Genomic DNA, 57,671 nt, shown 5'->3' on the forward strand with positions numbered 1-57,671 from the left:
CTGCAGCTGGCCGACGAGGGGGAGGCGGCGGATCTCGCCGCCTTCCTGTCCAGGCTGATCCACTACGACCGTGCGGCAGCCGTGCGCCTCCAGGCGTCCGGGACCACGCTGGCGGTCTTCGGACGGCCGCCGTCCTTCGAGGTCCTCGCCATCCGTACGGCGCGGCTCGACAAGCCGTACGAGAACGGGCTCGACGTCACGCTCGACGTGACGGTGTCCGCCGGCGAACTCCTGGAATCGCTGGACGAGGCGGCCGCCACGGTCACCGTGCCGACCGCCGTCACCGGTCCTCCGTGGGCCGGGCTGCTCCCGCCCCGCGGCGGCTGGCGGCGGGAGCCCGGCCTTCCGCCGCCGGACGCGGTGCGGGCCACGGTCGCCGTGGCGGTGGGCGAATTCCGTTCCCGGACACAGGAGTTGCCGGCCGAGCGGCGTACCCGAGCCGAACTGGACCGGATCGGGCGGGAGATCTGGTCCCGGCCGGTCGGCGACAGCGGGCTGCCGGTCCGGGCCGCGCATGCCGCACAGGCACTCGGGTTCCTGCGACCCGCGCGGGCGGCGGCGCCGGGCGAGAAGCCGCTGGGGCTGTACTCGTCGGGGGCGTGGCTCCGGCTGCGTACGCCGTACGGCTCGATCGCCGTACGCAGGGCGGGACTCGGGGCACTGGACGTCAGCGTCCGCTGAGCGTCCGGCCCGTGCCGGTCGGGCCCGTCGCCGCCCCGTGTCTCGCGGCCCGTGCCGGTCGGGCCCGTCGCCCGGTGCCGCCCCGTGTCTCGCGGGCCGGACAGGGAGGAAGCCGTCGTGGCGGTCAGCCGGCCGTGTTCACCATCGACGCCGCCGCGTACGTGAGGTAGTTCCACAGCGTGTGCTCGTGCTCCTCGAAGAGGCCGAGCTCCTCGACGGCGACGCGCATGTGCTTGAGCCAGGCGTCGTGCGCCGCCTGGTCGACGGCGAAGGGGGCGTGACGCATCCGCAGCCGGGGGTGGCCGCGATTCTCGCTGTACGTCGTCGGCCCGCCCCAGTACTGGATCAGGAACAGCGTGAGGCGGTCCTCCGCAGGCCCCAGGTCCTCCTCGGGGTACATCGGCCGCAGCAGCGGGTCCTCGGCGACGCCCTCGTAGAAGCGGTGCACGAGGCGGCGGAAGGTCTCCTCGCCGCCGATCTGCTCGTAGAAGGTCTGCTCCTGAAGCGTGCCGCGCCGGATCTCATTCACCCGTCCATCGTCTCAGACGCACCGACCGAGGACTCAAGCCCTAGGACCCGACCGGTCCCGGCGCGCGGATCCAGCCGGTACGGGGCGCCGATTCGGACGGGGGGACTCCGGTACTCGCGCCGCGGGCCGTCCGGCAGCACAGTGGAGACATGGGTGCGCACGCTCTCGACCACGGCCTGGACGACCTCGCCGCGTCCGCGCGGGCGGCGCTGGTGCGCGAGATCGACGCGAGCGGGGCCTGGGACGCCGATCCGGTGTGGCGGGAGGCGTTCGAGGCGGTCCCGCGGCATCTCTTCGTGCCGTACTACTACATCGGCGTCCTGGGCGGCTACGAGCGGATGTGGGGGGAGGACCCCGACCGGCGCAGGCGCGAGGGGTGGCTGCGCGGAGCGTACGCCGACGCCCCGCTGGCCACGCGGGTGCGGGACGGGGAACTGATCTCGTCCAGCAGCCAGCCCTCGCTGATGGCGAAGATGCTGACGGAGCTGGCGGTCCGGGACGGGAACACCGTGCTGGAGATCGGCGCCGGCACCGGCTACAACGCGGCCCTGCTCTCGTACCGGCTGGGGGACGAACTGGTCACCACCGTCGACCTCGATCCGGAGATCACCGACTCGGCGCGGCGGCATCTCGCCGCCGCCGGCCACCATCCGGCCGTCGTCACCGGTGACGGAGCCAGGGGTGTCCCGGAGCGCGCGCCCTTCGACCGGATCATCGCGACCTGCACGCTGACCTCGATCCCTCGGGCCTGGCTGCCGCAGTGCGGGCGGGGCGCCAGGATCCTCGCCCCGTTCGCCACCGGCCTGATCGCCCTGCGGGTCCGGGACGCGGGGCACGCCGAGGGGCGGTTCCTGCACACGCCGGCCTTCTTCGTGCCGCTCCGCGGGGACACCCCGCCCGAACCGGAGCCGCCCCGGTTGGCCGGTCTGCCGCACCTGGCCAGGACCGACGACCTGTTCCGGTTCCTGCTGACACTGACCGCGGGGCGTCTCGACCCGGCCGAGGCGTATGCGCTGTGGGAGCGCGAGGGCCGGCCCGCGCGGGAGCGGTTCGGTGTGACGGTCAGCGGCGCGGACGCCTGGGCGTGGCTGGACGATCCCGAGGGGCCGTACACCTGGCCGCTGCCGTGACCACGGCGGTCACCGGCCCAGCCCCGGCAACGTGACCGCTGCCGGGCCCGCAGGGGCCTCGCCCGGCCCGGAGGGGGCACCGCCCGGGCCCGGGACACGCGAGAGGCCGGGGCGGAGGCCGAGCCCCGGGTGGGACTCGGCCCCGGGAGGGGCTCAGCCCCGGTGGATGGTGATCGTCGTCCAGGCGCCCACGTGGACCCGGTCGCCGTCCTGCAGCGGTACGGGCACGAAGGGCTGGATGGGCTCCTCGCCGCCGTTGACCGTGGTGCCGTTCGTGGAGTTCTGGTCGACGACCGCCCAGCTGCCGTCCGGCTGCTGCACCAGGACCGCGTGCTGGTGCGAGACCCCCGGGTCCTCCGGCGGCACCGACAGGTCGATGTCGGGGGTGTCACCGGTGGAGTGGCGGCGCCGGCCGATGGTGAGCTGGTTGCCGGTGAGCGGCCGCTGCTGCTCGGGGGAGTACGCGGGCAGGTTCAGACCCGCGGCCTCCGGGCCGGAGCGCTGCATCATCGCCATGAAGTACGCGCGGTCGGGACCGATGGTCGCGGTCCAGGTCAGCGGCTGCTGCTGGTAGCCGGGGTCCGGGGCGGGCGGGGCCTGGGTGGCGCCGGACTGCGGGTAGCCGTAGCCGCCCTGTCTCTGGTCGGGGCCGCCGGGGCCGGTCGACGGCGGGGGGAGTACCCAGTCGTCGTCGCCTCCGAAGGCCGGACCGCCGGGCCCCGCACCCTGCGTCTGCTGTCGCTCACCGAAGGCCGGACCGCCCTGCTGCGGGCCCTGCGGCTGCTGCCGCTCACCGGGGAAGGTGGGCGGGGCGGGCGGGCTCTGCTGCTGGAACGCCTGCGGAGCGCCGGGACCGCCGGACTGCGGCGGCACGGGCCGGGACGGGTCACCCGGGAAGCCGGACGGGCCGGGACGCGAGGAGTCGCCGGGGAAACCGGAGGGCCCCGAGGGGGCGCCGCCGAACGCGGACGGGCCCGACGGCTCCTGGCCGAAGGGCGGGATCGGCTCGGCGGGCCGGTTCATCTGTGAGGGCCGCGAGCTCTGGTAGTCGTAGCCGTCACCGCCGCCGTAGGACGGTCCGGGCGGCTGCTGGAAGCGCTGCGCCGGGCCGGGGCCGCCCTGAGGGCCGGGGGCCGGCGGACGCGGCGCCGCCGGGGTGTACGAGGTCGCCGTATTGGTGAGGAAGTTCCACCGGCACTCCTCGCAGAACGGCGCGCCGCCCTCGCGGGGCGTGCGGCACTGCGGGCAGAGCTGCGGCTCCTGCTCGGGTACGCCGGAGAAGGGCCGGCCGCCTCCGGGCTGACCACCGGCGCCGGGCGGCGGCGGGGAGCCGGGCGGCGGGTAGCCGTAACCGGCGGGCGGCGGCGGAGGGGGCGGGGGCACGGCACCGGCCATGCGGTGACCGCAGACCTCGCACCAGTCGTCGGAACCCGACTGGTGTCCGTTCGGGCAGGTCGGCATGTCGGCGCTTCCCCCTCTCCTTTTCCGGCCGGTTCGGCCGGGTTTCTCCGGACCCCTGCAGGGGCCGGGCTCGCTACTTCTTTACACGAACAGTCTTTGTGGACCGGGTCTCGAGGGTCATTTCGTCCGCCTCTTCGACTCGTGCCTTCAATCGCACAGTACCTGCAGCTGCATCGACCACGTCCACCACCTTCGCAAGCAGTTTCGCAGTATCGGCGTTGCCGGATGCACTGGCGAGCTGGACCGCGCGGCCGAGCTTGGCCGTCGCGCCGTCGACATCTCCCGCTTTGCGGGCATCCAGCCCCTGCTGGATGACTTGCGCCAGTTCCGCCTGGCCTGTGTAGTGCGCGACCTGGGGGTTGATGGACGTCGACGCCGCCATGTCCTCGGTCCACACCGCCCGTACGAGGCCCTGCGCGCCGAGGTTCTGCACGCTGCCGTCGCTCTGCGGGATCACCAGGGAGACCCGCGCGGCCAGCATCTCCTGGCCGATGCCCGCCGAGGGGACCTGCACGCACACGTGGTAGTCGCGGGACTCGTCGCCCCAGGAACCGGTGGGGTAGTCGCCGGCGCGCGGTCCCGCCTCGGTCCGACGCTCCGTCAGCTCCTCGACGGTGGGGGCCACTTGTTTGACGAACTTGATCTCGGTGCCGACGGGCGTCCACAGCCGCAGGGCGACGTCCGCGACCTCCTTGCCCATGGCGGTCTCCATCATCTGCGTGAAGTCGGCGGACAGGGCGGCCGGGTCGGCGACGATGTCGGCGGTGCCGAGCAGCGCGGAGGCGATCCCGGTGACCTCCTTGACCTCCCAGTCCGTGCCGACACCCCGTGCGTCACAGGTGAACCGCCCGGCGCAGGAGTCCAGGGCCGCCCTGAGGTCCTCCGGGGACTCGTGTTCGTTGCGGCCGTCGGTGAGCAGGATGCCGTGCCGGATCGAGACGTCCACCGAGGACAGCAGACGGTCGGCGAGGCGCAGCCAGGTGCCGATCGCCGTGCCGCCGCCGGCGCTGAGCTTGCGCAGGGCCTGCTTGGCCTGGGCACGGGTCCCGTCGCCCGCCACGGCGAGCTGCCCGTTGCCCGGGTAGACCTCCGTGGCGACATGTGTGCCGGAGATCACCGCGAAGTGCACGCCGTCGCGCACCGAGTCGATCGCGGCGGCCGTCGCCTCGCGGGCACCCCGCATCTTGGCCGACGGGTAGTCCATCGAGCCCGAGCAGTCGACCATGATCGCCACCGCGGCATGGGGCGCCTGTCCGGCCGAGTACAGGTGCGGGGCGGCGACCGCGCTGCCGACGGTGCCGCCGCCGGTCGCGCTCACCGTGACGATCGCGTTGACCTCGCGGCCGCCCTCCGGCAGGTACTCGTTCTGGTACACGTCCACCGAGAACTGCGGCACGTTCGACTTCGAGAAATTGGCCATGCCTTCTCTGCTCCCCCTAGGCGTCCCGCACGGCCGTGTTCGTCACGGCGCGCGGAAGGACGACGATATGCGGACCGGTCCCCTCCGGTCCGAGGCCGTTCCCGTGCTGCGGCCTCAGGCCGATCCTGCCCCCGGAGAGGGCGCGGGGAACGGCACGACGGCCACTGTTACGTTGTCGTGGCCCCCGCCGTCCAGGGCGTGGCCGACCAGAACCCGGGCGCTGTGCAGCGGTCGGCTGGCGGCGTCGAGGGGCACGACCTCGGCCATGTGCTCGGCGGCCTCCGCGTAGTTCCACAGTCCGTCGGTGCACACCACCACCACGCCCGGCCGGTCCGGCTTGAAGGAAGCGGTGTGCGGCTCCAGTTCGTAGGCGTCCGCGCCGAGCCAGCCGGTGATCGCGTGGGCGCGCTCGTCGGCGTAGGCCTCCGCCTCGTTCATCAGGCCGGCCGCGACCATCTGTGCGGCCCACGAGTCGTCCTCGGTGAGCCGGGCCGGGGGCGAACTCCGGTCGACCGGGACCCAGTAGGCGCGGCTGTCGCCGACCCAGCCGACGGTCAGCAGGCTGGTGGTGACGACGGCGCCGACCAGGGTGCAGGCGGGCGCGTTCTGGTGCGGAGTGTGCTCGCGGGCCGAACCGGGCTCCTCGGCCAGGGCGTTGACGGCGTTCGAGGCCGCGACGATGGCCTCGTGCATCGCCTGCTGCGGATGGGTGCCGAGCGGCAGCGACTCCAGCAGCGCCTCGCCCGCGGCGCGGGACGCGGCGAGGGACGCCTCGTCGGGACGGGTCGCCGAGGAGACGCCGTCGCAGACGATCGCGACCACGGCGGGCGATCCGTCGGGCAGCGCGGTCGAGGAGAGCGTGAACGCGTCCTCGTTGCGGTGGTGGCGCAGTCCCCGGTCGCTGACCGCGGCGACCGCGGCCAGCTCCTGCTCCATGTGGTCGCGCTCGCGGGGCTGGGCGTGCCCGCAGTTCTCGCAGTAGCCGTCCGGGTCGACGTGGCCCGCGCGGCAGGCCACGCAGAGCTTGGTGCCGGCGGGCGGCGTCACCAGGTCGGCGGTCCGCGGGTCGGCGGGTGCGCCCCCGGGCGGGGCCAGGGGGTACTCGTCCGGTTCCGCGGGCCGGTCGAAGCGCACCCCGGCCGACTCGTCGGCGGCGTCCGGCGGTTCGGCGGCGGGAGAGCCGGGCGCGGGGGCGGCCGGATGTCCGGGTGCCGGGGCGTGCGACGGCTCGGCCCCGAAGGCGCCCGGCGCCCGTCCGGCGGGAGCGGCCGCGCCCGCCGGATGCCCGGGGACGGCGGGCAGTTCGGAGCCGCCCGAGTCCGTGCCGGGGATGTCGGTCGGCAGGTGCACCGGGGCGGGCGCGCCGGAGCTGCCCCGCTCGGGAGCGTCGGGCCAGTCCACGGACGCGACCTCCGAAGGGGGGCGGGCCGCGGCGCCGTTCATGGTGATCGTGGGGGTGTCCTGCGGCGGTGCGGGCACCGCCGACAGGTCGAACCCGCACGCACCGCAGAAGCGGTCACCCGACTCCAGGGGCTCCTCGCAACTGGGGCACCTCGAAAGAGCCGTCGGCTGGGGCATCTGGGACATCAATCACACCCACGTCCGGGGGCGGTAACGGTTGGCACGTTCCACCAGGTCGATCCTCTCCTCGCCGCCCTGGGCGAGCCTGGCCAGCGTCCGGTAGGACCGCTCCAGACCGAAGCGGAGGCCTCGCTCGTCCAGCTCGCTGCCGAGCAGCGCACGTCCGCCGCCGACGGCCGGTGCGGAACCCCGGCTACCGGAGAGTACCCAGTCCAGCGCGCATCCCAGGACCTCTGTGGACAACTGCTCGCGCCGCACGGCGTCGAGTCCGTATCCGTCCAGCGCCTCGACCTGTCCGGCGGCGGCGGTCAGGTCGTCGAGGAACTGCGGCGCGGCGGCCTCCTGGGCCATCCGGTGCCGCAGCCGTGCCCGTACGGCCGCGACGCGCGCCGCCGTGTAGTGGATCGACGACTCCGGTACCGACTCCAGCGTCCGCACCGCGCCGCTGCGGTCGCCCGCGGCCAGCTGCACCCGTGCCAGCCCGAACGCCGAACTCACATGGCTCGGGTCGGTCGTCCACACCAGGCGGTAGTACTCCGCCGCGTTGTCCAGCTGCCCGAGCACCTCCGCGCACACGCCGAGGGCCAGCTTGGGCGCGGGCTCCCCGGGGAAGGCGTCGTAGACCGCGTCGAAGGACAGCGCCGCGCCCTCGTGGTCGCCGGTCACCAGCGCGGCCGTGCCCCGGTACCAGACCACCCGCCAGTCGTCGGGCCGCTGTTCCTCCAGCGTGCGCAGGACCTCCAGCGCCGTGTACGAGTCGCCGTTCTCCAGCCGGGCCCGGATCTGCCGCAGCGTCGTCTCGACCGACTCGCCGGGCGCCGCCGCGAGCGCCGTGATCAGCTCCGCGGGCGCGGACGCCATCAGACCGGCCAGGAAACCGGCGTTCGGGTCGCCCGGATCCACGCGCGGGACGGGCAGCGCGAGCGCGGTGGCGGCCGTGTTCAGCGGCTTGACCAGTGCGGCCCCGGGGGGCGGCGGCACCGCGCCGTTCGTCGCGGCCGGCGGGCGGGACGCGCCCTTCCTGCCGCGTACGGGCACGGCCCGCGCACCCAGCAGGGACACGTCGCCGTCCAGCCTGCCGAACAGCTCGGTGTCGGTGACCTTGACCTCGGGCCCGAACAGGGTGGACAGCGAGGGGCGCGGACGGCCCGTCTGCAGCGCGACGACCTCGCGCAGCACGCCGGTCAGCTGCTCCGACATCTCCTCCGCGGACGCGAACCGGCGCGCCGGATCGGGGTCGGTGGCCCGCACCAGCAGCCGGTAGAAGGACTCGTACTGCCGGAAGACCTCGATGGTGTCCGGGTCGGGCAGCGAGTCCACGAACACGTTCGTGTAGCCCTGGAAGTCGAAGCTGAGCACCGCGAGGGTGCGCGCGACCGTGTACAGGTCGGAGGCGACGGAGGGACCGGTGTCGGCGACCTCCGGCGCCTGGTATCCGACCGTGCCGTAGATGGCCGACTCGTCGTCGTCCATCCGGCGCACCGCGCCCATGTCGATCAGCTTGAGCTGGTCCTCGGTCTGGATGGCGTTGTCGACCTTGAAGTCGCAGTAGAGCAGGTTGCGGCTGTGCAGGTGGCCGAGCGCCTCCAGCGCCTCGATGCCGTACGCGCACGCCTGCTCCACCGGCAGCGGATCCCGCTTGCCGTCCGCGGTACGGCGGCCGTTGGCGATCTCCTTGAGCGACTTGCCGCCCACGTACTCCATGACGATGTAGCCGTCCAGGGAGCCGGTGCGCTGGTCCAGGTGCTCGACGAAGTTGTAGATGCGGACGATGTTGGCGTGCTCGATCTCGGCGAGGAAGCGCCGCTCGGAGATCGCGGCCGCCATCGCGTCCTGGTCCCCGGTGTCGAGGAGCCCCTTGAGGACCACCCAGCGGTCGGACACCGCGCGGTCGACGGCCAGATAGACCCAGCCGAGACCACCGTGCGCCAGACAGCCCACGACCTCGTACTGGCCGTGCACGATGTCGCCCGCGTGCAGCTTCGGCACGAACGAGTACGGGTGCCCGCACTTGGTGCAGAAGCCCTCCGTGCGGCCCGGCCGGTCGCCGCGCGAACGCCCCACCGGCGCACCGCAGTCGGAGCGCGAGCAGAACCGCTTGCGCTCGGGCACCTCCGGGTTCTCCAGGACCATCTCGCGCGGGTCGGGCCGCGGCACGCCGGGCACCTGCACCAGGCCGGCGCCCAGCCGGCCCCGGCTGGAGGATCCCGCCGTCGAGCCGGAACTGCGCACCGACACCGACCGCGAGGCCGAACTCCCCGACAGCGAACGCGAGAGACGGCCGGAGACCGAGCGCCGGGACTGCGAGGACCGCGACGACGTCCGCGAGCTGGCCCGCGAACTGCCGCGCGTGCTGCCGCTGCGGGAGCCGCGCGAGCCGCCCCCGGCCGTGATACCGGTCGGCGGCGAACCCACCATGCCGTTCGACGAGACCACCGGCGCCAGACCGCAGGTTTCGCAGTACAGCTCCCCGTCGCCCATGTCCTCGTACGACCCCGGGCAGCCGGGCCGCTGGCACTTCTGCTGCTGGTTCACGGACTGCTCACTCACGCTGCCTCACCCCTGCCCCTCACGTGCTGGGCCCCCTCCGGTCGGTCAGGTCGCCCGCGGCGCCCTGCTCGGGCACCCGGGGGCTGAGCAGATCGGCCGCCGCCCGCTGATAGCGCAGCACCGCCTCCTCCGCGACACGCAGGTCGCAGGGCGCGCTCCACAGCATGCGGCGCGCCGCGTCGTAGCGCTCGATGAGGAACGGGTCCTCCGCGAGGCCGTGCCGGGCGACCTTCGCCTTGTAGGCGTCGAGGCGGCCGCGCAGCTCCGCGCGGACCGCGAGCGGCGCGGTGACCGCCGTCAACGACTCGCGGGCGCGCAGCAGTTCGTCCTCCGCCTTCTGCTCCAGTGACTCCAGGAGCGGCGAGAGACGGTGCCACTGCGCGTGCCTGCGGTACTCGGCCGCCGTCGCCAGCTGCTCGTTCAGCGCGGTCGGCGGGCCGCTCACCGCGGGCACCTCGGACGCGGCGATCTTCGCCAGCACCTCGCCGCGCGCGGACCGGGCCTCGGCCAGCGTGCGGTCCGCGCGGGAGAGCACGTCCCGGAGCCGCACCAGCCGCGCCTCCGCGTCCTGCCGCACGGTGAGCACCGCGTCGATCTCCCGGCGCACGTCCTCCAGGGCGCGCGCCTCACGGTCGTACGCCGTCGTGTCGGGGCGTCCGCCGCCGGGCGCCGAACTGCCCTGCGCGGGCCGCCAGAAGGACAGCGGGTCCGAGATCACCTGCTCCCGCATCGACGTGAGGGTGTGGGTGATCCGCTCCAGGTCGTCGCCCGAGGGGTGCTCGCCGGGGCGCACACCGACGGAGTGGGCGAGCCGGCGGGTGCGCTGGAGCTCCGCGGCCAGTAAATCGATCCGGGCCGGCAGCGCGGACCACACGGCGTCCGCGGCCACCACCATGTCCAGCGAGGTCGCGTACAGCTCGTTCATCCGCTCCACGAGCCCGGCCAGCGAGAACCGTTCGCTGAGCTTGCCCGATCCGGCGAGCGTGGGCGCGTTGGCCGTGGCCGTGGCGCTGCCGGCGACGGTGACGCTGTCGCCCCGCAGCAGTTCGGTCAGCTCGGCCAGGTCCTCACGGCTCGACCAGCGTCTGCGCGCACGGATGCCGCGGGCGGCGCGCAGGGCGTCGGCGTACGCGTCGAAGTACGCCCACAGCAGGGTGATCGACGCCTCGGCGGCCGTCCAGCGCTCCTTCGTCGTGCCCGTGAGCTCGGCGCCTTCGAGGAGTCTGCGGCCCGCGTGGTCCTGCAGGGCGAGGAGCGAGGTCTCGATGGCCTCGTGCTCCGCGCCGAGCCGGGCCAGCGCACGGTCCACCTCGTCCCGGTCCATCACCGGCCCGGGGGGTCCCGTGACGCCCATCGATCACCTCTCGCTCTCGGTTGCCGCTCGTGTCCGGTGGTGGCCCGTCACTTGTACCGGGCCACCGGTGGCTTCGACGACGGCGACTTGTCGGGCAGGGTGGCGGACAGCCAGGTGTCGTAGGACTCCTGCCAGCCGCTCTTGCGGTAGTCCTCGATGACCTGGTTCACCCGGCGCACCAGATCCTCGGCGTCCTGGTTCATCGCCACACCGTAGTACTCGGTGGTGAAGGTGCCGCCCTTGAGCTCGACCGTGGGGTCCTGGGCGGCCTGGCTCGCGGCCAGCGCGCCGTCGGTCACCACGGCGTCGACCTCGCCGAGTTGCAGCCGCACCAGGCAGTCGAGCTGGTTGGGGACGACGGTGGAGAGGTCGGCGGAGGAGACCAGCCTGCCCGCTTTCCGGTCGGCCGTGAGCGTGTCGAGCGCGGTGGAACTGTCCGCCGTGCAGATCCTCTTGCCGGCGAGGGACTCGTCGTAGCCCTCGATGTCCGACTTCTTGGGGGCGAGCACCTGCTGGCCCGTCACGAAGTAGGGCGCGGAGAAGGCCACTTCCTCAAGGCGCGTACAGGAGATCGTCATGGTGCGCACCACCATGTCGACCCGTCCCTTCCGGATCGCCGGGATGCGCTCGTTGGTGGGGATCGCCTGGAAGCGGATCTTGTCCGGGCTGCCGAGGATCGCCTGGGCTATCCGCCGCGCCAGGTCGATGTCGAAGCCCTCGAGCTCGACCTTCTCCTTGGTGCTGTTCGGATCCCGGTATCCCCAGCGGTAGCTGTTCTGGTCGACGCCGACCTTCAGGTAGCCGCGCTCCTTGATGGCCTCGACGGTGGCGCCGCTCTCGTCGCCGGACGGGGAGGGGCTGCGGTCCTGCGGGTCCGTGCACTTTTCGGCCTTCGTCTGCCGGCCGTCGGCGACGCCCCGGCCGCCGATGCCCGTACTGCCGTCCCCGCGCGCATCGGTCAGCGGGAGCAGCAGGGCGAGGGCCGCGGTGAGGGCGCAGGCGAGCGCCATCGCGCCCACTCCGCCCCAGCCCCGCAGGCTCGCCCTCAGCCGTCGTGCGGTCATGGCCGCTCCCCCTCTCACCGGTACTCCGACAGCCTGCGTCCGATGCCGAGCACGGCGCCCGCCGCGCCCAGCACCGCGAGGACGGCCGCACCGGCGGGCAGGCCGGTCATCGCGTCCCGGCCGTCGCCCGCCGCCTGCCGGAACTCCCGCTCCTCGTGGTCGAGCGCCAGCTTCAGATTGTCGTCGACACCGTCGAAGCACTCGGCGGTGGGCTTCTGCGCGGTGGTGCCGATGATCCTGTTCAGAGCGCCCTGGTAGTCGCCCGCGTCGTCGGCCTTGCGGGCCTCCAGGTGACGGGACTTCCACACCTTCATGTTGGCGGTGGCGGCGGTCACGGGCTTCTCGCCCGCCCGGTCGTCCGCCAGGGAGCCTGCCTCGGCCAGCCCGGCGGTGAGGTCCTTCATCGAGGTCTGGAAGTCGAAGTCGAACTTGTCCATCGCCTCGCCGTCGACCTCGACGGTCTCCGCGCCGCGGCTCACCAGGGTGAGCGTCTCGTTGCCGCGGGCCTTGAGGGAGGCGATCTGGGCGTCGTGCAGCACGTTGAGCGAGCGGACGCCGTGGTCGTACGAGGAGTCGAGCCCGGCGCGCGCGACGGTGTGCCCGACGGCCAGCCAGAGCAGGACCACCGCGGACGCGGCCGTGGCGGCGGCCAGGCCCTGGTTCACCACGCGGTTGGTACGGCGGTAGTGGCGCCGCTGGGCCCAGCCGAGCGCGCCGAGGACGACGACGCCCAGCGCCAACGCGGCCCAGGGGTACGGGGTGGCGGCCGAGTAGTCGGAGCGCAGCCGCCGGTTCTCCGAGACGTAGAGGTCCTCGGCGGCCGGGAGCATCTCGCCCTGCATCTTCGCGTTCGCGTACCGCAGGTAGGCGCCGCCGAGGGGGAAGCCCTGCCGGTTGTTGGCGCGGGCCCGCTCGACCAGGCCCTTGTACTCCGGCAGGAGCTTGTTCAGCTTGGTGATCGTGTCGGCCGAGGCGGAGCCCGGCTCGGAGTTGGCGGCGGCCGTGACCAGCTTGGCGGCCGCCGTCCTGATGTCGTCCTCGTAGCGCCGGCGCGTGTCGTCGGGCTCCTGACCGCCCGCCAGGAAGCCGCTGGAGGCAGCCGTGTTGGCGTCGGCGAGGGAGCGGTAGATGTCCGCCGCGTCGGAACTCAGGGGCTGGCTCTTGTGCAGGACGTCGTCGGCGGCGGCCGAACGTTCCGTCATCTGCCAGGCGGTGACGGCACCGAACGCGACCACCAGCAGCGCGAGCAGGGCGCCGATGATCCGCAGCCGGCCGGGTTCGGTCGTGGCACCGGCCCGCAGCCGGTCGACGCCCTCCGACCATGCCGTACGGCGCGGGCCGGGCGCGGTGGGGAGCGGCCGCGCGGCCGGCACCGGGGCCGGCGGACCCGCCTGCGGCGGTACGGCCGGCGGTGGCACGGCCGGACCGGCCGGCGCCGGTGGCGCCGCACCGCCCTGCTGCGGGTAACTCACGTGACCTCCCCCATGGTCGTCCGTCGGTCACCCCCGTCCCGCTGCGCCGACGGCGCGGACAGAGGTGCACGGGCGCAAGTATCGCCGCCGCGGCGGACATCCGCACAGGCCTTGACTCGATCTTGTTCCGATCGCGGCCCGCCTGCCGGACTCCAGCGCGGCGCACGACTCCCCGCACCACCCCCTGCCCATGAATACGCGCACCGGATCCGTTCGGTTCCCTCCCGGACGCCGGGGATCGCGCCCCTGCGCACACGGGAGTTCACGCCCCCTCGCGCACGGCTCCCACGGCCCCTTCGAAGCAGGCGCGCACGCGCGCGTGGGCCTCCTCCGGGGCCCGTACGTGATCGAGGCCGAGGAGGGCCGCGCCCAGCACCGGGCGGGCCGTGACCACCCGGGGAACCGCCTTCGGGGCGCGCGCCGCCAGCGATTCGGCGATCCGGCCGTCGAGCCGGGGGTGCCGGGCGGCCAGGATGCTCCCGCCGAGCAGGACGGGCACCTCCTCGTCCAGCAGCTCCAGGCGGGTCAGGGCCACCGTCGCCATGGCCACCACCTCGTCCGCGAGCCGGTCGACGAGCGAGCGGGCCACCGGGTCGCCGTCCGCCGCGGTGGCGAACAGCACCGGTGTCAGCTCGTGCCGCCGGGCGTTGCCGATGTGCTCCAGGTGCAGCGCCTCGATCAGCGCGTACATGGAGCCGAGTCCGAAGTGGGCGGGGAGGGTGCGGGCGAGGGCCGTCGGCCCTCCCCGACCGTCCTCCGCGCGCGCCGCGTGCCACAGGGCCTCCTCCGCCAGGCCCCAGCCACCGCCCCAGTCGCCGGAGATCCGGCCGATCGCGGGAAAGCGGGCGGTGCGGCCGTCGGGCCGCATGCCCACGCAGTTGATCCCGGCGCCGCAGACCACGGCCACTCCGCGGGGCTCGGCGATGCCGGCCCGCAGAATCGCGAAGGTGTCGTTGCGCACCGCCACGCTCGCTCCCCAGCCGCGCGCCGCGACGGCGGCGGCGAGCTGCTCCTCCTCCACGGGCAGGTCGGCGTTGGCGAGACAGGCGGAGACATGGGCGACGGAGGTGACGCCCGCCGCGGTGAACGCCCGGCCGACCGCCTCGGCGACCGCGTCCACGGCCGTCTCCACCCCCACCGCGGGCGGCCGGAACCCCCCGCCGCGCGCCGTCGCCACGACCTGCCCGTCGGCCGTCACGACCGCGACGTCCGTCTTGCTGTTCCCCGCGTCGATGGCGAGGACGCCTGCGCTCACGCCCACGCGAGGTGCTCCCGGTTGTGCGCGATCAGCCGGTCGGTGAGGACGTCTGCGTACGCGTACTGGCCGACCAGCGGGTGCGCGAGCAGCGCCCGGAACACCCGGTCGCGGCCCCCGCGCAGCGCGGCCTCCAGGGCCAGATCCTCGTACGCGGTCACGCTCGCCATCAGTCCCGCGTAGAGCGGGTCCACGACGGGCACCGGCAGCGGCGTCGGCCCCTGCGCGCCGAGCGCCGCCTGCACCTCGATCACCGCGTCGTCGGGCAGGAACGGCAGCGTGCCCCGGTTGTAGGTGTTCACCACCTGGTAGGGACTCCCGCCCCCGCCGAGCAGCGCGGCGGCCAGGTCCACGGCCGCCTCGGAGTAGTACGCGCCGCCCCGGCGGGCGAGCAGCTCCGGCTTCTCGTCGAGCCCCGGGTCGCCGTACATCTCCAGCAACTGCCGCTCCATCTCCGCCACTTCGGCGGCGCGCGACGGCTTCGTGCGCAGCTCGGCCACGACCTCGTCGTGCGCGTAGTAGTAGCGCAGGTAGTAGGAGGGGACCACGCCGAGGCGGTCGAGGATGCTGCGCGGCAGGTGCAGGTCGCCGGCGACCGCGTCGCCGTGCTCGGCGAGCAGCTTCGGCAGGACGTTCTCGCCCTCCGGGCCGCCGAGCCGCACACCGGTCTCCCAGGTGAGGTGGTTGAGCCCCACATGGTCCAGGTGCACATCGGCGGGGGCGACGCCGAGCAGCCCGGCGAACTTCCGCTGGAAGCCGATCGCCACGTTGCACAGGCCGACCGCCTTGTGGCCCGCCTGCAGCAGGGCGCGGGTCACGATGCCGACCGGGTTGGTGAAGTCGATGATCCAGGCGTCCGGATTGGCGCGGCGGACCCGTTCGGCGATGTCCAGCACCACGGGGACCGTGCGCAGCGCCTTGGCGAGGCCGCCCGCGCCCGTCGTCTCCTGCCCGACGCAGCCGCACTCCAGCGGCCAGGTCTCGTCCTCGTTGCGGGCGGCCTGGCCGCCGACGCGCAGTTGCAGCAGCACGGCGTCGGCGCCCTCGACGCCCGCGTCCAGGTCGGAGGTGGTGACGATCCGCCCGGGGTGTCCCTGCCGGGCGAAGATCCGGCGCGCCAGGCCGCCCACCAGCTCCAGGCGGTCGGCGGCCGGGTCGACGAGGACCAGTTCCTCGACGGGCAGGGTGTCCCGCAACCGCGCGAAACCGTCGACGAGTTCAGGGGTGTACGTGGAGCCCCCGCCCACTACTGCCAGTTTCATAGTCAGCCCTTCACTCCGGTGAGCGTGACACCCTCGACGAACGCCTTCTGCGCGAAGAAGAACACGAGGATCACGGGGGCCATGACCAGGACGGTCGCGGCCATGGTGAGATTCCAGTCGGTGTGGTGCGCGCCCTTGAACGACTCCAGGCCGTAACTCAGTGTCCAGGCCGCGGGGTTCTCGGACGCGTAGATCTGCGGACCGAAGTAGTCGTTCCAGGCGTAGAAGAACTGGAAGAGCGCGACCGCCGCGATGCCGGGTTTCGCCATCGGCAGTACGACCCTGAGCAGGGTCCTGAGGTCCCCGCAGCCGTCGACCTTCGCGGCGTCGAGGTACTCGTTCGGGATGGTCGTCAGGAACTGCCGCAGCAGGAAGATGGAGAACGCGTCCCCGAACGCCATCGGGACGATCAGCGGCCACAGCGTGCCCGACAGGTCCAGCTGCTTCGCCCAGAACAGGTACATCGGGATGACGACGACCTGCGGCGGCAGCATCATCATCGAGATGACCAGCATCAGCGACAGGTTCCGGCCCCGGAAGCGGAACTTGGCGAGCGCGTACGCCACGGGGATCGAGGACACGACGGTGAGGACGGTCCCCGCTCCCGCGTACAGCAGTGTGTTCTTCCACCAGGTGAGGAAGCCCGGGGTGTCGAAGACCTTCCGGTAGTTGCCCCACTCCCAGGTGTGCGGGATCAGGTCCCGGCTCAGGGCCTGCGTGTCGCTCATCAGCGAGGTGAGGAACACGAACACGAAGGGCAGCACGAAGAAGAGGGCGGCCGCCACGCCCAGGGAGTGCACGGCGACCCATTCCAGGAGGGCACGGCGGCGGGCGGTGCGTTCGGCGGGGGAGGCGGGCTCGGGCCGCAGCTCCACCGGTGGGTCGAGTAGCTGGGTCATGGTCAGTCACCTGCCTGGATGAGGCCGCCCCGGCGCCGCATCAGGAACGCGGTGAACACCATGGACAGGGCGAACAGCACCAGCGCGACCACACAGGCGGAGCCGTAGTCGAAGCGCTGGAAGCCGAGGTTGTAGACGAGCTGCGGCAGCGTGAGTGTCGACTTGTCCGGGTAGCCGGGCTCGAACTGCGTGCCGGCGCCCTGGATGACACCCGAGGCGACCTTTCCCGCGATCAGTGGCTGCGTGTAGTACTGCATGGTCTGGATCACGCCGGTGACCACGGCGAACATCACGATCGGCGAGATGTTCGGCAGCGTCACGAACCGGAACCGCTGCCAGGCGGAGGCACCGTCCAGCTCGGCGGCCTCGTACTGCTCCTTCGGGACGTCGAGCAGTGCGGCCATGAAGATGACCATGAGGTCGCCGACGCCCCACAGGGCGAGCAGGGTGAGGGCGGGCTTCGACCAGGACGGGTCGTTGAACCAGCCCGGCGCCGGGATCCCGATGCCCTCCAGGAGCGAGTTCACCGGTCCCGTGCCCGGGTTGAGCAGGAAGGCGAAGGCCATTGTGGCGGCGACGGGCGGGGCCAGGTAGGGCAGATAGAAGACCGTCCGGAAGACACCCGTACCCGTCCTGATCTTCGTGATCAGCAGGCCGACCCCGAGTCCGAACAGGACCCGCAGGCTCACCATCACGACGACGAGCCACAGGGTGTTGCGCAACGCCGGCCAGAACAACGGGTAGTTCTCGAAGACGTAGACCCAGTTCTGCGTCCCGCTCCACGTCGGCGGCTTGAAGCCGTCGTAGTGCATGAACGAGAAGTACACCGTCGAGAGCAGCGGGTAGGCGAAGAAGACCGCGAAGCCGACGAGCCAGGGGGACATGAAGGCGGCCGTGCGCAGCGCCGCCCGGCGGCGTTTGGCGCGCAGTGTGTACGTGGCACTCATGACGGCGTCACTTCGCCTGGGCGATGTCCGTGTCGATCTGCGCGGCGGTCTTCTTCAGCCCCGCCTCCAGATCCCCGGCCTTGCCGCTCTCGTAGTCGTAGCCGAACTGCTGGATCGTCACGAGGTACGTACCGCCGTTGAGGGACGCGGGCGTCGTCGTGGAATTCGGGTTCGACGCGATGTCGAGGAAGGTCTTGAAGCGCGGGTCGTAGGTCAGCTTCGGCGACTTCAGGGCGGCCAGCGTGGACGGCACGTTGTGGATGGCGTTGGCGAAGCCGACCACCGCGTCGGTGTCGGTCGTCATGTACTTCACCAGCTCCCAGGCCGCGTTCTGCTTCCTGCTGGTGGCGGCGATGCCCGCGATCGTGCCGGTGATGTAGCCCTTGCCGTACTGGTCGGCCTGGTCGTCGGGGACGGGCAGCGGTGCCACGCCGATCTCGAAGCCGGGCTTCGCCTCCTCGGCCATGCCGAGCCGCCACTCGCCGTCCAGCTGCATCGCGACCTGGCCGGTGTGGAAGGGGTGCTTGGGGCCCCACTCGTCACCGAGCTTGGACCGGAACTTCTCCAGCTTCCGGTAGCCGCCCAGTTCGTCGACGAGGCGCTTCTGCAGGGTGAACCCGGCCTTGAACGCGGGGTCCTTGGCGAGGTTCGACTTGCCTTCCTTGTCGAAGTACGTGGGGGAGAACTGCCCGAAGTAGTGCTCGGTCGTCGACTCCCAGCCGTGGTAGTTCGGCATGAACCCGAGCTGCGTGTACGAGTCACCCTTGGCGACGGTGAGCTTCTTGGCGTCCTTCTCGAACTCCGACCAGGTCTTCGGCGGTGCGGCGATGCCTGCCTTCTCGAAGGCGGTCTTGTTGTAGTAGAGCCCGTAGGCGTCGCCCAGCAGCGGCACCGTGCAGCGGTTGCCCTCGAACCGGGTGTACTCGTTCATCGCCTTCGGGAACGTCTTCTCCGGGTCGATGCCCGCCTTCTCGAAGAACGGGTCGAGGTCGACGAAGGCGCCGGACGAGCAGAACTTGCCGACGTTGTTGGTGGTGAACGAGGAGACGACGTCGGGGGCCTTCCCGCCGCCGGCGCGCAGCGCCTGGTTGATCTTGTCGTCCGTCATGTTGCCGACGACGTTCACGTGGATGTTCGGGTGGGCCTTCTCGAAGCCCGCGACCAGTGTCTTCACGGCCTTGACCTCGCCGGGCGCGCTCCAGGCGTGCCAGAAGTTGATCGTCTGCTCCTTGGACGCGTCGTCGCTCGCGCCGGAGTCGGACTGGCCGGTGCAGGCGGTGGCGAGGAGGGCTATCGAGGCGGACGCGGCCAGCGCGACGGCCGCTTTCCTGGACATTCCGGGCATGACGGGGTCTCCCTAGGGCGGATGGGACTGCAGGGGACGCGGGGGGTGGGGTGCGGTCGGACCGCGAGTGCCGCGATGGGGCGGGATCGGTGGGGCGGGACGGTGCCGGGCGGGGTCAGCGCGAGGTGTCGAAGACCTCGTCGCGGGTGGCGGCCAGCGCGCTCTCCAGCGCGCCGCGCAGCACGGGGTGTTCGCGGACGTCGCCGACGACGAGCCGCGGCCGGGACGCGGCCAGCTCCTCCAGCTCGGCCTGGACCAGGGCCCGCAGCGGCTCGCCGCCGGCGGTGAGCGAGGCGCCGCTGAGCACGACGAGTTCGGGGTCGAGCACGGAGACCAGCGAGGCGAGACCGGTGGCGAGGCCGGTGGCGTACGTCTCCAGCAGCCGCCGGTGCGCTCCCTCGTCGACAGCGGCGGCCTGCGCGACGAGGGCCGCCGCCGCCTCGGCGTAGGAGCCGCCCGGCACGGGCCGGATGCCCAGTTCCCGGGCCAGCGCCGGGATGGCCTGGGAGCCGGCCAGCTCCTGGTAGCCGCCACTGTTGGCCTTGGTGACGTGCCGGACCAGCGGGGCGCCGGGCACCGGCAGGAAGCCGACCTCGCCGGCGCCGCCCGTCCAGCCGCGGTGCAGCCGTCCGCCGAGGACGAGCGCGGCGCCGAGACCGCCCTCGTTCCACAGCAGCACGAAGTCCTCGTGGCCGCGGGCCGCGCCGAGCCGCTGCTCGGCGATGGCGACGAGGTTGACGTCGTTCTCGTACTCGACGGGCATCGGCAGTGCCGCGGCGAGTTCGTCGAGGATGCCCGGGGCGTGCCAGCCGGGCAGGTGTGAGGCGTAGCGCAGCCGTCCGGTGTTGGGGTCGAAGGCGCCGGGGGTTGCGATGACGATCCGGTGGACGTCGTCCCGGGCGAGCCCCGCCGCCTTCACCGCCCCGTCCAGCGCGTCGGTGACCTGCCGGACGACGGGGTGGGCGGGGCGCCGGCCGGGCGTGGGCAGTTCGTACTCGCCCACGGTGCGTCCGGTGACGTCCGCGACGGCGGCCAGGATGCGCTCGGGGGTGACGTCGAGCCCCGCCGCATGGGCGGCGCCCGGATTGACGGCATAGAGCTGGGCGTTGGGGCCCGGGCGGCCCTCGCTGGTCCCGGTGGCCAGCACGAGGCCCGCGGCCTCCAGGCGGGCGAGGAGCTGGGAGGCGGTGGGCTTGGACAGCCCGGTCAGCTTTCCGATCCGCGTACGGGACAGGGGGCCGTGCTCCAGCAGGAGATCGAGGGCGGCGCGGTCGTTCATGGCGCGCAGGACGCGCGGCGTACCCGGCGTACCGGCGGATCCGGCCATGTCAGTCCCCACCTGCCTTTCGAGCTGCCCAGCTTTCCAGTGACGCGGCGGGGAAGTCCACGCGGGGCCGGGGCGACCTCGCCGCAGGATCACTGTTAGGAAAGTTTCCTGTTCGATGGGAGGAACGTAGGCGTGCCGTCGTGGAGGCGTCAAGAGAGACCGCCCCCGCGGCAACGGAGTCGTTACCCGCGAGGGCGGTGCGTACAGCCGTGAGGGGGCGTACGAAGGGTGGTGAACGGTGGCGGATTACCGCGGTCCGGGCCGGGGGGCGGCGATCGGGGACGCGGCCTCCGACTGCGGGGAGGCCGTGTTCGCGTACACGGACGGGGCGGCCACCGCGGCGGTGGGGTCCGGGGCGGGCGTCTCCTCCGGCTGGACCGTGGAGCCGCCGACGATCCGGATGTCGGCCGCGTCGAAGGCACGCTTGATGCGCCAGCGCAGTTCGCGCTCGACGGTCAGGGCCTTGCCGGGCATGGTCTTGGCCGAGACGCGGACGACCATCGAGTCCAGCAGGACGCTGTCGAGACCGAGCACCTCGATCGGGCCCCACAGCAGCTCGTTCCAGGGCTCCGCCTTGCTCATGGCCTCGCCGACCTCGTTGAGCACCGACCGGACGTGGTCCAGCTCCTCCGAGGCGCGCACGGTCACGTCGACGCCCGCCGTGGCCCAGCCCTGGGAGAGGTTGCCGATGCGCTTGACCTCGCCGTTGCGCACGTACCAGATCTCGCCGTTGTCGCCGCGCAGCTTGGTGACGCGCAGGCCGACCTCGATCACCTCGCCGGAGGCCACCCCGGCGTCGATGGTGTCGCCGACGCCGTACTGGTCCTCCAGGATCATGAAGACACCGGACAGGAAGTCGGTGACCAGGTTGCGGGCGCCGAAACCGATGGCCACACCGGCCACACCGGCGGACGCGAGCAGCGGCGCGAGGTTGATCTCGAACGTGCCGAGGACCATCAGCGCGGCCGTACCCACGATGAGGAAGGACGCCACCGAGCGCAGCACCGAGCCGATGGCCTGGGACCGCTGCCGGCGCCGCTCCACGTTCACCAGGAGGCCGCCGAGGGCGGTGCCGTCCACGGCCTGAGCCGTCCGGTTCATCCGCTCGATGAACTTGGTGATGGCCCGGCGCACCGCGATTCTGAGGGCCACCGCGATGACCACGATCAGCAGGACCCGCAGGCCGATGCTGAGCCATGTGGACCAGTTCTGCTCGACCCAGCTCGCGGCGTTGGTCGCACTCTCCTGGGCGTCCTGGAGCGGGTCTGCCGTCGTCGAGGGCGACGGCGACGGAGTGGCTGCGGCCAACAGGACGGACAAGGACACGGGGGGTACCTCCAGGCGTAGCGGTCCGCCCGCGGCCGGAAATCACGAGAGGGACACCGTCGGGCAGACCCACCACACTAACGGGGCATCGTGTGTGGATCGTTGCGTTGTCCGAGGGAGAGACTGTGCTCACCTGGGGATGAACCAGGTGTGGTCGAAAACACTCCCAGCCCGTTACCGGGACATGGTGGCGCTTCCACCAGGCATGAGGGGACACTGGCCACAGATCGTCCCGGCGCGAGCCACGCGCCGCCGGCGTACAAGGAGGCATCCGTGCCGCATGTCCTGGTCCTCAATGCGTCGTACGAGCCACTCGGCGTCGTACCGCTCCGCCGCGCGCTCGTCCTCGTCCTTGAGAACAAGGCCGTCTCTCTCGAGGAATCCGGCGCCTTCATGCACAGCGCGACCGTTACTGTCCCCGCACCCAGCGTGGTCCGGCTGAAGAGGTTCGTCCGGGTCCCCTACCGGGGCCCCGTCCCGCTGACCAGGCGAGCGCTGTTCGCCCGCGACGGCGGCCGGTGCATGTACTGCGGTGGCGTCGCAACCAGCGTCGACCACGTCATCCCGCGCTCCCGCGGGGGTCAGCACGCCTGGGACAACGTGGTGGCGTCCTGCCGCCGCTGCAACCACACCAAGGCCGACCGCCACCTGGTGGAGATCGGCTGGCGCCTGCGCCACAAACCGGCCCCGCCATCGGGGCTCGCCTGGCGCATCATCGGAACCGGCCACCGCGACCCGCGCTGGCTGCCCTACCTGCAGCCGTACGGCGCCGAGGACGCGATGGCCCGGATCGACGGCATCTCCGCCTGACGATCCGGGCTTTTGCATACCCCCGCCCGCCCGGCCCGTCCCACGGCTCCCGTCAGCCGCGGGGCGCTTCGGGCCGGGCGCCGCACGTCGCGCACAGCGCCAGACCGGACACGAAGAGTGCCAGCGCGACGGCCCAGGCACCCGGCTGGGGTCCCGACTGCAGAGCCCAGGCCAGCACTGTCTCCTTTCTCACACCGGGCGAGGAGGCCGCGAGGTAGACCGCGCTGAAGTACAGCGTCGTCGGCATCCAGCTCGCCCGGGCGCCGAACAGCACCGCTCCGGCCGCCGTGAGACCGACCGCGCCCAGCGTGTTGCGGACCATGGCCGCAGCGCCGAACACCTCGGCGTGCCCGGGCACCGCGAGGGCGAGCACCAGGGCCGCGAACGCGCTGAGGAGCAGCAGGTGGGCCAGTCGCCGCGGCCACCAGGGACGGACCGCGGTGTCGTCCAGGTCCCGCGTGTACGCGTGCAGGCTCACGCCGATCGCGGCTGACGCCAGCAGCGGGGCCAGGGAGAGCAGCGGGACCCTGCGGTACGGGTCCAGATAGGTGTCCGGGTGGCTCGCCGCACCCAGGGTGAGCGCCGCGGTGGCCGCCAGGACGGCCGCGGTGACGCCCAGGGCGCGGGACCGGGCGTAGAGGGCGAGGGGGTGGAGCCGGTTCGGGGCGTTCACAGGGACGGCACCTCACTCGCGGCCGGGTCACAGCTCCGGGCCGACGCGAAGTAGCGGCCGAGCCAGCCGCGGCGCTCCTCGCCGGTCATGGCCGAGAGGCGCGCGTACGCCTCGTCCTCGGCCCGCAGGGAAGCGAGTTCCCGCTCGTCGCCGGACTCCCGGGCCCGCTGTTCGGAATCCTCGCGCATGCGGTCGGCCGGACCGTAGGGCGCCAGCCAGCGCACCACGGCCGTGTCCGCCACCCGGACCCGCCGCGCCGAGGGCACCCTCTCGCAGTCATGGCGCACGAGTGCCTGCGCGGCCTCCCGCGCGTACCGCTCCGGATCGGCGACCTTCCCGCGTACGGCGCTCCAGCCGAACGGCGTGAGCATCGGAAGCTCCGCCTCCCGGGCGCGCGGCCGCCGGTCGAGGTCCTCGAAGCGGACCGGCAGGTTCTGCACGCCCGCCAGCCGGCCGGTGAGTCCCGACAGGGCGTCGGTCACCTCCGGCAGCAGACCCGGATGCGTGGCGTTGACGCACACCTGCGGCGCGATGGAGGTGTCGCACACCTGCCGGCGGGCCGCCGGGTTGTCGCGCAGCAGGTTGTCCCCCGTCTGGACCAGCAGGACGGCGGCACCCAGTGCGGCCGCGAGCGGCAGCAGCGCGCCGGCGCGGCGCCGCGCGGTGTGGGCCAGGACCGCGGCGGCGGCGAGCCCGCACACCCACAGCGCCGAGACCAACGGGTACCACCAGAGCGGCAGGCTGCGGTCGCCGTCGCCCGCCACCAGGGCGAACGCGAGGTGGCGCAGGTCCGAATGCGAGGTGCCGAGGGTGCCGACGAGGACGTACCCGCAGACCGCGAGCGCCGGCGCGGTCAGCCGCCAGGGCAGCACCCGCCCGGCCACCTGGCCGAGCAGAGTGCACGCGGCGATCGACACGGCGGCCCCCACGAGGACCGCCGTGGCCGGCGCTCCCGCCGAAGCGTAGGGCGCGCACGCCAGCAGCGCACCCGCCGCCACCGCCCCGTAGGCGGCGGCCAGCCAGCAGGCGAGCGGCAGCGCGGCCGTCAGCAACTGGGCCAGGGGTCCGCGAGCGGTGGAGGCACGCAGCTCCGCCGTGCCCAGCCGTCGCTCCCGGCCGCCCTGCCAGGCACCCGCGGCCAGCGCGAAGGGCGCCCCGATCATCCCCGCCGCGGAGCTCAGCTCGTTGGTGGTCTCGCCCCAACTGCCCTGCCAATGGGACCCGGTGGCGGCCAGCGGCCACGCCAGCGCGACGAGCAGCGCGGCCCCCGCCCAGGGGGCGAAGCCGCGCAGGAACTCGGTGCGCAGCGGGTGGCGCCGCGGGGGAGCGGGCGGGCGCGCGGCCCCACGGGGCGGGGGAGCGGCGGCCGTGCGGGGTGCGGGAGCGGCGGCCGCGGGGTCCTTCTCCGGCTGGGTCCGTACGCTCATCGGCCGGCCTCCGCGGGGGTGCCGGCGCGGTGGGCGCGCAGGGCCGCCGTGTAGCCGCGTTCGATGGCGTTGCCGTCGGACGGGTGGCCGTCCGCGCCGAGCCCGGCCAGCGACCCCGGGGTGCCCCGGTACGCGATCCGCCCGGCCTCGATCAGTGTGACGTCCGTGCAGGCGGCGGCCACGTCCTCCACCAGGTGGGTGGAGACGATGACGGTGGCCGTCCGTCCCAGCTCCCGCAGCAGCGCACGGAACTCCACGCGCTGTTCGGGGTCCAGGCCCGCCGTGGGCTCGTCGAGCAGCAGGATGCGGGGGTCGTTCACGATGGCCTGCGCGATGCCGACCCGGCGGACCATCCCGCCGGACAGCGTTCTGACCTTGGCGTCGATCCGGTCGGCGAGCCCGACCCGGGTCACCGCGCGCTCGACCGCGGCCGGGGTGGCGGCGGCCGGCATCTCCTTCAGCCAGGCCACGTACGCCGTGAACTCCCGCACGGTGAATCCCGGGTAGTACCCGAACTCCTGCGGCAGATAACCGAGTTCACGGCGGATCCCGGCACGCTCCCGGTGCCGGCCGAGGTCGCCGCCGAGCATCTCCACGCGGCCCGCGGCGGGCTCCGCGACGGTCGCGAGGACGCGGATCAGGGAGGTCTTGCCGGCGCCGTTCGGACCGAGCAGTCCGTGGACGCCGGGACCGAAGTCGAGGTCCACGGCGTCCAGCGCGGTGGTCCTGCGGTGGCGGACGGTCAGGCCGCGGACCCGGACCGAGAGGGCGCCGTCCCGGCCGCCAGTATCGGGGGAGGCGGGAAGCGGCGGGGGAGAAGTGGTTCCGGACGGGTTCACATCGTCTCCAGACGGTCGTACGCGGTGCGGCGCGCGGCGAGGACCAGGGCGCAGAGCACTGCCGCCGCCCCCCAGGCCATCTGCGGTGAGGCGCCGGTGAAGTAGAGGGAGAGCTGGTGCGTGAGCCGGGCCGTCGGACCGGCACCGGTGTCCGCCAGGACGGGCGCCGCGAGCGCCAGCAGCCAGCCGGCGCCGACGACCGCCGAGGCGTTGCGGCAGCCCACGTATCCGGACAGCGCCAGCGTGGCCAGCGTCAGCGCGAGCCCGGGCAGCAGCCAGGCGGCCGCCGCCGGGACCCGCGGCAGCGGGGGGCCGCCCGCCGGGAGCAGCAGCCCGGCCGCCGTCAGCAGCGGAACGCTCACCGCGAGGACGGCGGCCGTCCGGGTCAGCACCAGCCGCAGCCCGCCGGAGGGCGAGGCCGCGGCGATCTCGTGCAGGGGGTCGGCGTGCCGCCCGTACGAGAGGGCGACCCCGGCCACGGGGACGACGGGAGCCACCGCCAGCAGCAGCGGGCGCACGCCGTCGAACCCGCCGCCGTACGCCAGGACGAGCGCCCCCACGGCCACCAGCAGCACCGCCGCGCTCCAGGCCCCGCGCAGCGCCGGCCCGGCGGCCCACAGCACGCGTCCGAGCCGCCCCCCGCCGGCCCGGGCCCGCACGGACGCCCGCCACGGAGGCGGGGACGGCGGGGCCGCGACGGGCCTGGGCGAGGGGGACCGCGCCGGGACGGACGCGGGCGGGCGGGCCGCCTGGAGGACCGCGACCCGGACCTCCGCCAGCACCGTCCCCGCCGCGCCCTCCCGGGCCGCCCGCGAGGCCCGCACGGCGCAGCCGGTGCAGCCCTCCAGGTGCTTCTCCAGGGACCAGGCGTCCGTCTCCGGCAGGGAGCCGTCCGTGTACCGGGTGATCAGATCGTCGGGTGCGTGCCAGCCGGTCATGCCGGACCTCCCAGCGCGGACGGGCCCAGCGACGGGGCCACGGACGGACTCAGATGGGCGAGGGCCGCGCGGAGCTCGGCGCGGGCACGCATGGCGCGGGTCTTGACCGTGCCCTCGGGGATGCCGAGGAGCCGCGCCGTCTCCCGGGTCGTCAGGCCGTCGACCACCGTGGCCCGCAGCACGTCGCGCAGTTCGGGAGAGATACGGTCGAGCGCCGCGCCCACGTCCCCGTACTCCAGGCCCGCCAGCACCCGCTCCTCGGCGGAGGCCGCCGGCACCGCCGGCTCGTACTCCACCCGCGCGGCGCGCTCCTGGACCCGGCGGGCGTCCACGAGGCGCCGCGCGGCGATCGTCCACAGCCAGCCGCCGGCCTCCTCGCCGCGGTGCGCGGCCGCCGACCGCCACACCGTCACGAAGGTGTCCTGGAGCACCTCCCGCACGACCTCGGGGTCCGGGCACCGCCGGGTCAGCCGCGTGTGCAGCCATCCCGCGTGCCGGTCGTACAGCGCGGCCATCGCCGCCGAGTCCCCGTCCGCGACGGCCCGCAGCAGCGCCGCGTCCGTGGCGTCCTCCCGGTGGCCCCCCATGGGGCGGAACAGTCTCACACCCCCTCTATCGACCAGCGCCGCACGCACGGTTCACCACGCGGCACGCCGGTTCCGGGCGGGTGCCGCCTCAGTCGGCCACGCGGTACGCCTCGACCGACCAGAGCGAGTAGCCGTACTTCGTGCCCCGCTCCACCCCCTGGACGCGCACGAAGCGGACGCCCCGTTCGTCCATGCGCAGCGACTCCCGGCCGCCCCGCCCGTCGTTCACCGCCGACGCGGTACGCCAGGTACGGCCGTCCGCGGAGACCTGGATCCGGTACGCGGCGGCGTACGCGTCCTGCCAGCGCAGCACCACGCGCCCCAGGCGCACCGGCCCGGGCAGCTCCATCTGCCACCAGGCCCCGTCCCGCGCGGGCGAGGACCAACGGGTCCCCGGGTCCCCGTCGTTGGCCGCCGACGCGGGGAAGTCCGGTGTCTCGTCCGCCGAGGAGGACGCCTTCGCGCCGCGGCCGAGGTCGGGTCCCGCGGTGCGGGGGAACGCGCGGACCGTGAGCGTGCGGCGGGCGTCGCCGAAACCGATCGTGACCTCGTACGACCCCGCGGGTGTGCCGGCCGGGACGGTCACGTCGAGGGCGACGTCGAGCTCCGTGCCGCGCCGCAGGAGCGTCGTCGCCGGGACGCGCGCGCGCACGCCCTTCGGCGCCTCGACCGTGAGCTTCCCGCGGACGTCGGAGGGGCGCAGGGAGGCCAGCCGCACCGGCACGGTACCGGTGCCGCCGATCGCCACATCCGTCTCCGTACGCCCCAACTCCAATTCCACCGCGGGGGAGTCGGCGAACCACGGCACGAGGTGCCGTACCTGCGAGGGCCGCGGACCGGTCACGCGCAGGGCGTCCGCGCGCACCCGCGAGGCGATCTCCGTGGCCCCGCCGGGGGCGAGGTCGCCGAGCCGCCGCCAGCCCTCGCCGGGGACGTGCGCCTCCACGGACCCGGCCGTCCCGGGGTCGCCGAGCACGGTGACCGCGGCGAGCGGCCGTGCCCGCGGCAGGCGGACGACGCGGTCGCCGTCCGCCGGACCGTGGTCCGCCGCCCGCTCGCGGCCGAGGCCCGCCCACGTCTCGTACGCCCGCTGCGCCCGCTTCAGGAACGGGTCGAGCACGCCCTTGCCCACCGTGACCCGGCTCGCCGCCAGTTCGGTACGCAGTCGGCCGAGGGCACGGTAGGCCTGCCAGGCCGCCGTCGCGTCGCCGTCCGTCTGGGCGTCCAGCATGGCGACTGCCGTCTCGCCCGCCTTGCCGTATCGCGCCAACTGCTCGCTCCAGGGCCTCACTTCGGAGGCCAGCGAACTGCCCGGCAGGTGCTCGGGGGTCTCGCGCAGCACCGCGAACGCGGCCCGCACGCGCCGCGACGCCGTCTGGGCCGCCGCGCGGTCCGGCGTCGTCCGGGCCCGCCGGTACGCCTCCAGCAGCGGGCGCAGATACGCCGACTCGTCGCCGCCCAGCACCGACGACGCGTCGTTCGCCGCCAGCGCGTCCAGCGCCCGCCGGCCCCGCGCGTCACCGGCCGCGAGATCGTCGATCGCGGCCCGCCAGGAGTCCTGCGGGCGGTAGTCCCGGGGGTTCCAGGCGTAGTCGGCCGCGGTGAAGAGCGGGATGCGGGAGGCCTCCGGCTGCTGCATCGCGTTGGCGAGCAGGCCCGCCGAACCCGTGGCCACCGCGGGCTCGCGGCCCCGGTACGGGCCGAGGAAGATCCGGTCCTGTGCGTAGTCGTTGACCGGGTAGTTGTCCATCGTGACCAGCGGATGCCCGAACACGTCCCGTGCGGAGGCCAGTTCACGCCCCGTAATGGTCCGCGGCACGACACCGACACCCGTCCACGCGACCTCGATCCCGTCGTCCAGCGCGGCGGCCAGTGCCCGCCGGTAGGCGGTCGGACCGTCCTGGTAGTACTCCGTCGGCATGAGCGACAACACCGCCGCGTCCGGGTGGAGTTCGGCCAACCTCCGGGCCACGGCGTTCGCCACCCGGGCCTGGGCGCGGGCCGCCGGTTCCGGCCCCGAGCCGAACTCCTCGGCGTCCGCCCCGCAGTGCCACTCGCTGTAACTGACGTCCTGGAACTGAAGCTGGAACGCACGGAAGCCCAGCCCCCACATGGCGTCGAGCTTGCGCGTCAGGGCCGCCACGTCGGCGTCCGAGGAGAAGCACATCGCCTGCCCCGGAGCCACCGCCCAGGCCGGAGTGACGTGGTCGCGGGCCGCCCGGTCCGTCAGCTCCCGGAAATCGGCGCGCTGCCGCGCCGGGTACGGCTCGCGCCAGCGCGCCTGGCGGTAGAGGTCGTCGCCGGGCGCGTACAGATAGCGGTTCTGTTTGGTGCGTCCCATGAAGTCCAGCTGTTCCAGGCGCTGCTGCCGGGTCCACGGCGTGCCGTAGAACCCCTCGGTCGTGCCCCGGACGGCAGTCCCCGGCCAGTCGCGGACCACGACGCCCGGCACGCGCCCGTCGCCGGTCAGCTGACGGAGCGTCTGCACCGCGTGGAACAGGCCGTCCTCGCCCGCTCCGGCGAGGGCGACGGTGGCGCGGCCCCCGACCCGGCCGACGGCCAGCCGGTAGCCGCCGGACGGGAGATCGGCGCGGGGCGGGGCGCCGAGGGCGGCGAGCGCCCGGTCCAGCGGGGTGGCGTGGCGGACACCGAGGGCGTGGGCGCCGTCGGCCGCGGCGCTCCCGGCGTGCCCGCCGAAGGGGGACCCGCCGTCGGCGGTGCCGTGACCCCGGTGCGCGTCGGCACCGGATGTGCGGTGACTCCGGTCGGCGTCGGTGCCGGCGGTGCCGTGATTCCGGCCGGCGTCGGTGCCGGATGCGCCGCTGCCGGTGCCGCGCGCCGGCTCCACGCCCGCGCGCACCACCAGGCTTCCCGCGCGCAGCACGTCCGCGGGGAGCGGATCGCCGTCGCGCACCGTCGTGACCTTCCGCGCGCCCGCTTTCCACAGCAGCGCCCGCAACGCGTCCACGGCGTACGGATCGGCAGCCGCGTCGGCGACCAGAACCACCTGGTCCGTGACCCTGACGGCGGAACCGCCCGCACGCAGGGACTGCGGACGCGGCCAGACCGCCGGCAGCGCGTCCGCTCCCGATGCGTCCGCCCTCGGTGCGTCCGCGGCGGTGACGGACGCCGGGGCCGCTACGGCACCGGGCGCCACGCCCAGCGCACCCGCCGCCAGGACGAACGCGAGCACGGCGGCACCCTGGCCCCGGCCGACCGGTACGCCCGTCCGCCCGCGCCGAACCCGCCCGGACCCCTGATCACGCCGAAGCTGTACGGCTCCCATCCCGCGCCGGAGCTGCAACAGCCCTCCCTCGTCGCTCGCATCACCCCCGTACGGCTCGTCCGGGGCGGCATCGAGCCCATCACTCAGGCGGTCGCAGTGTCAACGGAGAGTGCCGAGGTGCCGGATGCGCCCCACCCGCCGCATCCACCGCACCTGCCCCGTGCGTCCCGTGCGGCAGCGCTCCGCCATCACCCGACCGTGTTCTGGTGGCATGGCCGCCCCTGGAACAGAATGTGACCAAGGACACCTTCGGCGTGCGTCCACGTCTGCGGCCGCGCTCATTGGGTAGGGCTGCGAGAACCCGCGTCCAGCCGTACGACGAAAAGGAGACCCTCGTGGCCGCTTCGGCGCACCTTCTGCTCTCGGCCCTCTCCAAACCCTCGGCGGAGTCCTCCGCCGATTCCCGCGACACCGGCCTCCCTCCGAAGCAACGCGGAGGACGCCCCACCCGGGTCCCCGAATGGGACACGCTCGGATACCCCCCGCTGTTCCCCCCGGAGGAGAACAGCACCGCCGAGGGATCCTGGGGCGAGACACCGCTGACCAGTGAACCCCCGCTGCCCGACGCCGAACCCCTGACCAGCGAACCGCCGCTCTCCGACACCGCACCGCTGACCAGCGAGCCGACCTCGACCGGCGCCGCCGCGGGGGTCTAGATGGCGCCGCCCCCGTCGGCCGGACCCGCCGAGCAGCCGCCGTCCCGCCCCGTGGCCGCCGAGTCCGCCGGGACACCGCTGTCCCACCCCGCGCCGGCCCCGTCGGCCGAGTCCACCGGGACACCGCTGGCGCGGCTCGCCGCCCTGCACGGCGTCGCCACCGCCTACAGCCCGTCCCCCGGCCGCTCGGTCCCCGCCTCGGACACCGCGGTCACCGCGGCCCTGGCGGCCCTCGGCATCGACGCGAGCACCCCGCAGGCCGTCGCCGAAGCCCTCGCCCGGCGGGACCGGGAACTGCGCGAGCGCCTGCTGCCGCCGACGGTGGTCTCCTGGGGAGGCGCGGTACCCGCCGCGCTCGCCGGACTGCCGGACGGCACCCGGCTGCGCATCGACACCGAGGAGGGCGACACCCACACCTCGGCCGCGGACCTCCCGCCCGGCGTCCACGCGCTGCACGCCACCGCCCCCGACGGCCGCACCGCCGACGCCCACCTCGTGGCGGCGCCCGCCCGGCTGCCCGCCGCGCCAGGACGCACCTACGGCCTCCTCGTCCAGCTCTACTCCCTGCTCTCCCAACGCTCCTGGGGCATGGGCGACCTGGGCGACCTGGGCGAACTGACCGCCTGGGCGGGGCGCGCACTCGGCGCCGGCTTCGTGCAGCTCAACCCACTGCACGCCGCCGTACCGGGCACGCCCACCGACCCGTCCCCCTACCGGCCCTCCTCCCGCCGCTTCCCCGACCCCGTGCACCTGCGCGTCGAGGACGTCCCCGAATTCGCGTACGCCGCCGAACGCGACCGGCTCGACGCGCTGAGCCGGCGCGCCGGGGAGTTGCGCGACGCCGTCCTGAACAAGGGCGCGCTGATCGACCGCGACGCCGTGTGGGACCTCAAGCGGCAGGCACTCGAACACGTCGGCACCGTGCCGCTCGGCCCCGGACGCCGCGCCGCCTACGAGGACTTCCTGGCCCGCGGCGGTACCGCCCTGGAGGACCACGCCACCTGGTACGCGCTCGCCGAGGTGCACGGCTCCGACTGGCACCTGTGGCCCGCCGGTCTGCGTGACCCCCGCTCGGCCGAGACCGCCCGGGCCCGCGTCGAACTGGCGGCCCGCGTCGGCTTCCACACCCGCCTCGCCTGGCTCACCGACGCCCAGCTGACCGCCGCCCAGCGCAGCGCGCGCGACGCCGGCATGCCGGTCGGGCTCGTCCACGACCTCGCGGTCGGCGTCCACCCCGGCGGCGCCGACGCCTGGGCGCAGCAGGAGTACTTCGCCGCCGGGACCACCGTCGGCGCCCCGCCGGACGCCTTCAACGCCCTGGGCCAGGACTGGGGCCTGCCGCCCTGGCGCCCCGACCGGCTGGCCGAGTCCGGCTACGCCCCCTACCGCAGTCTCCTGCGGGCCCTCTTCCGCTACGCGGGCGCCCTGCGCATCGACCACGTCATGGGCCTGTTCCGGCTCTGGTGGATCCCGCAGGGCCAGGCGCCCACCGACGGCACCTACGTCCGCTACGACGCCGAGGCCATGCTCGCCGTCCTGGTACTGGAGGCCTCACGGGCGGGGGCCCTGGTGATCGGCGAGGACCTCGGCACCGTGGAGCCGGGAGTGCGCGAGGCGCTGCAGGAGCGCGGCGTGCTCGGCACCTCCGTGCTCTGGTTCGAGCGGGACTGGACCGGTGACGGACTGCCGCTGCCCCCCGAACGCTGGCGCGCCGACTGCCTGGCCACCGCCACCACGCACGACCTCCCCTCCACCGCGGCCCGCCTGACCGGCGAGCACGTGGAACTCCGCGACAGCCTGGGCCTGTTGACCCGGCCACTGGAGGAGGAGCGCTCCGAGGCGGCCGCGGACACCGCGGAGTGGCTGGCACTCCTGGCCCGGCTCGGGCTGCTGCCGGGGGCGGGCCCGTCCCCCGGCGAAGGCCTCTCGTCGGCCTCCGAGGAGGACGAGATCCGGGCCGTGCACCGGTTCCTGCTGCGCACCCCGGCCCGCATGGTCGGCGTCTGGCTGCCGGACACCGTGGGCGACCGCCGCCCGCAGAACCTGCCCGGCACCTGGGACCAGTACCCGAACTGGCGCCTGCCCGTCGCCGACGCCGAGGGCCGCCCCGTCACGCTGGAGGAACTGGCCCGGTCCCCGCGCCTGCACGCCCTCCTGGACGTACTGCGACCGCCCGCGGGAGCCCGGGTACCCGGCACCGCGCCCGGCGACCGACCGCCCCCGGGAGGTGACTTGCCCTCCGGCGGCCCGTCCGCCCACACCGTGGACGGCTCGGTGCGTCCGGGCGGGTGATTCCTTCGTACGGCACCCCGGGCGCGCGCCGCGCGCGGGCGTTCGCTACGTTTGCACCGTGGACAAGAAGAACGCCCTGCGCGCCGGCGCCCTGGCTGCCGGTACGACGCTGATGATGCTGCTCATGTCGTCCCCCGCGCTCGCGCTCACCCGCGACGACGGTGACGACCCCGGCCAGGGCCTGAGCGTGATCGACACGCTGGGCCTCTTCGTCGCGGCGCCGATCGTGCTGTTCCTGGTCATCGCCGGCCTCGTGATGGTCCTCGACAAGTCCGACAGGCAGCCGAAGCAGGGCTGACGCCCGGTCCGTCCGGTCGGCGGTCCCGCGGGCCGAGCCCGCTCGCCCCGGCCCGCTGTCCGGCACAGGTCGCGTCGATCCCGCAGGTCCCGTCGGACCGGCCCGGGCCCCGGCGCCGTCCGCTTCCGCACTCTTCCTCGTCGAGGGAGTCCGCACCCACGTGGTGTGCGGACTCCCTCGACGCGTTTTCCGGCGCGCTGGACGCGGGCGCGCTCGCCCTCGCGGAGTGCCGGTCTGCCCGCGGGCGGTGCGCTCAGGGTGTGTCCACGTCGTCCCGGCTCACCTTCGTCACGGCCGGCTCCCCGGATGCGGGGCCGTGAGGTAGCGCTGGAGCGTCGGCGCCAGCCACGCCACGACCTCCTCGCGGTGCAGTGCGACCGCCGGGGGCAGCCGCAGCACGTAGCGCGTGAGCGCCATCCCGAGCACCTGTGAGGCGCTGAGCGCGGCCCGCGCCCCCGCCTGCTCGGGGTCCGGGCACACCCGCCGCGCCACCGGCAGCAACTGCTCCCGGAAGACCGCCTGGATCCGCTCCGCGCCCGCCTGGTTGGTCACGCCGACCCGGAGCATCGCGGTGAGCGCCTCGTTCTCCTCCCAGAGGTCGAGGAAGTGGCTCACCAGGAACCGCCCCACATCCTCCGGCCGGAGCTCAGCGGGGTCGGGCAGCCGCAGATCGACGTCGAGCACCGCGACGAACAACCCCTCCTTCGAGCCGTAGTACCGCATGACCATGGACGGATCGATCCGGGCGTCCTTGGCGATCGCGCGGATCGTGGCGCGCTCGTACCCGTCCGCCGCGAACCGCTCGCGAGCCGCCGAGAGGATCGCGGTGCGCGTGGCGTCGGAGCGGCGGGCGGACGGGGTGGACGGGGCGGAAGAGGCGGACGGGGTGGGGGGTGCCGGGGGCGCGGTCGGCGCCGAGGGGGCGCTCGTCGACGGAGAGGCGGGGGGTGTCGGCGGGGGCGGGGCCGCGGGGCCGTGGTCGGTCATGCCAACAAACGTAGGCCAACGTGTGTTGACAGTCCAGTGGGCCGCTCCTATGGTGGCAAACGAGCGTTGGCCCACAGGTGTTGGCCTACAGGTGTTGGCCAGCGGGCGTTGGCTTACGGGTGTTGCGGGGCGTTCGGCGTCAGGCGCCCGGCGCGGTCATCGGGCGTTGGCCATCGTGCGTGGGTCAACCTCGGTAGGTCACCACTCGTAGGCCAACACCTGTAGGGCCAGCACTCGTAGGCCAGCAAGCGTTGGCATCAGGGAGGTCGCGATGAACGGCAAGGCCCGCAGGCGCAACCAATCGTCCCGCACACCTCAAGCGCCTCACGCGCCTCACGCACCTCAAAAAACTCAAGTGCCCCGAGCGCCCCGAGCGCCCCACGCACCCCGAGACGTGATCGTCGTCGGATCGGGCCCCACCGGCCTCCTGCTGGCCGGCGACCTCGCCGCGGCCGGCATTCCGGTCACCCTCGTCGAGAAGCGCCCGGGCGGGATCAGCAACCTCTCCCGCGCCTTCGTCCTGCACGCCCGCACGCTGGAGCAGCTCGACGCCCGCGGTCTCGCCGACGAGTTGGAGGCCAAGGGGGAGACGCTCGACCGCATCCGCCTCTTCGGCCGGCTGACCGTTCCGCTGGACACACTGCCCTCCCGTTTCAACCACCTGCTCGTGCTGCCGCAGTACGAGGTGGAGAGGGTGCTGGAGCGGCGGGCCGTCGAGGCGGGGGTGCGTTTCGTCCACGAGACGGAGGTGACCGGACTGAGCCAGGACGCGGACGGCGTGACGCTCGAAGTCCGCCATCCCGAGGGCGAGTTGGACGTGATGCGGGCCGGTTACGTGGTCGGCGCGGACGGCCTGCACAGCGCGGTGCGCAAGGCGATCGGGCTGCCCTTCCCGGGCAGGTCGGTCATCCGTTCCGTGGTCCTCGCGGATGTACGACTGGCCGAGCCGCCGGAGCAGTTGCTGACCACCGACGCCGTCGGTGACGCCTTCGCCTTCATCGCGCCCTTCGGTGACGGCTACTACCGGGTGATCGGCTGGCACCGCCGGCGCGACGTCCCCGACCACACGCCGGTCGAACTCGACGAGGTCGAGGACATCGTCCGGCTCGCCCTCGGCCGGGACTACGGCATGCACGACGCACGCTGGATGTCCCGGTTCCACAGTGACGAACGCCAGGCTCCCGCTTACCGCGTGGGACGGGCCTTCCTCGCCGGGGACGCCGCGCACGTGCACACGCCGGCCGGCGGACAGGGCATGAACACCGGTCTCCAGGACGCGGCGAACCTCGCCTGGAAGCTGGCCGCCGTCCTGGACGGGCGCGCCGACGCCGCCCTGCTCGACACCTACCAGGCCGAGCGGCACCCGGTCGGTGCGTCCGTGCTGCGCAGCAGCGGCGGCATGGTCCGGCTGGCGATGGCCAAGCGGCCCTGGGAGCTTGCCTTCCGCGCCGCGCTCACCACCTTCCTCGACCGTGTCCGGCCCGCCCGGGACCGGATGATCGGCCGGATCACCGGCATCGGATACGCCTATCCGGCGCCGCGCGGCTCCCACCCGCTGGTCGGCAGGCGGGCCCCGGACGTCGCTCTGGAGAGCGGCCGTCTCTACGAGGCGCTGCGGGGCGGGCGGTTCGTGCTGGTCGCGCCGGAGCCGTTCGAGGCGGGGGAGTTCGAGGGGCGGGTGGCGGTGGAGCGTTGGGCGAGCGGCCGGCGTACGACGGTGCTGGTCCGGCCGGACGGGTACGTCGCCTGGGCAGCGGAGGCCGAGGGAGCCGACGAGGCTGTGGACAGGGCGACGGTGGAGCGGGCGCTGACCGAGGCCGGCGCGATCGGCGCACCGTCGGCAGCCCCGCGGTGATCTCCGGTCCGCCGGTCCGCCGGTCTGCCGGGACGTCGCGCCGGTGCCCGGCGGTGGATGCGGGACGGTACGGAGGCGTGGCGTCCCGGCGGTGACGGTACGAAGGCGGAGGTCGCCCGCATCGGCCGGGCGCGGTCGTCCTCGGTGGCGGTGTGGAGGTGTGGCGTCCCGGCGGTGAGGGTGCGGAGGCGGAGGCCGCCCGCATCGGCCGGGCGCGGTCGTCCTCGGTGGCGGTACGGAGGCGTGGCGTCCCGGCGGTGAGGGTGCGGAGGTCGCCGCGCGCTGGGCGTGCCCGGCCGGTCCGCCGCCCCACTCTGCCCAGGCCCGCCGGTCCGCCGCCTCACTCTGCGCAGGCCCGGCCGGTCCTCCGCCCCACTCCGCGCAGGCCCGGCCGGTCCTCCGTGACGGTCCGGTTCCCGGGCCGTCAGGCGGTCGTGCCCGCCAGCAACCTGCGCAGCAGATCGGCCAGTTGACCCGCCTGCTCCGGGTTCAGGGCGTCGAGCGCCTCGGTCTGGACGGCGAGGCCCGCGCCGACCGCCTCGTCGATGAGGCGGAACCCCTCGTCCGTGAGCGTGACCTGCAGCCCGCGCCGGTCGTGCGGATCGGGCGACCTGCGCAGCAGCCCCGCCCGCTCCAGCTTGTCGAGGCGGCCGGTCATCCCGCCGGTGGTGAGCATGAGGGTGGCCGAGAGCTGACGGGGCGAGAGGGTGTACGGCTTCCCCGAGCGGCGCAGTGTGGCGAGGACGTCGAACTCGCCCCGGGAGATCCCGAACCGCGTGTACGCCTTCTCCATGCGGTCGCCCATCGTCCGGGAGAGACGGAAGATGCGCCCGAAGACCTCCATCGCGGCGGTGTCGAGATCGGGACGCACGGCGGCCCACTGCTCGACGATGGCGTCGACGGCGTCCTGGGTCGGTGGGTTTCCGGTCATGCGCCGAGTATCGGTCCGCCCATCGGTCGGTCGCAAGAAAGTGGCTTGACGTTCAGTAGCTTAGTACTAAGCTAATGACTGCTGACCTACTTACTCCGAGTGCCGTACCGGCATCGGCCCAGCGACGGAGGGCTCCGCCATGACGGACGCGAGATCACACCTCACGAGCCCCGGGTGCGGCTCCGCCCTCGGCGGCGCCAGCGGGCGACGCTCCCTGACCGTCCTGCTGACCGCCCTCGCGCCGGTCTCCTGGGGCAGCACCTACGCCGTCACCACCGAGTTCCTGCCGGCCGACCGTCCCCTGTTCACCGGGCTGATGCGCGCCCTGCCCGCCGGGCTGGTGCTGCTCGCGCTGGCCCGGGTGCTGCCGCGCGGCGCCTGGTGGGGGAAGGCGGTGGTCCTGGGGGCGCTGAACATCGGCGCGTTCTTCCCCCTCCTCTTCCTTTCCGCGTACCGGCTCCCGGGCGGGATGGCGGCGGTGGTCGGCTCGGTCGGGCCGCTGTTCGTGGCCGGGCTCGCCGTGCTGCTGCTGGGGGAGCAACCGACCGTGCGCACTCTCCTCACCGGGATCGCCGCCGCGCTCGGAGTCAGCCTGGTGGTGCTCCAGGCGGCCGGAGCGCTGGACCTCCTGGGGGTCCTCGCGGCGCTCGCCTCGACGGCGTCGATGTCGACCGGGACGGTGCTGACCAAGCGGTGGGGGCGGCCCCACAGTGTCGGCCCGCTGGCGCTGACCGCCTGGCAGCTCACGGCCGGCGGGTTGCTGATCGCGCCGCTCGCCCTGCTGATCGAAGGAGCGCCGCCCGCGCTCGACGGCCGGGCGGTCGGCGGCTACCTGTATCTGGCCCTGGTGAACACGGCGGTCGCGTACTGGCTCTGGTTCCGCGGCATCGGCCGGCTGACCGCCACCCAGGTCACCTTCCTCGGCCCGCTCTCGCCGCTCAGCGCGGCCGTCATCGGCTGGGCGGCCCTGGGGCAGTCGCTGGCGCCGCTTCAACTCCTCGGCATGGCGCTGGCGTTCACCGCGACGGTGGCGGGACAGCGTACGGCGCGGGGCGTCACCGGTCCACCGGCCGTCACGGCCGCGCCTCTCCCCGCCACCGGTGCCGCCGCATCTCTCCCCTCCGGGGCCGCCGGGCCCGCCGCGCCCGTCCCCACCGACGCGGCCACCCTTCCGCCGATGGGCACCGCCTCACCTCCCTCCGGCACCGCATCTCCGACAGCCTCCGTCGCCGGACACTGACCCATGGCGGGCAACCCTTCAGTTCTGCTGAAAGGAATGGTCGAAAAGATTCGATGGACGTGATGGTTGTGCCACTGGAACGGTGATCGGGTCCCCCGACCCACCACTGAAAGGCAAGGGATGTCCGTGGCAGTCCTGGACCGGACGCGTACGCACCGCGTGGCCATCGCGACGACGAAGAAGGGCGCCGCCGGTCTCGGTATCGCGCTCGCCGCCGTCGCCACGGTCGTCTGGTCCGGCAGCTTCGTGGCGTCCCGGGCCCTGCACGACAGCGTGCCACCCGTCCAACAGGCGTTCTGGCGCTGGGTCGTCGCGCTGGCGGCCGTCGCCCCCTTCGCGGTACGCGGGGCCTGGCGGCAGCGCGCGGTGCTGCGGCGCCACGTCCGGTACCTCCTCCTTGCCTCGCTGCTCGGCGTCACCGTCTACAACACCCTCGTCAACCAGGCGGGTCTGTCCACCTTCGCCGGCAACATGGGCATGATCATGGCCGCCGCGCCCGTCCTGATGGCGGTTCTGGAGCGGCTGGGCGGCACCCGTCTCGGGGTGCGGCGGGTGACGGGGATGGGGATCGCCTGCGCCGGGGTGCTGCTCCTGGTCCGCGCCGGATCCGGAGCGTCCGGCTTCGCGCCCGGGGACCTCTGGATGATCGCGGCGGCGGCGAGCTTCGCTTCGTACAGCGCCCTGTTGCGTCGCCGCCCCGCAGAACTCGGCGGCTCCGCCTTCCTGTTGGCCACCTTCACCCTCGGTACGGTGATGCTGCTCCCGGCCTACGCGGTGAGCGTCACGGTCCAGGGCGGGTTCGCCCCGGCGCCCGCCACGGCCGGCCCGCTCCTGTACGTCGGTGTCTTCTCCTCCGCGCTCGCCTTCTTCTGCTGGAACAGGGCCGTCTCCCTGGTCGGAGCGGCTCGGGCGGGCGGTGTCTACCACCTCCAGCCGGTGTGCGTGGCGGCGCTGTCGTACGTCCTCCTGGGCGAGTCCGTGAGCGGGACCCAGGTCGTCTGCATGGCGCTGATCCTCGGCGGGGTCCTGCTCGGTACGGCCGTCCGGATTCCGTGGGGGCGCCCCGCCGGCGGCCTGCGCACACCTGCCGGTGGATAGGTTGCCGCCATGGCCGAGTACGACAGGTGGGACATCAAGAAGCTGCAGATCCTGCGGACGCTGCGGGAGCGCGGCACCGTCACCGCGACGGCCGAGGCGCTCCTGCTGACTCCCTCGGCCGTGTCGCAGCAACTGACCAACCTCGCCCGGCAGCTCGGCGTGACGCTGCTGGAGGCGCAGGGGCGGCGGGTGCGGCTGACGGGCGCGGCCGAGCTGGTCCTGCGGCACGCGGAAGCGGTGTTCGAGCAACTGGAGCGGGCGGACGCCGAGTTGGCCGCCTTCGTGCAGGGGGAGGCCGGTGAGGTGCGGGTCGGTGCCTTTTCCACCGCCGTGCCCGCCCTGGTCGTCCCCGCCGTGCGGGCGCTGCGGACGGCGCGTCCCGGGATCTCGGTGCAGGTGCGGGAGGCCGAGGCGGCGGAGGCATACGAACTGCTCGGCGCGGGCTCGGTGGACCTGGCCCTGTCGCTGGCCGCGCAGGCCCCGACGGCGGCGGACCCCCGCTTCAGCCGGGTGCCGCTGCTCGCCGAGCCGCTCGACCTCGCGCTGCCGCGGGACCACGCGCTGGCCCGCGCCCGGCACGTGCGGCTGGCCGACTGCGCCGCCGAGTCCTGGATCTTCGGCGGGAGCGGCCCCTGGTCGGACATCACGCGGGGCGCCTGCGAGAGCGCCGGGTTTAGCCCCCACCAGGGCCATTCGGCGGCCGGCTGGACGGCGATCCTGGCCATGGTGGAAGCGGGCATGGGGGTCGCTCTCGTACCGAGGATGGCGTCCGCGCGGCGGGACGGCGTCGTGATGCGCCGCCTCGACACGGACCGTCCGCACCGGCACGTGGTCGCGGCGGTGCGGCGCGGGGCGGAGGAGGCGCCCGCGGTCGCCCGGGTCCTCGACGCCCTGCGCGAGGCGGCCGCGCGGCTCGACGCCTAGGACCGTCCCCGCGGTCCCGACCGGCCCGGGGTCTCCGTGCCGCCGACGTGACGCGACGGCCGGTTCGCCCCCCCCCGGCGGAGTCGCCCCGAGGTCTCCGGGTGCTCGACGCGAGGTGGCCCCGCGCCGCCTGCCCCCAGGGCGACTCGGTGGCCTCGCGCGGCCTCCCCCCAGGGCGACCCGGTGGTCCCGACGGGCCCGCGGACTCCGGGCCGCCGGGATGACGGGGGTGCGCGGATCGACCCCGTGGGGTCATTTCGAGGGTCCTGCCCGGCCCGGGGTCTCCGTGCCGCCGACGTGACGCGGGCGTGCGGCTCGCTCCCCCCGCGAGGTCGCCCCGAGGGTCCCGCCGTGCCCGCGGGGCTCCCCCCCCGGCGGGGGCGCCCCGAGGTCTCCGGGTGCTCGACGCGAGGCGGCCCCGCGCCGCCTGCCCCCAGGGCGACCCGATGGCCCCGCGCCGCCTGCCCCCCCAGGGTGACCCGGTGGCCCCGCGCCGCCTGCCCCCCAGGGTGACCCGGTGGCCCCGCGCGGCCTGCCCCCCGGGGGGGCGACCCTTTGGTCCCGCCCGGCCGACTGCCGGGCCCGCCGCACCCGTTCACCCCGACTTCCCGTGCGTACAACCCTTCGTCCACCCGAGGGGTCGTAGATCACCGAAGCCGGTACCCGCATCGGTTCCACAGACAGGGAGCATCACTGTGCGCGCACGTACTCTGGCCGCTGCCACGGCTGCCGTCCTGGCCGTCGCCGGGCTCGGCGCCCCGGCCGCCTCCGCGGCGCCGTCCGCCCTCGCGGACGACTTCAACGGCGACGGCTACCGCGACCTGGCCATCGGCACGCCCAAGGCGAGCGGCGGCACGGTCACCGTCCTCTTCGGCTCGGCGTCCGGCGTCAGCCCTGCGCGTTCGGTGTCCCTCACGCAGGACTCCCCGGGCGTCCCGGGGACCTCGGAGTCCGAGGACAAGTTCGGTGAGAACGTCACCAGCGGCGACGTCGACGGTGACGGCTACGCCGACCTGATCGTCGGCGCGCCCTTCGAGCAGGTCGCGGGCAAGCCGCGTGGCTCGGTCACCATCATGTGGGGCGGGGCGAGGCCGTTCACGTCCGGCGGCATGGCACTCACCGCCCCGACCGCCGACGCCGACTTCTTCGGCGAGAGCACCTCCTTCGCCGACCTCGACGGCGACGGCACCGGCAACCTGGTCGTCGTCGGCGGCGGCAGCTTCTGGTGGTACGCCGACGGGAAGCCCTCCCAGGACGGCGCGCTGGCGCCGGAGGTCGATTTCCTGCCCGACGACGTGCAGCTGGACGGTGTCGTCGCCGGTCACTTCTCCGGCACCGACGGCAGCGACTACGTGCTGCACGGCCGGAAGAACGGCGCCAACGGCGCCGTCGGCAGCTACGTCGGCCTCCTGCGCGGCGGCCCCGGGGACATCGGCTCCGACTACTCGGTGCTGGCCGAGGGGTACGCCGAGGGCGGCGCCACCTGGGCGTCCGCCGTCGCGGGCGGAGACATCAACGGCGACGGGTACGACGACCTGGTCACCGGCAACACGGCGGCGGGCCAAGGCGGTTCGTTCACCGTGCGGTACGGCAGGGCGGACGGCCTCCCCGCCACCGGCCGGACCTGGACCCAGGCGAGCGCGGGCGTCCCCGGCACCGACGAGGCGTTCGACGACTTCGGCGCGGCGGTGGCGGTGGGCGACGCGACCGGCGACGGCCGCGCGGACGTCGCGGTCGGTGCCCCGTACGAGGACGTGGACGGCCACCGCAACGTCGGCGACATCGTCCTGCTGAAGGGCGGTTCCGGGGGCCTCACCACGAGTGGCGCCCAGTCCTTCCACCAGGCCACCTCGGGTGTGCCGGGTGCCGCCGAAGCGGGCGACCACTTCGGCTCCTCGCTGCGGCTGCGGGACATCAACGGCAACGGCAGGGCGGACCTGGCCGTCGGGGCATTCGGCGAGGACGTCCTGCCGAACGGGTACGACGACGGCGCGGCCTGGGTCCTGCGCGGCACGACCACCGGCCTGACGAGCAGCTACGCGACCGCCTTCAACGCGACCGACTTCGGCTACCCGGTCGTCGACGGACGCAGGTTCGCGGACACCTTCGGCCGCTGACCCGGCACCCCTGCCGGACCACCGACCCGGCACCCCCGCCGGACCACCGACCCGGCACCCCTGCCCAGACCGGACACCCGGAGAAGCACCGCCGGATGTACACGAGAGAAGACGGAGCCCGGACAACGATGCGCAACAGGATCCTTTCCGCCACGGCGATCTGCGCGGCGACCCTGCTGGTCCCGCCCATCCCCTTCGCCGCCGCCGCGGGCCCGGCCGCGACCCCCGCACCCCGGGGGGACTTCAACGGCGACGGCTACCCGGACCTGGCGGTGGGCGTGCCCTCCGCGCAGGTGGGAAGCACGGCGAAGGCCGGATACGTGCAGGTCCTGTGGGGCGGCCCCGGCGGCGCGGGCCGGCACGGGTCCGTGCGGATCAGCCAGGCGACGGCCGGGGTGCCGGGCACCCCCGAGGCGGGCGACCTCTTCGGCTCCGCGGTCACCGCCGCGGACGCCGACGGCGACCGCTTCGCGGACCTGGTCGTGGGTGCCTCCAGCGAGTCCCTGTCCACCGATCCGCAGGCCGAACACGGCACCGTCACCGTACTGCGGGGCTCGGCCGCCGGGTTCGCCGACGGCTACACGGTCGCGCGGGGCGACGGCCCGTTCTCCCGGATCGGCTCGGTGCTCGCCGCCGGCGACGTCACCGGCGACGGCCGTACGGACCTCGCCCTCGGCCGGAGCGGGGAGGAGCACAGCGGCGTGGTCCTGCGTCCGGGCCCGCTCACCGCCGCCGCCCCGGACACCCTGACCGGGGAGGTCGTCGGGGCGGACTTCGGCCGCCAGCCCAGCCTCGCCACCGGTGACTTCGACGGGGACGGCGACGACGACCTGGCGCTCTCGGTCTCCGCCACGGAGACCCGCTTCACCCGGGTCTACCGCTGGCGGGACGGCGCCCCGGTGCCGTGGTGGAGCACCACGGCCTCCGCCGTGTCCCTCGCCGCGGGCGACTTCGACGGGGACGGCACCGACGACCTGGCGCTCGGCGCCTGCTACCCGAACTACGAGGACGACAGACCGGCCTGCGCGGACTACACCACGGGCAGGGCCGAGACGTTCACCGGCGGGCTGGTCCACATCGCGTACGGATCGGCGTCCGGCGGCTTCGGCACCCGCACCCAGGACCTCCACCAGGACACTCCGGGCGTGGCCGGCACCGCCGAGACCGAGGACCGTCTGGGCACCGCTCTCGCCGCCGCCGACGTCGACGGAGACGGCTACGCGGACCTGGCGGTCGGCGACCCGTACGAGGCGGTCGGCGCGCGTCCCGAGGCGGGTTCGGTGCTCCTCGTGCAGGGCACCGGCACCGGCCTGCTGTCGGCCTCCGGCACGGCCACCAGCCGCGCCTTCAGCCAGAGCACGGCGGGCGTCCCGGGCACCGCGGAACAGGGTGACCGGTTCGGCGCCGCGGTCGTGCTCCAGGACCACGACGCCGACGGCCACGTGGATTTCGCGACGGGCGCGCCCGGCGAGAACGCGGCCTCGGGAGGCGTCTGGCTGCTCCCCGGAACCCCGCAGGGACCCACGGCGACGGGCTCCCGGGCCCTGACGCCGAGGAGCCTGGGCCTGCCGACCGGTGCGCTGGAGTACGGGCGGGTACTGGGACTCGGCTGAGCCGTCGGCGGCCCGGCGCGGGCCGGATCGCTCGGCGACGCCCCGCGGACGAGCGGAACGAGAGGGGGCGCCCGGCACTCGCCGGACGCCCCCTCTCACGTACGAGGGATCACGAAGCCGCCGCGTCCGCCGCCTGGGCCTTCAGGGCCCGCTCGACGCCGGAACGGGACTCCGAGACGAGCCGCCGCAGGGCCGCGTTCGGCTCCGCGGAGGCCAGCCACGCGTCCGTCTTGGCCAGGGTGTCCTCGCTCACCTGCACGGACGGGTACAGGCCCACCGCGATCTGCTGGGCCATCTCGTGCGAGCGGGAGTCCCAGACGTCCTTGACCACGGCGAAGAACCGGTCCGTGTACGGGGCCAGCAGCTCCCGCTGGCCGGTCTGCACGAAGCCGCCGATCACCGCTTCCTGCACGGCGTTCGGGAGCTTGTCGGACTCCACGACCGAGGCCCAGGCCTCCGCCTTCGCCTCCTCGGTGGGCCGCGCCGCACGGGCGGTCGCCGCGTGCCGCTCGCCGGCCGCCGTCCGGTCGCGCTCGTACTCCGCGGCGATCTCCGCCTCGTCGAAGCGGCCGACTGCGGCCAGTCGCTCCACGAACGCCCAGCGCAGCTCGGTGTCCACGGCCAGGCCCTCGATGGCCTCCCGGCCGTCGAGCAGGGCCTCCAGGAGATCCAGCTGCTCCGGCGTGCGGGCGGTCGCCGCGAAGGCGCGCGCCCAGGCCAGCTGGTGGTCGCTGCCCGGCTGCGCGGTGCGCAGGTGGGCGAGGGTCGCCTCCGTCCAGCGGGCCAGCAGCGTCTCGCGGGCCGTCGGGTCCGCGTACAGCTCGATCGCCAGCTTCACCTGGCGGTGCAGCGACTGCACCACGCCGATGTCGGACTCCTTGCCGACGCCGGCGAGGACGAGGGAGAGGTAGTCGCGGGTCGCGAGCTCGGCGTCCCGGGTCATGTCCCACGCCGACGCCCAGCACAGGGCGCGCGGCAGCGACGACTCGAAGTCGCCGAGGTGCTCGGTCACGAACGCCAGCGACTGCTCGTCCAGACGCACCTTCGCGTACGACAGGTCGTCGTCGTTGAGCAGGATCACCGCGGGGCGGCGCTTGCCCACGAGCTGCGGTACGGCGGTCAGTTCGCCGTCGACGTCGAGCTCGATCCGCTCACCGCGCACCAGCTTGCCGCTCGCCTCGTCGAGGTCGTACAGGCCGATGGCGATGCGGTGCGGACGCAGCGTCGGCTCGCCCTGGGCGCCGGCGGGCAGCGCGGGGGCCTCCTGACGGATGGCGAAGGAGGTGACGACACCGTCCGCGTCGGTCTCGATCTGCGGCCGCAGGACGTTGATGCCGGCCGTCTGGAGCCACTTCTTCGACCAGGTCTGCAGGTCGCGGCCGCTGGTCTCCTCCAGCTTGCCCAGCAGGTCCGACAGCCGGGTGTTCCCGAACGCGTGGGCCTTGAAGTAGGCCTGCACCCCGCGGAAGAACTCGTCCATGCCGACGTACGCGACGAGCTGCTTGAGGACGGAGGCGCCCTTGGCGTAGGTGATGCCGTCGAAGTTGACCAGGACGTCGTCCAGGTCGCGGATCTCGGCCATGATCGGGTGCGTGGACGGCAGCTGGTCCTGGCGGTACGCCCACGTCTTCATGGAGTTGGCGAACGTCGTCCACGAGTGCGGCCAGCGCGAGTCGGGGTGGTACGCCTGGCAGGCGATCGACGTGTAGGTGGCGAACGACTCGTTCAGCCACAGGTCGTTCCACCACTCCATGGTCACGAGGTCGCCGAACCACATGTGGGCCAGCTCGTGCAGGATCGTCTCGCCCCGCACCTCGTACGCGGCGTCGGTCACCTTGGACCGGAACACGTACTGGTCGCGGATGGTGACGGCGCCCGCGTTCTCCATCGCGCCCGCGTTGAACTCCGGCACGAAGAGCTGGTCGTACTTCTTGAACGGGTACGCGTAGTCGAACTTCTCCTGGAACCACTCGAAGCCCTGCCGGGTGACCTCGAAGATGGCGTCCGAGTCGAGGAACTCCGCGAGCGAGGGGCGGCAGTAGATGCCGAGCGGCACCGACTGCCCGTCCTTCTCGTACACGCTGTGGACGCTGTGGTACGGCCCGACGACGAGCGCGGTGATGTACGACGAGATCCGCGGCGTCGGCTCGAAGGTCCAGACGTCGTCGACGGGCTCGGGCGTCGGGGAGTTGGAGATGACGGTCCAGCCCGCCGGTGCCTTCACGGTGAACTGGAAAGTGGCCTTGAGGTCGGGCTGCTCGAACGAGGCGAAGACCCGGCGGGCGTCCGGCACCTCGAACTGGGTGTAGAGGTAGACCTGCTGGTCGACGGGGTCGACGAACCGGTGCAGTCCCTCACCGGTGTTGGTGTACTCGCAGTCGGCCACGACCCGCAGGACGTTGCGTCCCTCCAGCAGGCCGGGCAGCGCGATCCGCGAGTCGCGGAAGACCTCGGAGGGGTCCAGCTGGTCGCCGTTGAGGATCACCTCGTGGACGGCCGGGGCCACCAGGTCGATGAAGGACTCCACGCCGGTCTCGGCGGAGTCGAAGCGCACCGTGGTCACGGACCGGTAGGTGCCGCCCCCATCCTGCGCGCCGGAGAGGTCGAGATCGATCTCGTACGAGTCAACGCTGAGCAGCTTCGCCCGCTGCTGTGCCTCTTCGCGGGTCAGGTTTGTGCCAGGCACGCGGTCATCTCCTCGTTATGTGTGGGTTGCGTCATCCTTCCACGGGAACTGTGCCGAACGCGATGTCCGTTTCCCGCCGGTGGGAGGGCCGGGCGGGGGCGAGTCTGGAGGCATGACGACCCACACCGCGCGACCCGTCGAGCCGACGGTCCTCAAGGAACTCCGTGACCGGGACGACGCGGGGCGGCCCCTCGCGCCGTTCACCGACGAGGAGGGCGGAGCGCCGCTGCGGTGCTGCCTGCGCCGCAGCGCGCCGGGGGAGCGGATCGCCCTCGTCTCGTACGCGCCGCTGCGGCGCTGGGCCGCCGGGACGGGGGCCCGGCCCGGGGCGTACGACGAACAGGGGCCGGTCTTCATCCACGCGGAGGAGTGCGCGGGCCCCGACGGGGAGCGGTGGCCGCTCGCCCGCCCCGGTGCCCTGCGGGTCCTGCGCCGGTACTCCGCCGAGGGGCACATCCTGGGCGGGAGCCTGCTGGAGGTGCCGCGGGAGGCCGGGGCGGCCCTCGACGCGGCGCTCGCCGAGGCCTTCGCCGACCCGGCGGTCGCCCTGGTCCACGTCCGGGCCGTGGAGTACGGCTGCTTCCTCTACGAGGTACGGCGGCCGTAGGCCGGTCCCGCGCGACGATCCGCCCGGCCTGCGGCGCCGCGGACGCCGCTCCCCGCACGCCGGAGGGGTCCGGGATCCTCGCCGAGGACCCCGGACCCCTCCGGTCGGACGTCAGCCCTTCAGCTCGGCCGCGACCAGCTCGGCGATCTGGATCGCGTTGAGTGCCGCGCCCTTGCGCAGGTTGTCGCCCGAGACGAAGAGGGCGAGCCCGTGGTCGACCGTCTCGTCCTCGCGGATGCGGCCGACGTACGACGCGTCCTGGCCGGCGGCCTCCAGCGGCGTCGGGATGTCCGAGAGGACGACCCCCGGGGCGCCGGCGAGCAGCTCGGTGGCGCGCTCCGCGGACAGCGGACGCGCGAAGCGGGCGTTGACCTGCAGGGAGTGGCCGGAGAAGACGGGCACGCGCACGCAGGTGCCGGAGACCTTCAGCCCGGGGATCTCGAGGATCTTGCGGGACTCGTTGCGGAGCTTCTGCTCCTCGTCGGTCTCGTTCAGGCCGTCGTCGACGATGCTGCCCGCGAGGGGGAGCACGTTGAAGGCGATGGGGCGCTTGTAGACCTGCGGCTCGGGGAAGTCGACGGCCGCGCCGTCGTGGGTCAGCTTGTCGGCGTCGGCGACGACCTTCTGCGCCTGGCCGTGCAGCTCCGCCACGCCCGCGAGGCCCGAACCGGACACCGCCTGGTAGGTCGCGACGACCAGCGCCGCCAGGCCGGCCTCCTCGTGCAGCGGCTTCAGCACCGGCATGGCGGCCATCGTCGTGCAGTTCGGGTTGGCGATGATGCCCTTGGGGCGGTCGGTGATCGCGTGCGGGTTCACCTCGGAGACGACCAGCGGGACCTCGGGGTCCTTGCGCCAGGCCGAGGAGTTGTCGATCACGACGGCGCCCTGCGAGGCGACCTTCTCCGCCAGCGCCTTCGACGTCGTCCCGCCCGCCGAGAAGAGGACGATGTCCAGGCCGGTGTAGTCGGCCGTGGAGGCGTCCTCCACGGTCACGGCGGTGCCCTTGAAGTCGATCGTCGAACCCGCCGACCGTGCCGAGGCGAACAGGCGCAGCGTCTCGACCGGGAAGTCCCGCTCGACGAGGATCCTGCGCATGACCGTGCCGACCTGACCGGTGGCTCCGACGATTCCTACCTTCACGGCGACTCCTAGCGTGCTTTTCCTGCGTACGGACGACAGGTCCCAGTGAACCCATCATGCGTCTCACCAGGCCCCGTGTGTCCAATCCTTTGCCCGAGGAATGGGACGGCCCGTGTGACGTACCCCTCGCCCGGCGCACGGGTGACGCGCCGCCCGGCGAACGTTTCGGCCCCTCGCGGCGTCGTAGAGGAAACGCGGCGAGGGGAGGGGTGACTGTGCTGCGCAGGAAGACCCGCCGCGTCCAGGGGGTGGAGGACCCTCTGGACGCGGCTCAGGAGCGCCGGGTGCGTGCGGTGCTCGCGCTCGGCGGGGTGCCGCAGGCGGACCTGCCGGACGGGGTGCAGCAGGTCCGGCTGCGGTTGCTGGAGCGCGCCGCCAAGGGGGACGAGGCGCCCCGTGACGTGTCCGCCTGGGCCGCCGTCGTCGCCTCCAACCTGGCGATGGACTGGCACCGGGCCAAACGCCGCCAGGAGCGCCTGGGGGAGCGCCTCGCGGCGCTGCGCCAGCCGGAGCACCCCTCCGGGGAGGAGTCCAGCGTGCTCTCGCTCGCCGTCGCCCGGGGCCTGGACGAGCTGCCGGACGCCCAGCGCCAGGTCCTGGTCCTGCGCTTCTACGCCGATCTGCCGGTGCGCGGGATAGCCGAGGAGCTCGGCATCCCGGAGGGCACGGTCAAGAGCAGGCTGCACACGGCGGTGCGCGCACTGCGCGTCCGTCTGCACGAGGACGAGGTGGTGTGACGTGGCCGAGTACGAGGGCGAGCCGGCCGGTGCGGCCGAGGACGCGCTGCTGGCCGCGATCATGGACGAGCCGCTGCCCGGGGAGGCACGCGACGACCCGGGTCTCGTGGCGGAGCACCGCGCCGCGGTGGCGGACGTGGCGGTGCTGAGGGAGCAGCTTGCGGTGATCGGCGAGGCGCTTGCCGGGCGGGCGGAGCCGGCCCCGGTGCGCAGGTCCGCGCGGCGCACCCGCCGTCCGGGGCGGGCGCCCGGCGGTCGCGCCCGCCGCCCGTTGGCCACGGCCCTGGGCGCTGTGGCCGCGACCGCCGCGGTCGGCCTGGTGGCCGGCTTGGGCCTGCTCGTGGTGCAGGGCGGGGCGGGCGCGGGTGACACGGCCAAGTCGGACAGCGCGCAGGCCGACAGCAAGGGTGGAGGCGACGCCTCGGCGTACTCGCCCGAGATGCACATCGCCTGCTCGCGGGTCCTCGTGGAGGGAACCGTGGTGAGCATCACGCCGCGCGAGGACGGGGACGTCCGGGTGGTGCTGAAGGTGAAGCACTACTACCGGCCGCAGGAGTCGGTGCGGGACCGGCCGACGATCACCGTCACCCTGGACGGCGCCGCGCGCGAGGACCTCGAACCCGGCGTCCACACGCTCGTCCGCGTCCCGGTGTCCCCGCGGGGCCGGCAGGACTGGGAGGTCGGCTGGGGGGTCGGCGACGCGCGCAAGGGCATCCTGGAGGCGCTGCCCGGCGCCGAGGGACTCACCTGCCGGGGTCCGGAGCAGGGCGGGGACTGAGGGCACACGCACACGAAGGGGCGGGCGCCCGTACGGACGCCCGCCCCTCCTGCCGTGGTACCGCGGTTACGGCGTGACCTTCTCGATCTTCACGCTGCCGAGACCCGCGACCGTGCCGCGGGCGTTCACCAGCTGGACCTGGCCGAAGAACTCGCGGCCCTCGGGCGCCGGGGCGGCGGCGGTGACCGAGGCGGACACCGTGGCGGAGTCGCCCGTGCCGAGCTTGACCGGCGCGGACCCGTCGACCGTGACCTCGCCGAGCGAGGACGAGAAGAACACGTCCTGGTAGTCGTACGCCGTGGAGCCCGACGGGACCGCGTAGCCCACGACCTCGATGGTGTACGTCCCGGCGGCCGGGGAGGGCACGGAGACGGCCTCCTCCGAGTCGCCGTCCGCGGACGATCCGACCGTGTTGCCGGCGGCGTCGTACACCGTCAGGTCCAGGTCGGCGGCGGTGTCGGAGACCTTGCCGATGGCGACGTCGAGCGACTTGGCGCCCGCGGGCACCTCGACCGTGGTGGTCTGCGTCGCGCCTTGGGCGATGGTCGGCCGGGCCGACTTCGAGGAGCCGAGCGGGCCGCCCTTGAGCGTGCCGTCGAGGGCCGCGAACTTGTTCGTCACCTTCCAGGAGGCGGCGGCCGGGGTGCCGACCTTGGCCTCGGGGACCGTGACGACGGCCGGGTCGAAGGCCGCGCCGAACACGGCGACGTTCAGCTTGTACGGGTTGTCGAGCAGCGGCGACGTGCGGCGCGACTCGACCTCGATCTCCCAGACGCCGGCCTGCGGGTCCGCGTACGCGCGCACGTCGGGCTTGCAGCCGTTGCCGTCGAGGTAGTTGTTGTAGCAGTACGGCGTCGAGGTGTTGTCGACCGGAACGCCGTAGGGGTGGATGGAGATGAAGCGGGTCTGGCTCTTGTCCTTCAGACCGCTCATCGCGACCTCGAGGGACTTGGCGCCCTCGGGAACGGTCACGAAGTACGACGTGCTGCTGTTGCGCTGGACCGAACCCGACGCGGAGTACGTGAACTTGACCGGGGCGGCGACGACCACGGTCGACAGGACCTGCTTGTCGATGCCCTCGGTACGCGGGTCGTCGACCTCCAGGATCGCGCTCTTGATGCCGGCCGAGGACGGCTTGGCGGCGATCTTGACGGTGACCGGCTTGTTCAGCGGCAGCGAGACCTCGTCGGAGCTCGCGATGCGGAAGGTGCCGCCCGCGTTGTTCTCCAGGTGCAGCTCGTGGCGGACCGCGCGGTCCGGACCGGAGGTGCGGGTGAGGGTCACGTCGTACGTCTTGGACTGGCCGGCCTTGAGGCCGCCCTCACGGTCGTACAGACCCGTGCCGAAGCCCGGCGTCTTCAGGGCGTAGTCGATCGCGGTGTCGACCGGCGCCTTGACCGTGTAGGTGTGCGCGGTGGCGTCGTCCTTGATGGACTCCCACGCGTCCCCGATGTTGATGAGGCCGGCACCCTCCTCGTACGCCTGCACACCCTTGATGTGGTCGGCGGTGGAGTTCAGGGCGGTCCGCAGCGTGGCCGGGGTGAGGTCGATGCCCTTCTGCTTCGCGGCGCTCAGCAGCAGCGCCGAGGCGCCCGCGGCCTGCGGGGACGCCATCGAGGTGCCCTGGAGCATCGAGTAGCCGGCGGGCAGCGTGTAGCCGGCCTCGGCGACCGGGCTGCCGGGCAGCCAGGTCTGGGTGGTGTTGATCGACGCGCCGGGCGCGCTGATCGTCGGCGTGAAGCCGCCGTCCTCACGCGGACCGCGCGAGGAGAACGGCATCATCGCGTACGACTTCTCCACCTGGGAGCCGTAGTTGGCGGCCCAGGTCCGCTTGGAGATGGTCGCGCCGACCGAGATGACCTTGTCGGCCAGGCCGGGGTCGCCGATGGTGTTGGCACCGGGGCCGGAGTTGCCCGCGGAGATCACCAGCTGGACGCCGTAGGTGTCGATGAGACGCGTGTAGAGCTCGGCGCGCGCGTTGTTGCCGTCGTTGAGCGCCGGCAGACCGCCGATCGACATGTTCACGATGTCGACGCCGCGGTTGGCCACGAGGTCGATCATGCCCTCGGTGAGCGCGACGTTGGTGCAGCCGCCGGTCCAGGTGCAGGCACGCGAGGAGACGATCTTCGCGCCGGGCGCGGCACCGTTCATCTTGCCGCCGAACAGGCCGTTCGCGGAGGTGATGCCCGCGACGTGCGTGCCGTGCTCGGACTCGATGATGCCGATGTTGACGAAGTCGGCCTTCTTGCCGACCCAGTCGCCGCCGTACGGGTCGGTCGGCACGTCCTTGCGGATCTGGACGACGAACGGCTGCCGCTCGGCGACGTCGGTCGCCGGGTTGTCGGTGCCGAAGTAGCCGACCTGGAAGCCGTCCTTGTAGGGCTTCATCGGCTCGTCGTCGGTGAAGTCCTGGTTGTTGTTCAGGTCGACGCGGACGGTGCCCGCCGCGGCGTCGTAGAGGATGCCCCAGGCGTCGGTGGTGTCGCCGTCGCGGTTCGCGTCGCCGTTGGCGTCGCCGCCGACGGAGGCGGACTCGCGGAAGAGGTTGACCTGGTAGGCGCCCGCCGGGGCCTTCCAGGAGGCGCCGCCGTAGGTGAAGACGGGGCCGGTGACCGGGTTGGTCATCCGGCGCCAGGTGGCGTCGGCGTCGGTGATCGGGTCGGTCGCGGTGACCCAGTCGACGATCTTGCGCTCACCGGTGGTCGTCTTCTGCAGCGCGGGGTGGCCCAGGTCGACGCCGGAGTCGAGGATGCCGATGGTGATGCCCCGGCCGTCCGCCTTCGGGTGGTCCTGCACGAAGTCGACGGCGCCCGTCTCGAAGGACGGGTTGTACGGGTTCTCGGCGGGCGTGCTCTTGGAGGGGGCGGGGTAGGCCGTGGTGGCGGTGGCCCGCTCCTTGGCGCCCTTGGCCGTGTCGGCGCTCGGGGTCGGGTCGTCGAGCGCGATCTCCTGGCGCAGGTCGATGCCGTGCACCGAGCCGAGCTTCGCGGCGGCGGCGATGGCCGCGTCGGCCTTGGCCGTCGGGACCGTCGCGCGGACGTAGCCGAGCTTGTCGTAGGTGCGGCCGACGGAGCCGCCCTTCACCGCGTCCAGCTGCCCGGCGACCTGCTCGGTCTGCCCGGGGGCGGTGGCGATCATCATGGTGACGTTCTTGGCACCCTCGGCCTTGGCCTCCGTGAGGAGGTCGGCGTCGGCCGAACCGAGCTTGGCGCTCGCGGACTTGGTGCCCGGGTCCGGCGTGGCGGGTGCGTGGTCCGCGGAGAAGGCCATGGGTATCGGCCCGGCCGCGGAGAGCGCGGCCACCAGGCCGGCGGCCACGGCCACGCGGGCCACGCGTCTCGCGCCCGATATCGGAGCGCGCTGAGGTTCGGGGGTCATCAGCATCCCTTGTAGGTAAAGGAACGAGCGTGGAGCGATCGGGCCCGGGATGAATCGGGCCGATCGCGTCAGTCCGGTATGTGAACCCGGGAGACCGCTCAGCTTTACCCAAGGGGCAGTTGTTTGGGGAGAGTTGACCGGGGCGGGATGAAGGCATGGCGTACTTCCGCCATACGCCACGAGGGGCAAAGCGGTACGGGAGGGTACGTACCGGCCCGCTCGTGCCCGCCGCGTGCGGGTTTCAGCTCTCCTTCGTGCGCGCGTAGTGGCGGGACGCCTTCGCGCGGTTACCGCACGCCGCCATCGAGCACCAGCGGCGGGTGCCGTTCCGCGAGGTGTCGAAGAAGTGCAGGATGCAGGCCTCGTGGGCGCAGCCGCGGATGCGGTCGGGGGCCGCGCTGAGCAGCTCCAGGTAGTCGCGCGCGGCGAGCCAGGCCGGACCCCAGGCCGGGTCCGCGAACTCGGCGCTCTCTCCCGGCCCCCGCGGGGTCAGGGTCACCCGGACCCGTCCGTGCGCGAGTACCGCGTCGATCCGCTCCGCCCCGTCGTCCAGGGAGCCGTCGACGGCGGTGCGCAGGGCGTCGCGGGTGTGCAGGACGTGCCGCAGGACGGCGTCGTCGGCCGGGAAGTCCAGCCCGTTCGCCCGCAGCCACACCGCCAGGCCGCCGGTGTCCGTCAGCAGGTCCCGCACCGCGCCCTCGTGCATCCAGCGGGTGTTGAGCAGGTCGAGCGAGAGGGGCTCGCCGGTGAGCGGGCGCGGGTCGGGTGCGGGGGGCGGGGTGGTCGCCGGCGGCCGGGGGGACATGGGGGGCTCCCTTCACTGCTAACCGGTCAAGAGTACGTGACCGGTTGCGCCTCGACATTCTAACCTCTAACCTTCCATTCAAGGGTTAGCCCCCGCTGCGGGGGCCCCATCGGCAGAAGGGGACTGTCATGACACCGCGCACCGGCCACATCGGCCTCGGCGTCACCGACCTCGACCGCTCGCTCGGCTTCTACCGGGACGTTCTCGGCTTCGGCCTGATCGGCGAGGGCAAGGACGACGACCGCAGGTACGCGTTCCTGGGCGAGGGCGGCACTCCGGTGCTCACCCTCTGGCAGCAGGCCGAGGGCGCGTACGACGGCGACCGTGCCGGCCTGCACCACCTGGCGTTCGAGGCGGAATCGGTCGAGCGGGTCAGGGAGTACGAGGCGGCGCTGCGGGCCTACGGCGCGGAGTTCGCGTACGAGGGCGTGGTCGCCCACCGGGAGGGCTCGGCCTCCGGCGGCATCTTCTTCCACGACCCCGACGGGATTCGCCTGGAAATCTTCGCGCCGCACGGTGCCGATGAGGCCCCGGTGCCTTCGACATCGGCTCCGACCTGCGGTTTCTTCTAGGAAAGGGGGCGCCGTGACCTATCACCCCGGCTCGCGCGCCGTCCAGGAGCGGGTCGGCGTGCGCGACCTCGCCGACCATGTGGGGCAGTCCGTCGGGCAGGGCATCCGGCCCGTGGCCGCCGCGTTCCTGGAACGGCAGCCGATGCTGGTCGTCGGCGCCGCCGACCCGGAGAGCGGCGGCGTGTGGGCCTCGCTGCTCACCGGGCCGCCCGGTTTCGTCCGGGCCACCGGGCCCCGCCGGATGTCCGTCGCCGGCGGGGTCCGGCCGGGCGACCCGCTCGCCGCGGCGCTCTCCGCGGAGAGCACGGCCGTGGGCACCCTCGCCCTCGACCCGCGCACCCGCCGCCGGATGCGGCTCAACGGCCGGGCGCGCCCGACATCGCGCGGCCTCGCCGTGGAGGCCGACCAGGTGTTCGCCAACTGCCCCAAGTACCTGCAGCACCGGGAACTCCGCGGGACGGCCGACCCGGTCCCGCGCGAGGTCCGGCGCGGGCGCGAACTCAGCCCCGCACAGAGCGAGTTCATCGCCGCCGCCGACACCTTCTTCCTCGCAAGTGTGCACGCGCACGGCGCGGACGTGAGCCACCGGGGCGGCAACCCCGGCTTCGTGCGCGCCGACTCGCCGACCGAGCTGAGCTGGCGCGACTATCCGGGCAACTCCATGTTCCTCACCCTCGGCAACCTGGAGTCGGACCCGCGGGCCGGACTGCTCTTCCTGGACTGGTCGTCGGGCACGCTGCTCCAGCTCACCGGCACCGCCCGTACCGACTACGGACCCGCCGGGGAGCGCACCGTACGCCTCACCGTCACCGGCGTCGTGGAGACCGCGGGGGGCAGTCCCCTGCGCTGGTCGCCGCCCGGCTACTCACCGGCCAACCCCGCCCTGCCCTAACGTCGTTGCATGCATGAGGTGTTGCGGGTGGCGGCCTACGCCGTGTGCGTACGGGACGGGATGATGCTGCTGGCCCGGTGGGTCGCCGGGGACGGCGGCAGGCGGTGGACTCTGCCGGGCGGCGGCATGGACCACGGCGAGGACCCCTACGACACCGTCGTCCGCGAGGCCGAGGAAGAGACCGGCTACACCGTGGAGCCGGTCGCCCTCCTCGGCGTCGACTCCAGCCGGCGCCCGCACGCGCGCCGGCTCGGCAGGACCGCCGACTTCCACGCGCTGCGCATCGTCTACGAGGCCCGCGTCACCGGCGGCGAACTCCGCCACGAGACGGACGGCTCCACGGACATGGCGGCCTGGCACCCGCTGGACGCGGTGCCCGACCTGGACCGCGTCGGACTGGTCGACATCGGCCTCGCGCTGTGGCGCGACCGTCCGGCCACCGGGCGCGCCGCGGACGCCGGCGGGTAGGACGCCTACCCCGGCAGATGAACACGGAGTGACCGCCCTCCGGCCGTCCGGAGAGAGCTCCGTGGCCGCCCGGGGCAGCCCAAGATCCACGTACGGAGATCGGCGCTGCGCGTTGCCGTCCAGTTAACGCGCAGGTCATTCCCGGTGCCAACGATCCAGTGTGAGCGGGGATTTCGAGAGACGGGACCCCGCGACCACTGCCGACGCGTTCGTACTCGGGGAGATCGCGCCATGTCGCGCATACGCTCTGTCGCCACAGCCGCCGCCTCCACCACCGCATCCCTCGACCGCCGTGCCCTGCTCGCCGCCGCCGGAGCGGTCTCCCTCTCCGCGGGCGTCGGCTACGCGCTGCGGCCCGGATCCGCGGCACACGCCGCCGCCGGCCAGGCACCGGCCGCCGCGGCCCAGGCGCCCGTCGCCGTGTCCCGCCGGGCGCCCGCCGCGCCCCTGGCGCCCTACACCCGCGGCACCACGCTCGGCTCCGTCGCGGCGCCCCGCGGCGGCTCCGGCTACCGGCGGCTCGGCGACGGCCCCGCCTGGCCGCGGGCCGTCCGCGGCGAACTGGCCGCACCCCGGCCGGGCCGTGCCGGCCGACGCACCGCCCTCGCCGCCTTCGTGCAGTTCACCGACCTGCACCTGGTCGACGTCCAGCACCCGCTGCGCTACGAGTACCTGCGCGCCCAGACCGCCAGCGCCTGGCGTCCGCAGGAGGCCCTGTCGGTGGCCGGCGCGGTCTCCCTCGTCGAACGGGTCAACGCGCTGCGCGGAGCCCCCGTCACCGGCTCCCCGCTCCACTTCGTGATGACCACCGGCGACAACACCGACAACAACTCCAAAACGGAACTGGACTGGTTCCTGACGGTGATGAGCGGGGGTCGCGTCACCCCCAACTCCGGCGACCCGCGCCACTACGAGGGCGTCCAGAACAGCGACCTCAAGCTGTACTGGCAGCCCGGCACCACGCTGCGCGACACCGACAAACAGCGCGGCTTCCCGCACCTCCCGGGCTTCCTCGACGCGGCCGTCCGCGAGCTGCGCAGCCCCGGCCTCGGCCTGCCCTGGTACTCCACCGTCGGCAACCACGACGCGCTGCCCGGCGGCTGCTACGCGCCCGGCGACTCCTTCTTCGCCGACTTCGCCGTCGGCGGCAGGAAGCTGATGACCCTCGACGAGGCGGCGGGCGCGGCCTTGTGGAGGAACGTCAGGAAGGGCGGCGACCCCAAGGGCGTCGACTTCCGGGCGATGCTCAAGTCCCAGGCCCGGCACATGCGTTCGGTCACCCCGGACGAGGCGCGCGCCCCCTTCACCCCGGCCGAGTACGTCCGGGCGCACCTCGACCCCGCCCGCACCGGACCGGGCCCGGTCGGCCACGGCTACTCGCAGGCCAACCTCGACGCGGGCACGCAGTACTACGCCTTCCGCATCGCCGACGAC

The 57,671-nt window shown here is 73.7% G+C and carries 46 protein-coding genes (2 of these 46 running past the window's edge); 19 read left to right on the plus strand and 27 right to left on the minus strand.

Going from position 1 to position 57,671, the window contains the following annotated elements:
• Nucleotides 1-681: the 3' portion of a DUF8010 domain-containing protein gene (locus ACZ4NT_RS00410; RefSeq protein WP_467722430.1), read on the plus strand. It extends 9 nt beyond the left edge of the window; 681 of the gene's 690 nt are visible here — the last part of the coding sequence; the start codon falls outside the window, past its left edge; it ends in the stop codon at nucleotides 679-681.
• 124 nt (nucleotides 682-805) lie between these two features.
• Here the strand turns inward: ACZ4NT_RS00410 and ACZ4NT_RS00415 are convergent, their stop codons facing one another.
• Nucleotides 806-1,210, minus strand: coding sequence for a globin (locus ACZ4NT_RS00415; RefSeq protein WP_467722432.1), 405 nt, complete (start codon nucleotides 1,208-1,210; stop codon nucleotides 806-808).
• Between the two features lie 149 nt (nucleotides 1,211-1,359).
• Here ACZ4NT_RS00415 and ACZ4NT_RS00420 point away from each other — a divergent pair, with 149 nt between their 5' ends.
• The gene (locus tag ACZ4NT_RS00420; protein WP_121403010.1) at nucleotides 1,360-2,340 is read left to right on the plus strand and encodes a methyltransferase domain-containing protein; all 981 of its coding nucleotides are present in this window, start codon (nucleotides 1,360-1,362) and stop codon (nucleotides 2,338-2,340) included.
• A gap of 153 nt (nucleotides 2,341-2,493) precedes the next feature.
• Here the strand turns inward: ACZ4NT_RS00420 and ACZ4NT_RS00425 are convergent, their stop codons facing one another.
• From ACZ4NT_RS00425 to ACZ4NT_RS00490, 14 genes are all read right to left on the minus strand, one after another.
• On the minus strand, nucleotides 2,494-3,801 hold the full coding sequence (locus ACZ4NT_RS00425) for an FHA domain-containing protein (protein ID WP_121403011.1): 1,308 nt from the start codon (nucleotides 3,799-3,801) through the stop codon (nucleotides 2,494-2,496).
• Between the two features lie 73 nt (nucleotides 3,802-3,874).
• Nucleotides 3,875-5,221 carry a VWA domain-containing protein gene (locus ACZ4NT_RS00430; protein ID WP_121403012.1) on the minus strand — a complete coding sequence of 449 codons (1,347 nt, stop codon included), beginning with the start codon at nucleotides 5,219-5,221 and terminating at the stop codon, nucleotides 3,875-3,877.
• 114 nt (nucleotides 5,222-5,335) lie between these two features.
• Nucleotides 5,336-6,811 (minus strand): PP2C family protein-serine/threonine phosphatase, encoded by a 1,476-nt coding sequence (locus ACZ4NT_RS00435; protein WP_183116843.1) that lies wholly within the window; start codon nucleotides 6,809-6,811, stop codon nucleotides 5,336-5,338.
• Entirely contained in the window at nucleotides 6,812-9,283 is a 2,472-nt protein-coding gene (locus ACZ4NT_RS00440; RefSeq protein WP_467722868.1) for a serine/threonine-protein kinase, read from the minus strand.
• Between the two features lie 88 nt (nucleotides 9,284-9,371).
• Nucleotides 9,372-10,706, minus strand: coding sequence for a hypothetical protein (locus ACZ4NT_RS00445; protein ID WP_121403014.1), 1,335 nt, complete (start codon nucleotides 10,704-10,706; stop codon nucleotides 9,372-9,374).
• 47 nt (nucleotides 10,707-10,753) lie between these two features.
• The gene (locus ACZ4NT_RS00450; RefSeq protein WP_121403015.1) at nucleotides 10,754-11,770 is read right to left on the minus strand and encodes a glutamate ABC transporter substrate-binding protein; all 1,017 of its coding nucleotides are present in this window, start codon (nucleotides 11,768-11,770) and stop codon (nucleotides 10,754-10,756) included.
• Nucleotides 11,771-11,784: 14 nt separating this feature from the next.
• Nucleotides 11,785-13,242: a hypothetical protein gene (locus ACZ4NT_RS00455; RefSeq protein WP_467722437.1), complete on the minus strand. Its 1,458-nt coding sequence runs from the start codon at nucleotides 13,240-13,242 to the stop codon at nucleotides 11,785-11,787.
• A 262-nt stretch (nucleotides 13,243-13,504) separates the two neighbouring features.
• The gene (locus ACZ4NT_RS00460) at nucleotides 13,505-14,503 is read right to left on the minus strand and encodes a BadF/BadG/BcrA/BcrD ATPase family protein (protein ID WP_121403017.1); all 999 of its coding nucleotides are present in this window, start codon (nucleotides 14,501-14,503) and stop codon (nucleotides 13,505-13,507) included.
• Nucleotides 14,494-15,759 (minus strand): 6-phospho-beta-glucosidase, encoded by a 1,266-nt coding sequence (locus ACZ4NT_RS00465; protein ID WP_121403018.1) that lies wholly within the window; start codon nucleotides 15,757-15,759, stop codon nucleotides 14,494-14,496. The genes ACZ4NT_RS00460 and ACZ4NT_RS00465 overlap by 10 nt, the downstream gene beginning before the upstream one ends.
• Nucleotides 15,760-15,761: 2 nt before the next feature.
• On the minus strand, nucleotides 15,762-16,658 hold the full coding sequence (locus tag ACZ4NT_RS00470; RefSeq protein ID WP_121403019.1) for a carbohydrate ABC transporter permease: 897 nt from the start codon (nucleotides 16,656-16,658) through the stop codon (nucleotides 15,762-15,764).
• Nucleotides 16,659-16,660: 2 nt separating this feature from the next.
• On the minus strand, nucleotides 16,661-17,605 hold the full coding sequence (locus tag ACZ4NT_RS00475; RefSeq protein WP_121403020.1) for a carbohydrate ABC transporter permease: 945 nt from the start codon (nucleotides 17,603-17,605) through the stop codon (nucleotides 16,661-16,663).
• Nucleotides 17,606-17,612: 7 nt separating this feature from the next.
• Complete coding sequence (locus ACZ4NT_RS00480; RefSeq protein WP_467722440.1) at nucleotides 17,613-18,950, minus strand: ABC transporter substrate-binding protein; 1,338 nt, start codon at nucleotides 18,948-18,950, stop codon at nucleotides 17,613-17,615.
• A 115-nt stretch (nucleotides 18,951-19,065) separates the two neighbouring features.
• On the minus strand, nucleotides 19,066-20,277 hold the full coding sequence (locus ACZ4NT_RS00485) for an ROK family transcriptional regulator (RefSeq protein WP_121403022.1): 1,212 nt from the start codon (nucleotides 20,275-20,277) through the stop codon (nucleotides 19,066-19,068).
• A 246-nt stretch (nucleotides 20,278-20,523) separates the two neighbouring features.
• On the minus strand, nucleotides 20,524-21,603 hold the full coding sequence (locus ACZ4NT_RS00490; RefSeq protein ID WP_121403023.1) for a mechanosensitive ion channel family protein: 1,080 nt from the start codon (nucleotides 21,601-21,603) through the stop codon (nucleotides 20,524-20,526).
• A 273-nt stretch (nucleotides 21,604-21,876) separates the two neighbouring features.
• On the opposite strand from ACZ4NT_RS00490, the gene ACZ4NT_RS00495 reads away from it, so the two are divergent.
• The gene (locus ACZ4NT_RS00495) at nucleotides 21,877-22,413 is read left to right on the plus strand and encodes an HNH endonuclease (protein ID WP_121403024.1); all 537 of its coding nucleotides are present in this window, start codon (nucleotides 21,877-21,879) and stop codon (nucleotides 22,411-22,413) included.
• Between the two features lie 52 nt (nucleotides 22,414-22,465).
• On the opposite strand, the gene ACZ4NT_RS00500 is transcribed toward ACZ4NT_RS00495, so the two are convergent.
• The 6 genes from ACZ4NT_RS00500 to ACZ4NT_RS00525 form a co-directional block, all read right to left on the minus strand.
• Nucleotides 22,466-23,086: a hypothetical protein gene (locus ACZ4NT_RS00500; protein WP_121403025.1), complete on the minus strand. Its 621-nt coding sequence runs from the start codon at nucleotides 23,084-23,086 to the stop codon at nucleotides 22,466-22,468.
• Nucleotides 23,083-24,513 carry a hypothetical protein gene (locus ACZ4NT_RS00505; protein ID WP_467722443.1) on the minus strand — a complete coding sequence of 477 codons (1,431 nt, stop codon included), beginning with the start codon at nucleotides 24,511-24,513 and terminating at the stop codon, nucleotides 23,083-23,085. Before ACZ4NT_RS00505 ends, ACZ4NT_RS00500 begins: the two co-directional genes overlap by 4 nt.
• Nucleotides 24,510-25,259: an ABC transporter ATP-binding protein gene (locus ACZ4NT_RS00510; RefSeq protein ID WP_467722870.1), complete on the minus strand. Its 750-nt coding sequence runs from the start codon at nucleotides 25,257-25,259 to the stop codon at nucleotides 24,510-24,512. Before ACZ4NT_RS00510 ends, ACZ4NT_RS00505 begins: the two co-directional genes overlap by 4 nt.
• Nucleotides 25,260-25,348: 89 nt before the next feature.
• Entirely contained in the window at nucleotides 25,349-26,290 is a 942-nt protein-coding gene (locus ACZ4NT_RS00515; RefSeq protein WP_467722445.1) for a zf-HC2 domain-containing protein, read from the minus strand.
• Nucleotides 26,287-26,877, minus strand: coding sequence for an RNA polymerase sigma factor (locus tag ACZ4NT_RS00520; protein ID WP_121403028.1), 591 nt, complete (start codon nucleotides 26,875-26,877; stop codon nucleotides 26,287-26,289). The genes ACZ4NT_RS00515 and ACZ4NT_RS00520 overlap by 4 nt, the downstream gene beginning before the upstream one ends.
• Before the next feature lie 88 nt (nucleotides 26,878-26,965).
• Complete coding sequence (locus ACZ4NT_RS00525) at nucleotides 26,966-30,070, minus strand: beta-N-acetylglucosaminidase domain-containing protein (RefSeq protein ID WP_467722447.1); 3,105 nt, start codon at nucleotides 30,068-30,070, stop codon at nucleotides 26,966-26,968.
• Between the two features lie 428 nt (nucleotides 30,071-30,498).
• Here ACZ4NT_RS00525 and ACZ4NT_RS00530 point away from each other — a divergent pair, with 428 nt between their 5' ends.
• The 3 genes from ACZ4NT_RS00530 to ACZ4NT_RS00540 are packed head-to-tail and all read left to right on the plus strand — an operon-like array spanning nucleotide 30,499 to nucleotide 33,409.
• On the plus strand, nucleotides 30,499-30,819 hold the full coding sequence (locus tag ACZ4NT_RS00530) for a hypothetical protein (RefSeq protein WP_121403030.1): 321 nt from the start codon (nucleotides 30,499-30,501) through the stop codon (nucleotides 30,817-30,819).
• Complete coding sequence (malQ, locus tag ACZ4NT_RS00535; RefSeq protein WP_467722449.1) at nucleotides 30,820-33,111, plus strand: 4-alpha-glucanotransferase; 2,292 nt, start codon at nucleotides 30,820-30,822, stop codon at nucleotides 33,109-33,111.
• A gap of 58 nt (nucleotides 33,112-33,169) precedes the next feature.
• Nucleotides 33,170-33,409, plus strand: coding sequence for a hypothetical protein (locus tag ACZ4NT_RS00540; protein WP_121403032.1), 240 nt, complete (start codon nucleotides 33,170-33,172; stop codon nucleotides 33,407-33,409).
• Nucleotides 33,410-33,697: 288 nt separating this feature from the next.
• On the opposite strand, the gene ACZ4NT_RS00545 is transcribed toward ACZ4NT_RS00540, so the two are convergent.
• Nucleotides 33,698-34,396, minus strand: a complete 699-nt coding sequence (locus ACZ4NT_RS00545) for a TetR/AcrR family transcriptional regulator (RefSeq protein WP_467722451.1) — start codon at nucleotides 34,394-34,396, stop codon at nucleotides 33,698-33,700.
• Nucleotides 34,397-34,667: 271 nt separating this feature from the next.
• Here ACZ4NT_RS00545 and ACZ4NT_RS00550 point away from each other — a divergent pair, with 271 nt between their 5' ends.
• Complete coding sequence (locus tag ACZ4NT_RS00550; RefSeq protein WP_467722453.1) at nucleotides 34,668-36,251, plus strand: FAD-dependent monooxygenase; 1,584 nt, start codon at nucleotides 34,668-34,670, stop codon at nucleotides 36,249-36,251.
• A gap of 424 nt (nucleotides 36,252-36,675) precedes the next feature.
• Here ACZ4NT_RS00550 and ACZ4NT_RS00555 read toward each other — a convergent pair whose 3' ends face one another.
• On the minus strand, nucleotides 36,676-37,182 hold the full coding sequence (locus ACZ4NT_RS00555; RefSeq protein WP_467722455.1) for a MarR family winged helix-turn-helix transcriptional regulator: 507 nt from the start codon (nucleotides 37,180-37,182) through the stop codon (nucleotides 36,676-36,678).
• Nucleotides 37,183-37,321: 139 nt separating this feature from the next.
• Here ACZ4NT_RS00555 and ACZ4NT_RS00560 point away from each other — a divergent pair, with 139 nt between their 5' ends.
• From ACZ4NT_RS00560 to ACZ4NT_RS00580, 5 genes are all read left to right on the plus strand, one after another.
• Nucleotides 37,322-38,422, plus strand: a complete 1,101-nt coding sequence (locus ACZ4NT_RS00560) for an EamA family transporter (RefSeq protein WP_467722457.1) — start codon at nucleotides 37,322-37,324, stop codon at nucleotides 38,420-38,422.
• Nucleotides 38,423-38,542: 120 nt separating this feature from the next.
• The gene (locus ACZ4NT_RS00565; protein ID WP_467722458.1) at nucleotides 38,543-39,520 is read left to right on the plus strand and encodes a DMT family transporter; all 978 of its coding nucleotides are present in this window, start codon (nucleotides 38,543-38,545) and stop codon (nucleotides 39,518-39,520) included.
• A gap of 9 nt (nucleotides 39,521-39,529) precedes the next feature.
• Complete coding sequence (locus ACZ4NT_RS00570; RefSeq protein ID WP_121403038.1) at nucleotides 39,530-40,444, plus strand: LysR family transcriptional regulator; 915 nt, start codon at nucleotides 39,530-39,532, stop codon at nucleotides 40,442-40,444.
• Nucleotides 40,445-41,139: 695 nt separating this feature from the next.
• Complete coding sequence (locus ACZ4NT_RS00575; protein WP_467722459.1) at nucleotides 41,140-42,561, plus strand: FG-GAP-like repeat-containing protein; 1,422 nt, start codon at nucleotides 41,140-41,142, stop codon at nucleotides 42,559-42,561.
• A gap of 128 nt (nucleotides 42,562-42,689) precedes the next feature.
• Nucleotides 42,690-44,174 carry an FG-GAP-like repeat-containing protein gene (locus ACZ4NT_RS00580; RefSeq protein ID WP_467722460.1) on the plus strand — a complete coding sequence of 495 codons (1,485 nt, stop codon included), beginning with the start codon at nucleotides 42,690-42,692 and terminating at the stop codon, nucleotides 44,172-44,174.
• A gap of 109 nt (nucleotides 44,175-44,283) precedes the next feature.
• On the opposite strand, the gene pepN is transcribed toward ACZ4NT_RS00580, so the two are convergent.
• Nucleotides 44,284-46,860, minus strand: coding sequence for an aminopeptidase N (gene pepN, locus ACZ4NT_RS00585; RefSeq protein ID WP_121403040.1), 2,577 nt, complete (start codon nucleotides 46,858-46,860; stop codon nucleotides 44,284-44,286).
• A 112-nt stretch (nucleotides 46,861-46,972) separates the two neighbouring features.
• Between pepN and ACZ4NT_RS00590 the strand changes: the two genes are divergently transcribed.
• Nucleotides 46,973-47,467: a DUF1203 domain-containing protein gene (locus ACZ4NT_RS00590; RefSeq protein ID WP_467722462.1), complete on the plus strand. Its 495-nt coding sequence runs from the start codon at nucleotides 46,973-46,975 to the stop codon at nucleotides 47,465-47,467.
• 111 nt (nucleotides 47,468-47,578) lie between these two features.
• Here ACZ4NT_RS00590 and ACZ4NT_RS00595 read toward each other — a convergent pair whose 3' ends face one another.
• Nucleotides 47,579-48,607: an aspartate-semialdehyde dehydrogenase gene (locus ACZ4NT_RS00595; RefSeq protein ID WP_467722464.1), complete on the minus strand. Its 1,029-nt coding sequence runs from the start codon at nucleotides 48,605-48,607 to the stop codon at nucleotides 47,579-47,581.
• Nucleotides 48,608-48,816: 209 nt separating this feature from the next.
• On the opposite strand from ACZ4NT_RS00595, the gene ACZ4NT_RS00600 reads away from it, so the two are divergent.
• Both ACZ4NT_RS00600 and ACZ4NT_RS00605 read left to right on the plus strand, forming a co-directional pair.
• The gene (locus ACZ4NT_RS00600) at nucleotides 48,817-49,344 is read left to right on the plus strand and encodes a sigma-70 family RNA polymerase sigma factor (protein WP_183116846.1); all 528 of its coding nucleotides are present in this window, start codon (nucleotides 48,817-48,819) and stop codon (nucleotides 49,342-49,344) included.
• A gap of 1 nt (nucleotide 49,345) precedes the next feature.
• Nucleotides 49,346-50,122 carry a hypothetical protein gene (locus ACZ4NT_RS00605; RefSeq protein ID WP_121403044.1) on the plus strand — a complete coding sequence of 259 codons (777 nt, stop codon included), beginning with the start codon at nucleotides 49,346-49,348 and terminating at the stop codon, nucleotides 50,120-50,122.
• Nucleotides 50,123-50,188: 66 nt separating this feature from the next.
• On the opposite strand, the gene ACZ4NT_RS00610 is transcribed toward ACZ4NT_RS00605, so the two are convergent.
• Nucleotides 50,189-53,500: a S8 family serine peptidase gene (locus tag ACZ4NT_RS00610; protein ID WP_467722467.1), complete on the minus strand. Its 3,312-nt coding sequence runs from the start codon at nucleotides 53,498-53,500 to the stop codon at nucleotides 50,189-50,191.
• Nucleotides 53,501-53,741: 241 nt separating this feature from the next.
• Nucleotides 53,742-54,305: a CGNR zinc finger domain-containing protein gene (locus tag ACZ4NT_RS00615; protein WP_121403046.1), complete on the minus strand. Its 564-nt coding sequence runs from the start codon at nucleotides 54,303-54,305 to the stop codon at nucleotides 53,742-53,744.
• Nucleotides 54,306-54,433: 128 nt separating this feature from the next.
• Between ACZ4NT_RS00615 and ACZ4NT_RS00620 the strand changes: the two genes are divergently transcribed.
• The 4 genes from ACZ4NT_RS00620 to ACZ4NT_RS00635 all read left to right on the plus strand — a co-directional run.
• Nucleotides 54,434-54,877, plus strand: coding sequence for a VOC family protein (locus ACZ4NT_RS00620; protein WP_467722469.1), 444 nt, complete (start codon nucleotides 54,434-54,436; stop codon nucleotides 54,875-54,877).
• A gap of 13 nt (nucleotides 54,878-54,890) precedes the next feature.
• Nucleotides 54,891-55,769, plus strand: a complete 879-nt coding sequence (locus ACZ4NT_RS00625) for a pyridoxamine 5'-phosphate oxidase family protein (protein ID WP_467722471.1) — start codon at nucleotides 54,891-54,893, stop codon at nucleotides 55,767-55,769.
• A 9-nt stretch (nucleotides 55,770-55,778) separates the two neighbouring features.
• A complete protein-coding gene (locus ACZ4NT_RS00630) occupies nucleotides 55,779-56,237 on the plus strand; it encodes an NUDIX hydrolase (protein WP_121403049.1) in 459 nt (152 codons plus the stop codon).
• A 231-nt stretch (nucleotides 56,238-56,468) separates the two neighbouring features.
• Nucleotides 56,469-57,671, plus strand: partial view of a TIGR03767 family metallophosphoesterase gene (locus ACZ4NT_RS00635; protein WP_467722473.1) — the 5' portion only. It continues 576 nt past the right edge of the window; 1,203 of the gene's 1,779 nt are visible here — the first part of the coding sequence; its start codon is at nucleotides 56,469-56,471; its stop codon lies beyond the right edge, outside the window.

Source organism: Streptomyces sp. NPDC026417 (assembly GCF_055567695.1).

Coding starts and splice junctions, on each gene's coding strand:
- ACZ4NT_RS00480 (WP_467722440.1), bottom strand. CDS start 18,950: ATGCCCGGAATGTCCAGGAAAGCGGCCGTCGCGCTGGCCGCGTCCGCC.
- ACZ4NT_RS00475 (WP_121403020.1), bottom strand. CDS start 17,605: ATGAGTGCCACGTACACACTGCGCGCCAAACGCCGCCGGGCGGCGCTG.
- ACZ4NT_RS00440 (WP_467722868.1), bottom strand. CDS start 9,283: ATGGGCGACGGGGAGCTGTACTGCGAAACCTGCGGTCTGGCGCCGGTG.
- ACZ4NT_RS00515 (WP_467722445.1), bottom strand. CDS start 26,290: ATGACCGGCTGGCACGCACCCGACGATCTGATCACCCGGTACACGGAC.
- ACZ4NT_RS00425 (WP_121403011.1), bottom strand. CDS start 3,801: ATGCCGACCTGCCCGAACGGACACCAGTCGGGTTCCGACGACTGGTGC.
- ACZ4NT_RS00485 (WP_121403022.1), bottom strand. CDS start 20,277: ATGGCCGGATCCGCCGGTACGCCGGGTACGCCGCGCGTCCTGCGCGCC.
- ACZ4NT_RS00430 (WP_121403012.1), bottom strand. CDS start 5,221: ATGGCCAATTTCTCGAAGTCGAACGTGCCGCAGTTCTCGGTGGACGTG.
- ACZ4NT_RS00470 (WP_121403019.1), bottom strand. CDS start 16,658: ATGACCCAGCTACTCGACCCACCGGTGGAGCTGCGGCCCGAGCCCGCC.
- ACZ4NT_RS00615 (WP_121403046.1), bottom strand. CDS start 54,305: ATGTCCCCCCGGCCGCCGGCGACCACCCCGCCCCCCGCACCCGACCCG.
- ACZ4NT_RS00550 (WP_467722453.1), top strand. CDS start 34,668: ATGAACGGCAAGGCCCGCAGGCGCAACCAATCGTCCCGCACACCTCAA.
- ACZ4NT_RS00610 (WP_467722467.1), bottom strand. CDS start 53,500: ATGACCCCCGAACCTCAGCGCGCTCCGATATCGGGCGCGAGACGCGTG.
- ACZ4NT_RS00450 (WP_121403015.1), bottom strand. CDS start 11,770: ATGACCGCACGACGGCTGAGGGCGAGCCTGCGGGGCTGGGGCGGAGTG.
- ACZ4NT_RS00465 (WP_121403018.1), bottom strand. CDS start 15,759: ATGAAACTGGCAGTAGTGGGCGGGGGCTCCACGTACACCCCTGAACTC.
- malQ (WP_467722449.1), top strand. CDS start 30,820: ATGGCGCCGCCCCCGTCGGCCGGACCCGCCGAGCAGCCGCCGTCCCGC.
- ACZ4NT_RS00620 (WP_467722469.1), top strand. CDS start 54,434: ATGACACCGCGCACCGGCCACATCGGCCTCGGCGTCACCGACCTCGAC.
- ACZ4NT_RS00570 (WP_121403038.1), top strand. CDS start 39,530: ATGGCCGAGTACGACAGGTGGGACATCAAGAAGCTGCAGATCCTGCGG.
- ACZ4NT_RS00590 (WP_467722462.1), top strand. CDS start 46,973: ATGACGACCCACACCGCGCGACCCGTCGAGCCGACGGTCCTCAAGGAA.
- ACZ4NT_RS00520 (WP_121403028.1), bottom strand. CDS start 26,877: ATGGGGGGCCACCGGGAGGACGCCACGGACGCGGCGCTGCTGCGGGCC.
- ACZ4NT_RS00555 (WP_467722455.1), bottom strand. CDS start 37,182: ATGACCGGAAACCCACCGACCCAGGACGCCGTCGACGCCATCGTCGAG.
- ACZ4NT_RS00630 (WP_121403049.1), top strand. CDS start 55,779: ATGCATGAGGTGTTGCGGGTGGCGGCCTACGCCGTGTGCGTACGGGAC.
- ACZ4NT_RS00505 (WP_467722443.1), bottom strand. CDS start 24,513: ATGAGCGTACGGACCCAGCCGGAGAAGGACCCCGCGGCCGCCGCTCCC.
- ACZ4NT_RS00545 (WP_467722451.1), bottom strand. CDS start 34,396: ATGACCGACCACGGCCCCGCGGCCCCGCCCCCGCCGACACCCCCCGCC.
- ACZ4NT_RS00560 (WP_467722457.1), top strand. CDS start 37,322: ATGACGGACGCGAGATCACACCTCACGAGCCCCGGGTGCGGCTCCGCC.
- ACZ4NT_RS00565 (WP_467722458.1), top strand. CDS start 38,543: ATGTCCGTGGCAGTCCTGGACCGGACGCGTACGCACCGCGTGGCCATC.
- ACZ4NT_RS00580 (WP_467722460.1), top strand. CDS start 42,690: ATGCGCAACAGGATCCTTTCCGCCACGGCGATCTGCGCGGCGACCCTG.
- ACZ4NT_RS00420 (WP_121403010.1), top strand. CDS start 1,360: ATGGGTGCGCACGCTCTCGACCACGGCCTGGACGACCTCGCCGCGTCC.
- ACZ4NT_RS00445 (WP_121403014.1), bottom strand. CDS start 10,706: ATGGGCGTCACGGGACCCCCCGGGCCGGTGATGGACCGGGACGAGGTG.